The following is a 57671-nucleotide window of genomic DNA, read 5'->3' on the forward strand; positions in this document are numbered from 1 at the left end:
ATAAACCTTTTACTTCTTTAAAGTGCTTATTGAAATTAGAGATGTTGTTATAACCACTTATGTAGCAGGTTTCTGTTACATTGTGGTTACCCTCCATTAGCAACTTAGCCGCATGGCCAACCCTTATTTCTTTTATAAATTCAACTAAAGTCCTGTTGGTTTTTAGTTTAAAGAATCTGCAGAAAGCGGCTGTTGACATCGGAATGATTGAAGCAACATCCTGCAAAGAAATATCTTCTTTGAAATTCTTGAAGATATAATCAAATACACGGTTGATCTTGGCTGCTTCATTCGAATTATCGATGATATTAAATGAAGGGGATGACAGTGTTCTAGCGGAATTGGATTGTGCCAAAACATCTAAAAGCTGGAGCATTAATGCTGCGCGCGACAATCCTGTTTCAAATAACATTTGGTTCAGAATCAATTTTGCTCTTCCAACTGTAGGGCCGGAAAATAAAACACCTTTTGAAGCATTTTCGAAAAGCTGGTTTAGATGAGTTGCTTCTGGTTTAGCTAGTAAATCTTTTCCTAAAAAATCCGGAAAAAAATGCACTACAACCGCATGAGGTTGTACACTTTCATCTAAAGTATTATAATATTGCCAGCAATGTGGTAAATAGCTTCCCAGAAGAACCAGTTCTGTGCCGTTAAAATCTTCGATATGGTCACCAACAAAGCGTTTGCCAAAACAGTTCTCAATTAATGCGATTTCAAAATTAACATGAGACTTTAATGAGGTATACTTTTTTACTTCCAAAATTTCTGATCGCACAGTAAATGATTGGTCATGCGGAAAGGTGAAATTCTCGTAGATGTATTGCATTTTAGTGGTTTATTTGGTTGAATATTTATTACTGACAAAAAAAGTTCATGCTCTAAATATAGTCTATTCTATATCAGAAATAAAGATTTGAAGCAAAAAAAACATTATAAACGATCAAATTAATAGTAGTTGTAGCTAAAGATTGTTCAGAAATTTACTGAAAAACGCAATCGATTGCTTTTTTGGATAATAAATCCATTATAAAAACAAAGATGAGCGCTCCAATCATGGCAGGAATTTATTCAGGCCATGGTTTATTTTTTAAGCGAATAATAAATAAACTTTAATCAAAATAGTAGAATTTTAGATATAAAAACACACAACCGAAATAACCAATCCATTATGAAACTAAATTTCATTAAAATCGTAATTGCCTTTATTGTTACTACAATTCCAATATCGGTTTTTGCACAGTACAATTTTAGTACTGATTATTTTAAAATCCAGGTCAACAATAAAGGTTGGATAACCAGTATGAAAAATATCACGACTAAGCCTAATCGTGAATTTAGCCCTACAGATAAGCCTTCACCGGTGATGAGTTTATACGATAGTAAAAAGAACGTTTACTACCAGCCAACCAGTGCAACCTATGCCAAGGCCAATCAGACAATGGTGCTTAAATATCCTAATGGTTCGGTTGCCAAAATCAGTATCGTACCTAAAAAGAAATATTTTAAACTTACGTTGCAGTCGCTCTCGCCACGTAATGGGATTGATGTGATCCAGTGGGGGAACTACCATACCAATATTACCAATTTAATGGGTGAAATTATTGGCGTTGCCCGCGACACCAGTAAAACGGTTAACTATGCAATTGGTATGCTTGCCTTGAATGACAAGACATTGAGTGGACTAGCTGAAACTGTAGGCGATGCAGCTCCTTTTCAATACATCATACATACACCGGATGCCAAGCGTTTTCCTTTGCCTAAAGAACTTCATGAAGGACAAATTTTTACTCTTGGTGGAGATGGGATCAGTGATGTTGCTTTTTATGCACACAAAGAGCCATGGTATAGGATTATGTATGGTAATGCAGCTTTAGTGGACAAAAAAGGCCAGATATCCATTGCTTATCAATCAAGAGACAGGTCTTTTGAAAGAGAAATCTATTTTTCACTTATGCCACTTATGGAGGCTAATAAACCAAATCACATACAGGTTCAACCGCTGCCTGTAGATTATATAGGGTCATCCGTAGCCTTGTGGGGAAGTCCGGATAGCACAGCTTTACTGGATGTGATTCAAAAAATTGTTTTGGCGGAAAAGCTCCCTCATCCAACCATTAACGGAAAATGGGTAAAAGATCCAGCTGCTTTTGTTCCTGATGCGCTTACTAGTGGTAATTTAAATGACAGCATTATTTCTTATACATCAAGATTGGGTTTTAAAACAATCAGTTTATATGATCAGGGTTTTATAAAAGCTGATCGTGGCAACCATGGTTATATTGATGGAAAGAATTTTGAGAAAAAACCAATAAAATTAACAACAGGAAATGTTTCGCATAAGGAGTTTTCAGAGATGGCAGCTAAACAAGGTATTACCATAGGTAGAACTCCTATTACCAATTCTCTAGCCCCAGGCACTATGGATGCCAGTCCAATGCCAAGCGATAGTTTGTGTTATCAGCAAAAACGTTTGCTGGTAAAAAGTATCAGTGCAACGGACACGATCATTCTTGTTGACGACCCAACACATCTTGATGAGATTGCTAGTTGGGAAGGCCATAGTGCTAATTTAAATTTGATTAAAATTGGTAAGGAACTTATCCATTATATGGGTGTTTCGAAAGACAAACCTTATCGACTTTTAAATGTAAAGCGTGGATATTGGAAGACCACCTCGTCAAATCACGCTAATGGGGATACAATTTATAAACTTCAGGTAACAATTAACTATGGTTATGATGGGCTTATCCCGAATATGCAATTGCAAGACAAAATAGCCGAGCACTATGCTGAGATTTGTAAAATCAATGGCCTTGCTTATTACGATTTCGATGGACAAGAGTTTTTGTTTAATAACGGACACGGCTATTATTCAACCAAACGTTTCTTTGGTAAAATGTTTGAAAAAGCAAAGCAATTAGGTGTCCCATATATCCGTTTTACAGGTGCTACTTTATCTGAAGGGTCATGGCATTATCAAAGTATTTGGAATGTTGGAGGTGGAAAGAATTTGTATGATGCGGAAACCCGTGAATGGGGCAGCACTACCAGTCAGGGGAAAGATCTTCGTGATGTAACTTATGCTAACTATTTCCCTGTGGGTATGGGTGGTAATTTTCCAATTAATGCCAAATCTAAAGTTGAAGAGTATGAGCATATCCAAGCCATTTCAGTAGGGGTTGGTACAACATACAGTTTGAAAATAAATCAAAAAGATGTTGAAAGTTGCCCCCAGAAAGACGCTATATTTAAAGCAATAAGAACATGGGAAGATGCAAGAGCTGCTAATGCATTTCCAAGTTGGGTAAAAGAACAATTGTCAGACCCTACGCAATCATTTCATTTGGAAACTGTTAACGCCAATAATTGGAACTTATACAAGACAAATAGAGACGGTTCGAACAAAAAAATGTTTGTTAAATTAAAAAGAGCTGTTGGGTATTAGTAGCCTTTTGATCTCTTAAATAAAGAATGGTATGCAACCAAATAAAATGACCTTACAGTTTTTTTGCCCAAGATGGGGACAGGAACATGAAACTTATGATGCCTTTTGCCGAAAAGTAAAGGAGGCAGGATACGATGGTATTGAAGCATGGGTTCCTTTTGATGCTGTTGAAAGAGAGGAGCAGGCTAAAGCGCTTGCTAAGTATAATTTACTTTTGATAGGACAGTATTATCAATCTTTTGAGAAAAATTTTGAAGAACATAAGTGCAATTACGAAAAGCAATTGCGTAACCTGCTCGAAGCAAATCCGATAAAAATAGACGCACAAACGGGAAAGGATTATTTCTCGTTTGAAGAGAATAAGGCATTGTTTGATCTGGCGAAGAGTTTATCAACGGAATACAATATTCCGATTGCACACGAAACACACCGCAATAAAGCCTTGTTTTCGGCTCATGGTACTAAGGCTATTTTAGAAAAGATTCCTGATTTGCCTATTACTGCCGATTTTTCGCACTGGTGTAATGTGGCCGAAAGCTTGTTAGCCGATCAGCAGGAAGCCCTTGAATTAGCCTGTACCCATGCAATTCACATTCATGCCAGGGTAGGGTATGAAGAAGGCCCGCAGGTGAATGACCCACGATCGCCTGAATGGGAACAGCAACTAAATGCACACCTGCAGTGGTGGGATGCTATTTTGAAACATCATCAAAAAAATGGCGCAACCAACTTAACCATAACTCCGGAGTTTGGTCCTTTTCCTTATATGCCAACTGTACCTTATACACGTGAACCGCTAAGTAGCCAATGGGACATTAATGTATACATGATGGAATTATTAAGAAAGCGCTATCAATAACCCCGGAAAATAAAGCTAAACACTAAAATGAACTTATTTCTGATTCAAGATTTCAAAAATTTATACAAGCATGTATGTTGCGTATTTGCAGTACTGCTTCTTTTTAACCAAGCTAAAGCTCAACAGACTGTAGTAGCTCATTATAATATGGGTCGGTCAGGTGCAGTTACTTATGCTACTTCTTCCGATGTTTTAATGGATTTGAGTGGCCTTGGTCATGATTTAAAGCGAAATGGCCAACCTGTTTTTTTTGCAGATGCGCCCGCAGATAAAAAATTAAACGGCGAGGGAGCGATTTCATTCAAAGACCGGGGTAGTTATAGTATCGCTGATAATTTTGGTAAAGCAGCTACATCATTCGTGCTGGAAGGCTGGTTTCAGGTAAATAGCCGACAAGGAGCAAATGATAAGGGGAGAAGTATTGGTGTAGCGCTTGCTTATGGCGATGATAAAGAGGGGTACGTTTTATCGCAAAAAGAAGATCAGTGGGTGGTGTTGATAGATGGTAAAGAAAATGCCAAGCCTATTGCAAAGGCAACTCCCGGAGAATGGATTCATATAGCTGTAGTAAATGATGGTAGGGCTGTTTCGGTGCTTGCCAATGGGATAAAAACACTAACAGGTTTACCGGTAGCTAAAACCGTATCTTCTAATTTTTCTATAGGGGCTCTGGGTAAAGGGAATTACTTTAATGGATTAATATATGAAGTAAGGTTTGCTTCTTTAAATAAAACAAAGTTCGATGTAACCAAGCATCTGTTATTTAATGGTAAACAGCTTGCAAAGAAACAAAAACAAGCTACAGATGAGCAGCGTGCATTAATTGCAGCGCTTGAAGCTAATAAATCAATTGTTAAAGTACAATCGTTCCCAGCTGCGGCTGAAAATTCAAAAGACTGGTTAGTTAGTCAGGTTAAAACACCTGTACAACTGTTGTTACAAAAGGATCCAGGTCAAATGTCGGCAAAACTATTACTGACCAATGGTTTGCTTAGTCGCGAGTTTTATGTGGCTGATAATTTAGCCTGTGTAGGGTTTAAAAATGAAAATACAGATGCCCAATATTTGAGGGCTGTAAAGCCGGAAGCGCGCGTAATGATAGATAGCACCTGGTATGATATAGGTGGATTCAGCGGACAGCCGGAAAAGTCGTATTTATTAGAAAGCTGGTATAGCAATTTAATAGCTGAGCCTTCAGCATTCCGTTTTACAGGCATTGAGGTAATGCAACCTACAGCGCGCTATTCTTGGCAGCAAAAATACAATGCTGCACATACGGATTGGCCACCTAAGGGGTTACATGTTTTAATGCATTATAAGGCACCATTGAATAAGAACAACTGGCAAAATACGGTACAGGTTACGGTGCATTATGAACTGTATGAAGGCATGCCTGTTATTGCCAAATGGTTAACTATCGACAATAATACCAATTCATCTTTTGTTGTTCGTGAAACGGAATGCGAAGTTTTGGCGGTAAATCAGGATCAGGTAAAACGTATACATGTTGAAAGCGATTATTCTTTTGCATTGGCCAATGCAGATAAAGAAGGATCAGCATTGATGCACTATAAAGGAACTCCTCCGGCTTACCAAACAGGAGAAAGTACTACTACATGGAGAACCGATAGTGAATACAATACATGGGCATCACACAATCAGGCGGAGGACAAATTTCTTGGTTTTCCACATCATAATTTATTGGTAAGCAGAGTGCCTATGGGCCCTTCTGAAACTGTAAAGTCAAAACAACAGTTTACTTCTTTTACTACCTTCGAGCTATTACATGATAACGACGATAGAGAACGTCAAAGCCTGGCGCATCGTAAATTCTATAGAAAGCTAGCTCCACAGGTAACGGAGTCTTTAATTACCGGCGGTATTACTTCGCATGATAAAACGAAGCTTAAAGGCTTTATAGATCAAATGGGAGAATTGGGATTTGAAAGGTTAGATATTATGGCATGGCCAGGTATTTCTCACGATAACCTGGATACAGGTTATGTTTCTTTATGGAAAGGCATATCATCTTATGCTGCTACTAAAGGAATTGTAATGGGGGGGTATGAATTGCAGGTTGCCTCAAGAGGAAGAGGGGCTGATGTGGATTGTATTGACCCGATTACCAATAAACCGGGTAGTTTATTCGGGCAGAGTGTTTGTATTGCAAGTGATTGGCAAGATAAGTACTACTCGAACATGTGGAAATTCTTCGATAAAACAGGTTTAATGACCTATAATATGGATGGCCCTTATCATGGCGACGTGTGTGCATCAACAACACATCCCCATCATACCAACTTATACGATTCTCAATGGCAACAATGGAAGCAACAGGTACGTGTACTTCACGAACTTCAGCGCCGTAACATGTACGTGCCAATTCCCGACTGGTATTTTCTAAATGGACAATCTGCTACAGGTATGGGCTATCGTGAGGCTAGTGCAAATTTAACACCACAACAACAATTGCTATTAGGTCGTCAGTATATTTATGATGGTACCTGGCACAAGACCCCGACTATGGGCTGGATGACTTTACAACTGGTTGGTTTTTATACCAATGATGCCAGGGTAGGATTAGAGCCATTATCTCAAAATTTGGATAGGTATGAAGTAGGCTTGTTTCAACATTTGGCCAGTGGTTGTCAGTTTACAGTTAGAGGGAACAGACTTTACGATACTCCTGAAACAAAAGCAATGGTATCAAAATGGGTGAATTGGTTTAAAGAACACAGAGCCATTCTTACTTCAGATATTATTCATGTTTCTCGCCCTACAGGTAGAGATTTGGATGCGATGTTACATGCTAACCCAGAACTTGATGAAAAAGGGATGTTAATTGTATTTAATCCTACTGATAAGCCAATTACCAAACAAATGAAAGTGCCTCTTTACTATACCGGCTTAAAAGGAAAGGCTAAATTAACAGACCAAAATGGTAAGGAGAGCAATTTGGAACTAAATGATAAACAGGAAACATTTATTAATGTAACTATACCTGCAGGTGGATTTGGTTGGTTTACAATAAAGGGATAGACATGAAGAATTATTTTATACTACTTTTTTTACTCTTTGTTGGCGCAAGAGGTTACAGTCAGACTGTAATTAAGGCTACTGATTTTGGAGTGAAAAAGAATAGTTTCGAGAATGCCGCAGATGGCATACAGAATGCCGTTAATGCTTGTAAAGGTAAAAAAGGTGCTGTTTTGGAATTACCTGGTGGGCGAATTGATATTTGGCCGGAGGGAAGTGCACGACGTGAATTGTATATTTCCAATTCTACAGAAGATGATACGCTTTCAAAAGTGAAAAATATTGCTTTTCTTTTTGAAGATAATAGTGATGTGACCCTTGAAGGCAACAATACGTTAATTGTTCTTCATGGTAAGATGGTTTCATTTGCAATTTTAAATAGTAAAAATGTAAAGATCCAGAACATTAGATTTGATTATGAAAGGCCAACAATGTCAGAAGTGACAGTAATGTCGGTGTCACCCAATGCTATTGAAACAACCATTCATGCCGATTCTAAATATTCTATTGATAGCGGTCGTATCAGTTTTTATGGTGAGGGGTGGAAAACAAAATCATTTCATACAATACTGTTCAATCCAGTAAAAGAATCTTTGAATTACAGTTCTTTCAGTCCTTTTTTGGAAAGTAAAGCTGTTGAGACAGCTCCCTATAATGTGAGATTTGAAGGCGACTTCAGTAAAAGCTCATTAAAAAAAGGCGATGTACTCACCATCAGAGATCCTTATCGTGATAATTGTGGCGGATTTATTTCTCGGTCTAAAGACATAAAACTTGAAGATGTAAAAATGCATTTTATGCATGGTCTAGGAATTGTATCTCAGTTTTCTGAGAACATTTCTTTATTTAAAGTAATCGTTGCACCAAGAGAAAATAGTGGAAGGATTATTTCCTCATTTGCAGACTGTTTCCACTTTTCCGGTTGCAAGGGGCTTGTTAAAGTAGATAGTTGCTTTACCTCTGGTTCTCATGATGACCCTATGAATGTTCATGGAACACATTTGCAAATAATGACAGCTGATGCAGGCAAAATTAAAGTGCGTTTTATGCACCATCAAACTTATGGATTTAAAGCCTTTTTTGCTGGTGATAGTATTGCATTCGTCAATCCAAAAACACTGATGCCTATAGGAACTGCAAAGTTGAAAACGGCAAAGTTGATAAATAAGCGTGAAATGGAGCTTGAAGTGGAAGGGAGCCTGCCATCATTTGCTCAAGCTGGTTTAGTTATAGAAAATCTTACCTGGACACCGGAAGTAATTGTTAGAAATAGCCGTTTTGAAAGAACCAATACACGTGGTTTACTGCTTACTACACGCCGTAAGGTACTTATTGAAAATAATGTTTTTTATCGGACTGGCATGTATCCAATTCTGATTGCTGATGATGCTTCCAGTTGGTTTGAATCTGGTGCGGTTAGAGATGTGCTTATTCGCAATAATACATTTCAGGAATGTGGTTTTAATTCGGGAAGTGGAGCTATAAATATTGCTCCGGAAAATCATGAATTAAAGGAGGGCGACATGGTTCACCGCAATATTCGTATTATGGGCAATATATTTATATTGCACAATGATGGACTGCTTAATGCCAGAAGTGTGGATGGGCTGGTTTTTACGGGTAATAAAATTACCAGATCAAGTTTATTGCCGACTGGAACTAGTAACCCAAGTATTAATTTGACTGCTTGTAAAAATGTGTTTATTAAAAAGAATAAGTTTGATTCGAATACATTACCGATTGTTAAGGCAAACACAATGGCCAAAAAAGATATCAAAGTTGATTTGAATATTGAAATGAAATAATGATTAATATAAACATATAACAAATGATGCCCTTTACTTTTCCAAAGAAAGTTACTGCAATTTTTGCCTCACTGTTATTCATGGGAATAGTAGTGAATGCACAGGAAGAAAAACTAAATAGTGGTGATTCAACGGCTTTCAAAGCTGTAATTTCAGGTCTTTCTTTTTCAGATAAAATAGAACAAAATACAAGCCAGCTAGTGCTTCCTAAGCCTGGGGCAGGGTATGAGCTTTCTCTATATGGCTCAAGTAGAAAACCTGTTATTGGTTTAGATGGAAAAGTTTATCAGCCATTAATTGATTGTGAGGTTCAATTGGTGTTTAAACTTAAGAATACTCAGAATAACAGATCTTATGAATTTCCACAAGCGATTAAAGTAGCAGGAAAGTTTCGTCCGCAGTCTGGCATAAATAAGCAACCTTTTGTTATCCCATCTTTGCAAGAATGGAATGGAAGAACAGGCAACTTTAAACTGTTGGCAAATAGCAGGATTGTTATAGATTCAGATGCTAAAAAGATTTTAGAACCTGCAGCAAAAATCTTTCTGGAAGACCTTAAAAAATTAACCGGTTATTCTGGTTTAAGTATTACTAAAGGTAAAGCAAGACCAGGAGATATTGTTCTTGGTATAAGTTCTGTACAGAAAAACTTAGGGAATGAAGGCTATGCTATGGATATAGATGAGATCTTGCATATCAGAGCTCCTTATTATAAAGGAGCTTTTTGGGCTACCAGAACCGTTTTGCAATTGTTAGAGCAAGATCCTTCACATAATCAGATTGTTAAAGGAGAGGTGCGTGATTACCCGAAATATGAAGTAAGGGGCCTTGTGCTCGATGTAGCCCGTAAATTTTTTACGCTTGATTTTCTGAAGCATTATGTAAAGATGATGGCTTATTATAAAATGGGCGATTTTCATATTCACTTAAATGACAATGGTTTTAAGCAGTTTTTTGGAGATGATTGGAATAAAACCTATTCTGCATTTAGACTGGAGAGCAGCACATATCCGGAATTGACATCAAAAGATGGTCATTATACAAAGTCGGAATTTAAGGAACTGCAGAAGACAGCACAATTGTACGGTATGCGTATAATACCTGAAATTGATGTGCCTGCCCACTCATTGGCTTTCACCAAAGTCTTTCCTGAGATTGGAAGTAAAGCTTATGGCATGGATCACCTGGATATTAATAACCCAAAAACTTATGAGGTTATAGATAATGTTTTTAAAGAATATATAAGTGGAAAAGATCCGGTTTTTGTAGATCCTGAAGTTCATATTGGTACCGACGAATATGCAAAAAAAGAGGCTGAGAGTTTTAGGGCATTTACGGATCATTACATCCGCTTTGTGCAAAGTTTTGGTAAAAGGGTACGACTGTGGGGTGCATTAACTCATGCTGAAGGGAAAACGCCCGTAAGCGTTAAGGATGTTACTATGAACGCCTGGTACAATGGTTATGCCGATCCCAAGGAAATGCTCCGTCTTGGCTATGATCAGATCAGTACACCAGACGGATGGTTGTATATTGTTCCTGCTGCAGGTTATTATTATGATTTTCTTAATGTTAAGAGTCTCTACAAAAACTGGGAACCTAATCAGATTGGAGACGTAGTTTTTCCGATGGGACATCCTAAAATCAGAGGTGGGATGTTTGCCGTATGGAATGACCATGTTGGAAATGGGATTACTATGAAAGATGTTCATCAAAGGGTTTTTCCGGCGATGCAAGTTCTGGCTGAAAAGATGTGGACAGGAAAAACGGATCAGTCAGTTTGGGATGAGTTTGCAAAAAATAGCGCCAATATTGGTGAAGGACCTGGACTAAATATGAGAGGTCTTGTTCGTTCTACTACATCTGATTCTTTGGTTTTGCAGGACAAGCTAAATGCTAAAGGGGCTAAATCAATTCAATTACCTTTAAAAGAAATCGGTTATCCATATTCTGTTGCCTTTACTTTGCGTCCAACTTCTGCAGGCAATGACAATATTACTCTGTTTAAATCGGAAAATGCCCGTGTGTTCTTGCTTAAGAATGATGGGTTAAGATTAGGTTTTAGCCGAGAGAATTATACAGATCTTTTCGATTTTGTATTTGCACCGGATAAAGCTTATAGAGTTGTCCTCACTGGTGATGAAAAAGGTACCTGGTTATATGTGGATGGAAAGTTGGTGCAAAAAATGGAAGGTAAAAAATTAAGCTTCACAAATACAAAGGATAAAATAAGTCAGATACAAACTCTTGTTTTCCCTTTAAATTATGTTGGAGATGCTAAAAATGGAGTTTACGGACTAGTTTCAGACCTTAAAGTATATAACAGGCGGCTGAATGAAACTTTAATCACTGAGGTAAGCAAGTAATCTAATTATGATGATGAAATCTGGTTTGGTAGGAGTGATTCTGTTGTTTTTGGTAAACAGCGTGAGTCATGCACAACAAGTTACTTTAAAGAACGATTTAATACAGCGGACATTTTCCTATTCAAATGGAACATGGCGGACAATAGCGTTCTCAAATACAGATGGGAGCCGACTTTTAAAGGTAACCAGTGAGGAGTTTCATATCCTGCCATTAAACGGAGATAAAACACTTTCTGTAGCAGATTTTACATCAGTAGTAAAACCAAAATTGTATAAAAGAGGAGATACTTCCTTTTTGGAAATAAGGTATAAACCCAAGCCTGTTGCATTAAAGAATCCGGCTTGTCCAGATGAACTGATTGCCTACCATTTTGTGGTAAAGGGGCAACGATTTATCCGTAAAAACATCAAACTGTTATTTAACAAACAGGCCACAGTTGATCGTTTGGAAGTAGAGCGCTTTGTGTCTAAAGGAGATCAGAGTGGGGGCGGCAGAGGTGAACCGGTTTATGTTGATAATATCTGGTTTTTCGGATTGGAATATCCGGCAGGATATAGTCGTTGTAAGGATGGAAATTTCCCTGCTTCGTATGGTCGATATTATGATAAAGTTGGGAATTATAGTTTTATTGATCTTGAAGGTAGAGATATTGCTTCAGATTGTGTTCCGGGAACAATTAGATTAATGCATTTTCCGGGATATTCGGTTCCTAAACAGAAACAGTTTCAGATTTTAAGTAAAACCAGTGTTGCAGGTTTCTCTTCAAAACACGGAGAAATAAAGCATGACTTTATGCAATACCTTGCTACCCTTTGGAAAGCACCTCGTTCTTTTTTAAACTATAACAATTGGTTTGACCAAAGTGCAAAGAACCTCAAAGGAGAAACTTTTGTGAATGTTTACAAAAGATATAAGGAAATAGTGGAACCTTATGGGGTTAAAATTGATGCGATGGTGCCTGATGATGGCTGGCAGAATAGAACCGGCATTTGGCAACCACTACCTGATTTCTTTCCTAATGGAGATGCTGACCTGGCTTTGTTAAGTAAAAAACTAAAAGATGAAGGTACCGGTTTAGGACTTTGGCTATCATTAAATAGTTATAATAACAATATAGATTGGGGTTTAAAGAATGGATATCGTGAAGCAAAGCGAAATTCTTATTTTAAACAGTACAACAGGTATTATAGTTTATCTGCAACAAAATACAAGGAAGCCATATTAAAAAGAGTACCTGAGCTAGCTAAGCGTGCAGACTTAGTTTATTTTAAGCATGACTTTAATGAGCTATGCGATCTTGATTCGGGTAATAATCACCCCGCAACAGACAGGCACGGCCATGAGGCTAATCTAGACGTTGCCTTAGAAGTATTAACGGCTACGAGAAAAGCAAAACCTGAAATCTTTCAGAACCTTACCAATTGGATTTGGCTTTCGCCATGGTGGTTGCAATACTCAGATTATCTCTGGATGCTGGCAGGTGATGATGGAATTAATGGTAATACTCCAGAGATTTCGACTAAGGCCATGTTTACTACTGATAGGGATACTTATATCTGGCGTTTGTATGGGAATAATCAGGATAGGCCGTTGGTTCCTATTTCCCGTCTGATGACTCATGGGGTTCTTCAAACTTCCCCTGAAGATAAGAATATACCACTACAGGATTGGATGGATTATGTATTGATGCATTATGGGAGAGGTACCTTGCTTAAGGAATGGTATGTTTCGTTGGATGCAATGACAGCTGATCAGTGGAAAACATTATGTAATGTACACAATTGGGCAAAGGAGCATGAAAAAGAATTGAACAACGCCCAGTTTGTAGGAGGTAGACCTGATGAAGGAAACGCGTATGGTTATATTGGATGGGAACATGATAAAGCTGTATTGGTTGCTCGAAATGCAGGACCAAATACTCAAAAACTGATCATACCTTTTAATGATATGGCAGGTTTTTATGGTGCTTCCGGTGAATTGTTTAAAGCAAATGTGGTTTATCCTTACCGTGATAGCTATCCTGCTTCATTTGTTTCTGGTAAGAATATGGAAATTGAAATCCCCGGATATTCGACAATGGCTTTTGTAATTGAAAAGGGAGAGCTTGTAGATGCTAAACCGAAAGACCAATCTGTCTTAAACACTAAATCAACAAAAGAACAGGACGGAAGTGTAAAAACAATACTAACTGTGCCTGCCAATGTTAAAGGACGATGTGATTTATTTTTAATCGGCTATACCAATCTGCCCGAAGTGCTAATCAATGGTGTGCAAGTTAAGGCTAATCGAAATACTAAGGCATTGCTAAATAATTTTGCTAGTTATGCAGTATCAGGTATGCCAAGTACAAAAGCAATAGACTGGAAAATGTGCGCTATAGATTTATTGCCATATGCCGGGAAAGAAATATCCATTACTTATGGAAAAGTCGATAAATTCGAAAGCCACATTTTATACGAGCAAATTGTTGAAACACAACCTCATGTTGAGGCAAAAAATGAATTGTTGCCAATTGCCAATGATACCAGGAGGTATGTGTTTAAATTATATTAGATTACAACATGGTTATTGTTTTGTCTCAGGTTTATCAAGGAAACTTTCAATCATTGGAATCACATAGTCTGCTTCTTTAGAATCAGATTTTAATGTTGTTATTTCTTCAATATACTCACCATGTACCCCAGGGATTATTGCTACTTTCGAGTTAGCTATCAGTTTATGCATTTCGAGTGCATGCTCTGGCGTTACCACATCTTGGTCGCCATTTATAAATAGGGTTGGGACTTTAATAGATTTAATCAGTTCATCTGGTATATCCTTAAAATTAACCATCCTTTTAGCATCTCTATCATGCATTATTTGCAGGCCATTTGAGTCTGGTGTAACTTGTAAATAAGCTTCTTTTAGTTCTTTTGGCATATTAGATAGTTGAGCTTGTTTCATGAAACCCCAAAACTGTGCTGGAACGCCACTGCGTTTTAAAAGTGCAGAACCCAAAATGATCTTATCAACTATTTCGGGATGACGAATGGCGATTTGAACAGTGGTTGTTCCGCCGTTACTGAAACCAAAAAAGTCTGCTTTGTCAATGTTCAGATTTTTTAGAAGTGTAGCAACGTCATCGGCGTCCTGTTCAAAAGATGAATCCTTTCCTCTATCACTGGTTCTTCCATGAGCTTGCAGTTCAACGGCTATAATTTTTCTGTGTTTGGCAAGCATTGGAATAACCCTTCCAAATGTAGTTTGTATAGTAGACCCACCTCCATGAATCAAAACAAGTGGCTTCCCCTGTCCGTAAATTTCATAATACATTTTAATTCCGTTGACTTCAGAATGGCCATTTTTGGAAGTTAAAGTGTCATTTTTGGTCGTTTTCATTTGACTATTGTTGTCTTGTGATTGGTTTGTATTATTGCACGATGATAGTATTAGAAATGCTAATACTGAATATACGATTGTCTTTTTCATTTTATTTTAGATAATTTGATATTCATTAAATGAGTCCAGGTTTTACTATCTGCAAGTTGTTCCCAAACACCAGAAAACACGTTGCTTTTCTCATTAAAGCCACCTTTAAACCTTAAGCTGTCACCATTGAAAGTCCAAAGACCATCATTAACTGTTGCGGTCATAAACCCTGAGTTGCCATTGTTGTTATAATGCTGCATGGTGTAATGACCATTTAAGTCATCATAACCAATAATTTCATGTGTTTTACTGTTGTCGTTACCGATTGTCACATCTGCGGTATGTAGTAAAAAGAAACCATCAACTATCCAGTTGTAATTGTCTGTACCTATTATTTTTATTTCAGGGCGACCATTTGAAGAGGGTATAAGCCCTTCTGTATTCCAACTTCCAATGAAATTATTCAATTGGTGGTAGGCCAGCTCATTTTTTTTATGCATCATATTTAATTTACACCAAGTTACCACAATCAGTTTTATTTTATACTGGGCAGTACTGACAAATTGAAGGGGGTATTACGACATTTCCTCTATAAACATTGTCTTTCATATTGGATGCGATTATAAATCGCCATTTTTATGTAAGTTTAAATTACCAAATATTTATAAACAGAATATGAAAACAACGCTCTTCATTATTAAAAAACAAGCGATTATTCTATTTTTATGCACGCTGATACCGACCGCAAAGGTATGGGCACAAGCGTTGCCAGACTCCATTACAAAGAAAGTTGACGGCTTATTCGCGAAATGGAATACCCTTAGCAGCCCCGGTTGTGTCATAGGCATTGTGCGCAATGATTCGTTGATTTATGCTAAAGGATATGGCCTGGCTAATATTGAATACGGCGTGTCCAATACACCGGAAACTATCTATCATATGGCATCAGTTTCTAAGCAATTTACGGCTTATGCTATTGTTTTGCTTGCCAAACAAGGGAAGCTTAAACTAGATGATGACATTCATAAATATCTTCCATGGTTTCCTGATCTTAAAGAAAAAATTACCATTAGGCAGTTGCTTAACCATACTAGTGGGATTAGAGATCAATGGCAACTATTAGCTATATCGGGCACAAGGCTTGATGATGTAATTAAGCAGGAACAAATTGTTAAAGTGCTGAGCAAGCAACAGGCTCTAAATTTTAAACCGGGAGAAAAATATAGTTATTCTAACAGTGGGTTTACGATGCTCGCTGAGATTGTAAAATCTGTTACAGGGAAAACGCTTAGACAATTTACAGATTCTGTCATTTTTAAACCTTTAGGTATGATTGATACACACTTTCACGACGATTATACTGAAGTTGTAAAAAATCGTTCCTATTCCTATTACCCCAAAGATAGAGGTGGCTTTAGCAATAGTATTTTGTCGTATTCTAATGTGGGAGCAACCAGTCTCTTTACCAATGTGAATGATATGGCTAAATGGGTTATGAACTTTTACAATCATAAGGTAGGAACTCAGGAAGACATAGAAACGCTAACGCAAAAGGGGAAGTTTAACAACGGCAAAGAATCTGATTATGCATTAGGAATTGCTAATAATACCTACAGAGGGTGGAAACAGTATTCGCATAACGGAGCCGATGCTGGTTACAGGACATCGGTTATTGCTTTTCCAGATTTAAAAATGGGTTTTATCGTTTTTAGTAATGTTGGCGATTTTAACATGGGTAAGATGTACGAAATGGCTAACTTATTTATTAAAGATACTTCCAAAAAAGCAATTGATCCTGTTGTTTCGGCTATTGATAGCAGTAAAGCCATTTTAAAAGACCTTACCAATGCAAAGAAGTTCTCTGGTGATTATATTTCTGATGACGGAACACAGTTTACTTTTAAATTATTCAATGAAAAATTGTATTGGGAAAGGTATGGCCGCTCAGACCTCTTATTAAAAGACGAAAAGGGGACTTTCATGCAAGCTTCCTCACCTGATGTTAAATTTCTGTTCAGCACAACAAACAAGGGCGATGTCCTTGTTAAACAATGGTGGTCGGATGGGGAACGTTCTTTGTTTAAATACGTAGCAGTCAGTAATCAAACAGATAAGGGATTGAAGGGGTATACAGGTACATATTATTGCCCGGAATTGGATTGTAAGTATGGGATAGTTTTAAAAGGTAAAGACTTAATATTAACCAATAACAAATACGAGGATACCAAGTTAAAGCTTACTGGAAAGGATCACATCAATACCGATTATTGGTGGATGGGACACCTGAAGATATTACGCGGTAATAAAAATCAAATCATAGGTTTTGAAGTTAATGACGGAAGGGTTATGCATTTGAGGTTCAATAAAATTCAGTAATTTAAGGTGAGTGTATGAAAGGTTTATCTATTATAAAAACGAGTTTATTAATCACCTGTTTGGTGTTTTTTTACACAACCAATAAGGCAAGCGTAGGGAAGCCTGACAATAAAGTTTTTTGTTTCTACTATAATTGGTATGGGAATGAAAAATTGGATGGTAAAGAGGTGCATTGGGCTCATCCTGTTATGAAACAATCTGCTAATGATAAGGACCTGGGGAGTATTCCGGGAAAGAACAATTTGGCGAGTAACTTTTTCCCTCAATTAAAAAACTACAGTAGTAACGACCCTCAGGTTGTAGCAAAGCACATGAAAATGATGGCAGATGCCCGCATTGGAGTGGTTGTACTTACTTGGTGGAGGAATATGGATTTGGGTTTAAAGTCGATTCCATTAATCCTGGATGAAGCCAATAAGAAAGGCCTTAAAGTGAGCTTTCATTTAGAACCTTATGGAGGTAGAAGTGCAAAATCTGTTCGGGATGACATTCAAGAAATCTTAAAACTTTATGGCAAGCATCCGGCTTTTTATAGAAATAACGGTAAACCATGGTTTTTTATTTATGATTCCTATTTAACCGGTTTTGAGGAGTGGACCTCTTTATTAAAGCCAGATGGGAAGATATCAATAAGAAATACGCCATTGGATGTAGTTATGATTGGTTTATGGGTTAAGAAAGGAGAAGAAGAGTTTTTTGAAAAATCAGGCTTCGATGGTTTTTATACTTATTTCGGTGCTACAAATTTTACTTATGGTTCATCTCCTGGCAATTGGAGTTATATGCAGAATTGGGCAACAAAACACGACAAGATATTTATCCCTTGTGTGGGGCCTGGTTATATTGATACCCGAGTTCGCCCATGGAATGCAGTAACAATTCGTGACCGAGATAATGGTAAGTATTATGATAATATGTTTGGGGATGCTATACGCAGCAAGGCGAGTTATGTAGGCATTACATCTTTTAATGAATGGCATGAGGGCACTCAGATTGAACCTGCAATACCTTTTAAGGATCCCGGATTTAATTATTTAGATTATTCTCCTCTGGCTCCTGATTATTATTTGAAACGTACGGCTTATTGGATTGAGCAATTAGCTAAATCCAGAAAAGCTAAGTAGTAGAGATAGGAGTACTATTTATGGGAGATAAAAGAGGTGTTCAAAAGGGATCCGATCGTCATGCTGAGAGCCTAGCATTGGAAAGAATACAAAAAAGTGGTAATGACAATTGTTTAAGCGATAGTCATGCTGAATTTATTTCAGCATCTCTCAAGAGAAAGAAAACCTTACTAGTGTGAGATGCTGAAATAAATTCAGCATGACGAATGTTCTATGTCATTCGGGAATAAATTCAGCATGACGATCGGATCCCTTTTGGATACCCTGTTTACTTAACTATTAATTCCGCTCCGGTTAAGCAGTAGAAAAGATTCTGCAATTGATGAACATACTCTAACTTGTAATCTAGCATTGCTATTTCACCATCCATAGGTTGCAGATCATCATTTAATACAAATTGGTGTCCATTTTTCTTTTCCAGAACATAAGTGGTTTCAAAACCTTCTTCATATTCAAACTCAAATTTCTCAAAGCCAAATTTTACCAACCATTCTTCCGATAAACGTATTGGCTCCATTAAACCTGCCGAATCAATATCCGATCCATAAGGTATTTGCTCCGGATGCCCGTGGTCTAATGTATAATTGCCTATTCGTAATTCGCTTGAGTCCATAATAAATTCTTAAAGCGCAAAAATAGGATAATATCTTATTTAATAACTATTGTCGATCCTTCTGTTAATTCTTCGCTGGCTATTTTTACAATCTGATCTTCCGGTTCTAACTCTCCAAAAACTTCCTGAACTTCACCTTTTCTGATACCAACCGACACAGGTATTCTTGAAACAACATTGTTTACTACCTTAATAACAAAAGTTCCTGATTGTGCAGTTGCGATGCTGCTAACCGGCAACCAGATGGTAGGGGCAGACCTGCGCATATTTAGTTTTACCTGTGCATACTCGCCACCGCCAAGTTCCCCGGAACTGTTGTTAACGTCAAACTCTGCTGTTATTGATCTAGATTGTTGGTCTAATACTCCACTTTTCCGAGATAACTTTGATTGAAATACCTTGCCAGGATGATTTGCAACCGTAAAAGAAACCTTTGTTTCTTTACCTATCGAGTGTCCGTGTTTCTCAGGAATGGCAACAGTTAACCTTAAATTTTTGGTTTGCGCTATAGAGAACAGAGCCGTTTGTGAGCCTTCGCCTACTAAAGCTCCAACTGAAACCTTTTTGTCTGTAATAACGCCATCAAAGGGGGCAGTAATTCTTAAATATTGTTGTAATTGAGCAGAAACACCTGTTTTTGCTTTTACAGAAGCATACGCAGCACTATCGCTGCGGAACTTGCTTCTTGCCCTATCTAATTCAATTTCGGCTACCGCACCAGATTTAGCAGATGCTTTTTTAAGTCTATCATAGGATTGGCGACTATACAAATAATCTTCATAGAATTTGTTCTCATCCGATTTTGCCGCAAGGTATTGCTGAGTGATTTCCGGCGCTTCCAGTATTGCCAGCAATTGGCCCTTACTAACCTTGTTTCCTCTATCAACCATAATGCTTTTAACAAAACCCTTTACTTTTGGATATAAAACAACTTCCTCAAAAGCTTTAAGTTCTCCCGGGAGCTCCAATGAGTATTCCGGTTGATCTAAAACCGGATTAATTACCTCTACAGACACCGTTTTCTTAGGTTTTGGTTGGTCTGTTTTAGGTTTTTCACCTCCACATGCAGCTATTAATAATAAAATGGGAAGTAGGTAAGAGAGTTTAGTGTATTGTTTATTAATGATTTGTTTCATGATTCAATTATTGAGCAGTAGTTGGGATTAAGATATTTTTTAGATTAGCATTTTCAGGATCATCCGGATCTAGTGAGAGACTATTCCTGCTTTTGTTTTTCATAACCAGGGTATACAGATGTGGCAATACCAATAGCGCAGTTAAAGTTGATAATATTAGCCCGCCAATTACCGCCTGACCAAGTGGAGCAACCTGCTCACCACCTTCGCCCATGCCTAACGACATTGGGATCATTCCGGCAATCATGGCAAGCGTAGTCATGATGATTGGCCTAAGTCTGGATGATGCCGCAAGGAATGCTGCCTGTTTGGAGGCAAGACCATGCTTTAAACGATTTACTTCAGCCTGGTTAATCATCAGTACAGCGTTTGAAACCGAAACACCAACCGACATGATAATCCCCATGTATGACTGTAAGTTTAGCGTGCTCCCACAAATAATGAGCATAATTAAACTGCCGCCTATTACGGCCGGAACTACTGATAAGATCAACCCTGATACCGCGAAGGATTGGTAATAAGCAGTCAACATTAAAAATATAACCACTATAGCTACCAATAACCCTGTCTGAAGTCCGGAAAGCGTATCATCAAGCAATTGCATTAAGCCTTCGCTAGAAACAATAATACCTCTTGGAGGCTCGCCAACGGCTTTAATGGCCTCTTTTACAGCTTTTGATGCCGTGCCAAGGTCAGACTGATGAGTGTTTGCAAGCACACTTACGTACCTGTTTGGCCCCTGCCTGTTAACCTGGGCAGGAAGTTTAACCATCGATAAGGTTGCTACATCTTCCAGAACCGGCCCCGAGGAACCAGATTTTAGTGGTAATGATCTCAATTTATCTAGCGATTGCATATCAGCTTCAGGTATTTGAACCTGTACCTGAAACACCAATCCCGATTTCGGATCTACCCATAAATTTTTATTGGTAAAGCGTGTAGAGGAAGTTGCAATAGTAAGCGTGCGGGCAACATCTTCCATTGTTAAACCAAACTGAGCTGCAAGTTCACGGTTTACATTGATCTGAACACTTGGTGAATTAACAGGCTCCGCTATCCTGATATCTCTTAATGAAGGTATTTTTAACAGCTCAGCCTCAATTTTTTTAGCAAACTTTTCTGCGCCTTTCAACTGCGGTGCAGCTACCTTAATTTGAATGGGTGTCATAGCTCCCTGACTCATGATCTTTTCTACCAATTCTATGGGTTCAAAGCTGATCTTAAGTTCAGGCATGTTCAATTGTATTTCCTTACGGATAGATTCCTTTAACGATGCAATTGATCCGGTAAAAACATGCTGATCTATAGAAACCTGCAATACAGATTCGTGCGAGCCACTGGTAAACAAAAAGATAGGATTAATGGCTGATGAAGACGGTTGTAATCCGACAAAAGCAGAGCTGATCTTTATGGCGTTTTCCGGCAATTGTTCCTGAATGATACTGGTAACTTTTTTCAGGTAGGCTTCTGATTTTTCTAAGCGACTACCTTCGGGTGCCATAATCCTTAATTGGATATCGCCACTATTACTTGCCGGAAGTATATCCGCTCCAATAATTAGTGATCCTGTTGTGATCAGCACTAAAACTATCAGCGTATAGATTCCCAATACACCTGCAATTCTGTTTTGTCCATATTTGGTAATGGAAAGGTAGCGCTGTTTAAACTTCTCAAATCTGGTCAGTTTTTTTACTTCATTATTAGGCTTATGATGAACCAGTAGTTCAGGTTTCATCAACCAGTTGGCCAAAATAGGTACAAAGGTTTGTGAAGCTATAAAAGAAGCAATCATGGCAAAAGCAACCGCCATAGATAGTGGCATAAACATATCCTTAGGTATGCCAGTCATCATAAATGAAGGTATTAGCACCGCCAGGATACAAAACAGGATCAATATTTTAGGGATAGAGATTTCCAATAGTGCATCCAGAATTGCCCGTTGCTTGGGCTTTTCCATTTCAAAATGCTGGTGAATGTTTTCTATAGTTACCGTGGCTTCGTCTACGAGTATACCTATGGCCAGTGCCAGGCCGCTTAGCGTCATCACATTAATGGTTTGGCCAAACATATACAGCATAATTACCGCCGAAAGAATGGCAATAGGTATAGTTAGTACAACAATTAGCGCGCCTCGTGAATCACCTAGAAACAGGAAAACCATAATCCCGGTAAGCACTGCACCAAGTACACCTTCGTGGATCAGATTTTCCAATGAGCGCTCTATATATGCTGACTGATCAAATACATATTTGAGGTCCACATCTTCGGGCATAGCAGCTTTTAACTTGGGAATAGCGGCCTTTAGGTTTTCTACAACTTTTAAAGTAGAGGCATCTGCTTTTTTGATAACAGGCAGATAAACCGATCTTTTTCCGTTAATGATGGCATAGCCGGCAGTTACATCAGCAGCGTCTTCTACCGAGGCTATGTCCTTTACAAAAATGGTGTTGCCTGCTGTAAGCTTTATCGGAATATTCAGAAATTCCTCAGGATCTTTAGCAATTGAGTTTAAAGGGCTCATCAGGTTTTGATCTCCAATTCGGATATTTCCGGCAGGAGAAGGGAAGTTGTTTTTAGCAATTGCCATGGTTACTTCCTGGGCCGACAATCCATAAGATTGCATCAATTCTGGGTTTACTTTTACTACCATGGTACGTGCATTCCCGCCAAATGGGGCAGGCGCTGTTACTCCGGGGATGGTCACAAACATAGGCCTGATCTTAGTCAGTGCGAGTGTTTGAAGCTCAGTAATCGAACGTTTTGAACTTTCAAATACCAACTGACCAATGGGCATTGAGCTGCCATCAAACCTTACTACCTGAGGCGGAACTGCCCCCGGAGGTAGAAAACCCATCGCTCTGGAAACCTGTGCAGAGAGCTCTCCTGAGGCTTGAGCCATATCAGTTCCCGGATAAAAAGTGAGCTTCATTAGGGTGAAACCTTGGACACTTTTAAAGTCAATGTCTTTTACTCCGCTAACAAAAATCAATACTTTTTGGAATTCATTGGCCATAAAACCATCCATGTAAGCAGGGGTAAGTCCACCATAGGGCATGGCTATATAAATTACCGGAAGTTCAACCTTAGGGAAAATATCTACATTGATATTTCGTATAGCTGTGAAAGAGAAATAGGCGATAGCAATTATAGCTACCATTATTGTGAGTGGTTTTTTTAGGGCAAACCTTATCATGTTCATAGTGCTTAATTAAAGTGGTTGAGTAAATAAGAAAAGTCGCCCGAAATTTCAGCCTGAGCGGTAATCAGGTTCCAGTAATTCTGACCAGCCTGAATGTTTTCACGTTCTGCATTCTGTAGTAATGACTGGATTTGAAGCAGTTCTATAAGATTGATCAATCCGCCCTCATAACGGGATAAATAAAGCTCATAAGCATCAGAGGCCTTTTTAAATGCCTTACCACTTTCTTTCAGTAATAGCTCCTGCTGATTAATCCTTGATGATAAAGCCTGCAAAGAAGTATTCATTTGTAACTTCTGAAGGTTGTACTTTGCCTGAACTCCCTCAATCGTTTTCTGCGATCGTTTCTTTTCGAGGGAACTGGTATAAGCTCCGCTGATGTTCCAGCTCAACCCGATTCCCATCAGGTAGTTGTTGGCAAAATTCTGGTATCCCGAACCCAACCTATTCTCTGTAATTCCGTTTTTTCCAATGCCGCTACCTCTGGTCGAAACTCCTCCCAGAACGGATAACGATGGAAATATTTTACGGGAGGCTACCTGCTCCATGGCTTTTTCATAGCGCAATTGCTTATCGATAACCTGGAGGTAAGGATGGTCTTTTTTTACGCTATCAATAGCTGTATTTTCGTGCTTATCTGACACTTGCTCTTGCAAAGACCAATCCTGTAACGGAACAACCTCATAAAAACTGGCTTTACTTGCTTCATATTTGCCAAGCCATTCGTGCCTTACCGCTAAAGCTTGCGAATAAGCCGAAGATGCAAGTGCGGTATCAGCTCCGGGCTTTAGTCCTGCTACTGATAAGCTAACCGATAAATCGAGGATTTGATTAACTCGTTTTACGTTTTTTTCGGCCCATTTCAAATTGGCATTGCTGTAATAAATATCAAGATACAGTCGGCTAACTTTAGCATGTAAGGCCAATTGCGCGGCATCGTAACTACTTTGAGCACCCTGAGCCTGGTATTCGGCTGCATCAATTGCTTTACGCTGTTTACCAAATTCAAAAACCTTCCAGTCTACAACTGCCGATCCAAAAGTGTTCCCCGTTGTCCGAACTTCACTACCTAAAGGCGAATTGTTACCTGTAACATTAAAAACCCCGGGAACCGGGAAAAAAGCTCCGCTACTTCCCTGGAAAGTTCCATACGAGTTTTGTGCCTGTAGCTGTACCTGAGGGATGGATTTGCTTTGAACTTCCTTTTTACGAATTTGATATTCACCAACAGCAGCAACGCGCTCGGCCAAACCCGGATAAGTTCTGTCAGCTTCTGCAAAAGCCTCTTTAAGTGTTAATGCATTTTTCTGCTGGGCTTTTACTTGCGTGGCAAATGCCATTAGCACCAAACAGGATAATTGAAGAGTGTACTTCATTCTCTTTAAAAATTAAATTATAGAATTGGGCAATAGTAAACCGGTACCGGAATTTAATCCAGTACTAAATGGGCGGTAAGAAACCGCAATTCGATAATTCTATATTAAGAGAAGTCTGTTCTGCAGGAACAGGGGAAGTTGAGACCAATGCAGTAGCGAATACGGAACCGGTAATCGTAAATTATCTTTAAAGACAGTGAACAGCGAAATAAGGAAAGCAGGTAACAGGCAATAAAGCGCCATAAACAATGCATTTCCAGAATTGTGCTGACTGGCAAATGATAGTAGATCGTTTTTGGTATCAGAGAGTTTTTGACAAGCGATTTTAGTCATTTTTCCACTTTGCATGGTTGACACAGTGTCGCTCGAAAGGAAATATTGGATACCTTTTCTAACTACACATGACGAAAGCACCACAAGCATAATCAACAGGCAAGCACTCAAAAGCCTGTAGCCTTTAAGGTTTATTCTGTTTAATCTATACTCAATTGGATTCATCATTGGGGCAAAAGTAGTGTTTTTAAATTAAACGAGTTTAAACGAGTGTTTTTTTAGAGAGCCTCAATACAAGAGCGTGTACAAAAAGACTTAATTATCTAATAATTCAGAGCTAAAAATTTATCATCATTATGCTCATTTAGGCGCTCAACCAAATAGGTGATTTTTCCTTTTACTGCCTGCTGTTTTGGGCTGGTTCCGGCTCGGTTCCGGCTGTATACCGGCTCGGGAATAATCAGGCTTTTCTGAGGGGTTTCTCAGGCTCTTCTCAGGCCAACGTGGGGTAAATCGCCTGAGTTGAGCCTGCTCAAAACCTGCTCAATGCCTGAGTGATTTACTCTGGGATCCAAGCGGATGCTGGCTCGTTCAAAATGATAAATTCTGGTGGGTTGTGGCTTGGTCCAGATAGGTAATTAAGCAATGGTCCGTTTTTTAGAAAAATCCGAAACATTATGAGGGGTGAAATGGTTATATAAGTGCAAGAGCTTCATTGTACTAACCAGATTTTCATAATACTAACGCGCTTATGAAGAAAACAATTACTAATGCATATAACCTACTTGGTCTGCTGTTTATTGGTTGTTTTCTCTTTGTTAGTGAAACACAAGCACAATTGATTAAATACGAGAGTAAAGACTCTCTAAATGGAAAGCCTAAAATCAGTTCTTTTCTGATTGGCCGTTTAAAATTGAACGGTATTTATGACATTAGCGGAAATCTACACGGAAACAGTTCCTTTCTGATTCATGAAAATGATGTATACGGCAGAAATAAACCTGCCTTTTGGGTAGACATGAGGCAAAGTCAGCTTCGTTTTTCATCAACCACACAACTTCGTAATGGTAAAGAGATAAAGTCTATGCTCGAAGGTGATTTTGAAGGAGGCCCCAATCGTACTTCCTTGTTCAGACTTCGCCATGCGTGGATTAAATATGCCACTTTACATTGGGGCAAAACTGGTCTACTTTTGGTGATCCTGATTTGTGGCCTGCTAGTTTGTTAGATTGGGATGGACCCACCGGAATGGTGTTGAGCAGAAGAATTCAACTTAATTATAGAAATAAATTTAGCAAAAAAAGTAGGGTTGGTTATGAACTTGCTATAGAGCAAATGGAACCCAGAAGGCTATTTGATTATACTACAAACGTAGATTTTGGTGTCGATTATGCACCCAGGAGGATTCCTGACGTGATAGGTGCTTTAAGATATGATTACGATAATGGGGGCTTTTTAAAAGTTGCCGGGATATACCGAAATATTGGTTACGATTCTAAAAACATACAGACAACTAACACTGATTTTAAGTATAAAACTGCAAATGGTTGGGGCATAACAGGTATGGCCAGCATATTTTTTAATAAAAAATCTGGCCTCGTAAACAACCTACAGGCACAATGGAACATTGGAAAAGGCATTTCAGATTATTTTTTAGCTGTTGGTGGATCCGGTCTGGATGGCTTTGCGAATGAAAATGGACAGGGTATATTAAATCTGTTAGATGTCCATTCCGGTTTTGTTTCTTATCAGCGGTTTTGGACGGCCAAGTTCCATACCATGGTAATTGCTTCTTACAACCACTTTTCGGGCGGGGAGGGAACTGTTGACACTTGGAACGAAATGACCAATTACCACTTCACTTTAAATCTTTCTTATAATTTATTGGATAACCTGATGATCGGTTTTGAACCCCAAATAGGTTATAAAGAACTTAAAATCGATCAAAACACCACCAAAGGGAAAGATGCTGTACGTATAAACTTCGGAATGTTGTATAATTTTTAAACGCTTAAAAATAAACGATGATGAAAAGAATACTGATGTTTTTAATGATGGTGCTGTTGCTACAGGTAGCTTACGGCCAGAAACCAAGAATAATAATTCTTGCCACAGGCGGAACTATTGCAGGTCAGGGGGCTTCGGCAGATCGTGCCGGTTATACAGCAGGTAAAATTCCGGTAGCCGATTTAATAGGTACCATACCATCCATAAAAAATGTTGCAGACGTAAGCGGCGAACAAATTTCGGCTGTAGGTAGTCAGGATATGAGTTTGGAAATCTGGAAAAAACTCGCAATAAGAATCAATGAGATCTTTAGCAAAAAAGAAGCTGATGGAATTGTGATTACCCATGGTACAGATACACAAGAAGAAACTGCCTATTTTCTGGATTTGGTAGTGGCATACGATAACCCGGTGGTATTAACGGGCGCTATGCGGGCATCAACAGCGATTAGTGCCGATGGGCCTAAAAATCTATTTGATGCAATTACGCTTGCTGCAGATTCTAAAAGTAAGGGGCGTGGAGTTTTGGTTTCCTTTAATGAATCCATCTTTAATTCAAGAGATGTTACTAAACTAAGTACCACTAAAGTAAATGCGTTTGGCGCACCTAATAGCGGAGCTATTGGGCAGGTATTTGATGGAAAGGTTGAGTTTTATAAAAGTTCAGATCGCCAGGTTTCTCCCTTGCCTCAGTTCAAGGTAGATGACAATACTGTTTTTCCAAAAGTAGAAATCGTTTATACTTATGCCGATGCTTCTCCGGCATATCTCGATCTTCTAGTTAAAGAAAAGGCTGCAGGTATTGTCATTGCCGGAGTGGGTAACGGGAATTTTTCAAAAGCATTTACCAGCTCAGTTAAAAAAGCGGTGGCTGCAGGAATTGTAGTTTGCAGGGCAAGCAGGTGCGTATCCGGAAGAGTTGTAGAGGATGGTGAGGTTGATGATAAAGAATTAGGAACGATTGTATCTGATGACTTAAACCCACAAAAAGCCCGAATACTGATCATGCTGGGCTTGTTGAAAACGCACAATACCGCTGAACTTCAGCAATATTTTTTACGCTATTAAAAGATTTTAAACTAACACCATTTATACTATCTAAACCAAATTATTATGGCATCTTTTCGAATTGAGCATGATTTCTTAGGTGAAAAAGAAATTAGCAATGACTGTTACTATGGCGTTCAAACCATGCGCGCTAAAGAAAATTTCGATATTACCGGTATCCCAATTGGTAGTGAACCTCTTTTTATAAAGGCCTTTGGTCATGTTAAAAAGGCTGCTGCATTAGCCAACAGAGATTTGGGTATTTTAGATCCTAAAAAGGCTGAAGCCATTGCTTATGCTTGTGATAGATTGATAGATGGTGAGTTTACAGATCAGTTTGTGAGTGATTTAATACAAGGTGGTGCAGGAACTTCGACCAATATGAATGCAAATGAGGTTATTGCCAATTTAGGACTCGAATATTTGGGTCATAAAAAAGGGGAGTACATTCATTTACACCCAAATAATGATGTAAACCTTTCGCAAAGTACAAACGATGCATACCCTACAGCATTTAGAATTGCAGTTTACCTTAAAATAGCAGCGTTTTCTATGGCACTCGAGAAATTGCAAAAGGCCTTTTATGATAAAGGAAAAGAGTTTGAGGATGTTTTAAAAATGGGAAGGACTCAACTTCAGGATGCAGTACCTATGACCTTAGGGCAGGAGTTTAATGCTTTTGCAACCACTTTGGGCGAAGATGTAATGCGCATCAGAGAAGCCTCTCTGCTCATCACAGAAGTAAATATGGGAGCAACAGCCATTGGCACAGGTGTAAATGCCCCAGAGGGATATTCTGCGCTGTGTGTAAAATATCTGGCAGATATCAGCAAGGTTCCTGTAGTACTTTCGGCCGATCTGATTGAAGCAACTTATGATACAGGGGCTTTGGTGCAATTGAGCGGTACGTTAAAACGTAATGCAATAAAATTAAGCAAGATATGTAATGATTTAAGGCTATTAAGTAGTGGCCCTCGTTGCGGTTTGAATGAAATTAACCTTCCGGCCATGCAACCGGGGTCATCTATTATGCCTGGGAAAGTAAATCCGGTAATACCTGAATTGATGAATCAGACCTGCTTTTACGTGATTGGTGCAGACCTAACAGTGACCATGGCAGCCGAAGCCGGACAGTTACAGCTTAATGTAATGGAGCCGGTAATTGGTATGGCATTGTTTACTTCATTACAATATTTAACTAAAGCCTGCAACACACTTAGGAAGAAATGTGTTGTCGGTATTACTGCCAATGTGGAGCACAGCAAAAATCTGGTAATGCAAAGCATAGGAATAGTAACGCAGTTGAATCCAATTTTGGGTTATGAGGAATGCGCATCTATAGCCAAAGAGGCCCTTAAAACAGGTAAGTCGGTTTACGAGATTGTAGTGACAGAAAGAAAATTGATTACCCAAGCCAAATGGGATGAGGTTTATTCCATCGAGAATTTAATCCACCCTAAATTCATTGCACAATGATATTCGTGCAATTAGGCATTTTGCTGGCCATGATCCTTATTGGATCCAGAATGAAAGGCATTGGTCTGGGAGTAATGGGAATGGTAGGTTTACTGATTTTTGTGCTGGTGTTTAAAATGACACCTGCAGAACCACCTATACCCGTACTACTAATTATTCTGGCTATCGTAACCACCGCTGCTACTTTACAGGCAGCAGGTGGTTTAGATTATCTGGTTAGCATTGCCGAACGTATCATTAGAAAAAATCCAAGCCACATTACTTTTATAGCACCTTTTACAACTTACTTTTTGTGTTTATTTGCCGGGACTGCACATATTGTGTATTCCCTTTTGCCGATTATAGCGGAGGTTTCTGCTAAGCAGCGTATACGTCCGGAAAGGCCACTGTCTGTTTCCGTTATTGCGTCCCATTTAGCCATTACTGGAAGTCCAATGAGTGCGGCGACTGCTTCACTGGTAACTATTCTTGCTTATTCTTCTGCTTCAATAGACATCATGAAGATTTGTATCCCGGCTGCTATTTGTGGAATATTTGCAAGTATTTTGGCAGTTCGTAAAAAGGGACTGGAGCTGGATCAGGATCCGATTTTTATAGAGAAAATGAAAGACCCTGAGTTTGCACGTTCAATGAGCACAGGTACTGTAGAGAATGGTGTATCAAGCTATACACCTGCGCCGGGGGCTAAAACTGCTGTAGCAATATTTGGTGTTGCAATCTTACTTATCATCTTTTTTGGCGCATTTCCGAACTATGTTCCATACGTTGGGGGCGGAAAGAGTTTTAGCGTAAATGCTGATGGAACCATTAATCTGACTACTTTGATTATTATGGTTACGCTTTCTGCTTCGGCATGTATTATGCTTATTACTAAAACCTCAGCCGCAAAAGTAGCTAAGATGAGTTTGTTTACTTCAATGGCTACTGCTGTGGTTTCTGTGCTTGGTGTGGTGTGGATGAGTGCTACTTTTATGTTAGCCAACGAAACTGTAATTGAGAATACTTTTAGGGATATCGTTACAAATCAGCCGTGGACTTTTGCAATTGCTTTATTCCTGATGGGAGCTTTAACTTTTAGTCAGGCTGCAACAACCAGAACGCTTATGCCAATGGGAGTTATGCTTGGAATCACCAATCCTCATTTGTTGGCCATGTTTCCGGCTGTAAATGGCGATTTCTTGTTGCCGGGCTACCCAACTCTTGTTGCTGCAATAGATTTTGACCGAACGGGAAGTACAAAAATTGGGAAGTTTGTAGTGAACCATAGTTTTATGCTACCGGGTATGGTTGCAATAACGGTAACGATTATTGTAGGGTTTATTTTAAGCGGAGTGCTGTTGTAAGCTTCTCCACCTCCCCGTCATCCTGAATTTATTTCAGGACCTCGCACTAGCAAGGTTTTCTTTCTCTTGAGAGGTCCTGAAATAAATTCAGGATGACGATGGTTAATAACAACGGTGCCTAACAACAACGAGTATTAATAACAACGGTGTCTAATAACAACGATAACTCTAATCCAATTACCCTATTAAAACCCCAAAGTTCTCAAACACTACAGACAAATCTTCAAAGACAATCAAGAGAGATAGCTTAAATGATTTGATCTTATTAGGCAAATAACCAAAATACTTTTTAAAGGCACTAGTGAAATGCGTGGCGTGTTTGTATCCCATTTTTAAAGAAAGCTCTGCAATAGTAATATCCTTCTCAATAAGCATAGTCTTAGCCTGTTCCATTTTATACTGGTTCAGGTATCCGAATACCGTTTCTCCGAACGCAATTTTAAAATTGCGTTTAAGGTTAAACTCGTTAGTACCCACCATATGAGCCAGTGTGCGTAGGGAAAGCTTTTCTCCGGTATGATTGAGCAAAATTTCTCTTGCCTCATTCATTCTTTCCAATTCTTCTTCTTTTAATTGTAATGGCTGCACCGCTGTTTGAGGCTGTTCAAACTGAGCGATTTGTAATGCCAACAATTCAATTACTTTCGACTCCAACAAGAGTTGATCGCAGAACCCCTTAAATGGTGAGTTTTCAAGGCGTTGTAATATTGCACTAATCTCCGGGGTGATGTACATGTTTAACAGAGATAATCTAGAAATCTCTTCGGTGATCAGCCCACTGGTTAATTTTTGATAAGCAGGGTGATTATTCGGTAAATATCTGTCTAGAAAAGAAGTGCTGAAGTTAATGCAAATGACTTCGTCATTCGCATCTGCAAGTATTCTACTAACTTTAGGAGGAATGCAGAATAGGTTATGTTGCTGACTTTCAATCTGTCCATAGGTTGTAAACTCGTCTATATTTGAAAATACTAACTTTCCCCTGAGCACAAAAATCATTTGGAATGTTGGCAAAAATTCATTTCTGGTGTTCTGTCCAAATTCTCCCTTTAGCGTTAATTCTACTCCCGTTTGCGTCATATACAGCGTCTATCTTTGCGGCGAAGTTATTGTTATTAAGACTGCTTCTAAAGAAAACATTAAAAAAGTTACACACACCATGAGACATTGTCTATTAATTGTTCTTCTATCGTTCTTTACAACAATAGCATTGGCACAAACCGGAAACATATCAGGTATTGTAACTGATCATCACGGAAAACCAGTTGCCGGTGCTGCAATTACACTAAAAGAGCTTAAGAGAACAGCTGCAACAGATGATCAAGGGAGGTATGAAATAACATCGGTTACTTATGGTAAGTATACTTTGATGATCAGCTCTGTTATTACGGAACTTAAAAGCATAGTAATCAAGGTTGATGAGGAAACAACTGTAGTGAATGTTCATGTGAAAGGGATAGCAGATAGAGAACTAAAGCAAGTAATGGTAGAGGGAAAGTCGAAGAAAAGAGAGATTGAAACTTCGGGCTTTGCGGTGAATGTGGTTGATACTAAGGCAGCATCATTAAGAAATTTACAAACCAACGAGTTGTTGAATAGGACCGTGGGGGTTAGGGTACGACAAACAGGTGGTTTTGGCTCTAATTCTGATTATAACCTAAATGGCATGTCGGGCAGAGCTATCGGAATCTTTATTGATGGTATCGAGATTTCCACTTATGGTTCCTCTTTTAACCTTAATAATATCCCGCCATCTATGATTGAAAGGATAGAAGTATATAAAGGAGTTTTGCCGGCACACTTGTCTGGCGATTACCTGGGAGGAGGCATTAATGTAGTATTGAAAAAGGGAGCGCAACGCAATAACCTCACTGCATCGGCCTCATATGGTTCGTTTAATACCCAGCAGACGGATTTGAGTGGGATGTATCGCGATACTAAAACCGGTCTTACCTTAAGGGGATCAGGGTTTTATGGTTATTCAGATAATGATTATGAGGTATGGGGGAAATGGGTTAAAAATCAAAATGCAAACGGAGTAGAGTCGCAAACCAGAGGCAAACGCTTCAACGATGGTTTTAAAACTTACGGTGGACGCTTAGAAGCTGGTTTTACCGATGTAAAATGGGCTGATAACTTCATGCTGAACTACAATGGTTCCTATACTTACAAAGAAATACAGCACGGTCAATACATGTCGGTGCCATATATGGGTAGGTTTTCAGAATCTAAAGCCCATATTATTGGCTTAGATTATGTTAAAAAAGACTTTTTGCTAAAGGGATTGAAACTGACCTTTAATGGTGTGTATAGCGACAGGAAGGAATATCTTCAGGATACGGTGAGCTATAGGTACAACTGGGATGGTAAGCCAATTATTGATATCCATGGTAAGCCATTCAAATCCAGAGAAGGAGCCCAGCAGGGGCCTGCTAGTATGGCCGATATTAATCGCCAAATTGGATCATTGAGGGCTGGTTTGAGCTATAATATTGCGGATGGCCACAAGTTGGTATTTAATCATGGATTCTATACGGTAGACAGGCAAGATGCGGATCAGCTTAAAACAATCCTGGAGCAGATGTATGACATCACCAGTGATTTAACAACCAATGTAAGCACATTTACTTATGAAATGGATGCGCTGGACAATCGGTTAAAAACTAATGTGTTTGTTAAATATTACCAGCAGAACATAGAGAGAGTAGAGCCTCGGGCACAAACTGTAAACGGACAAACTACCCGGATAGAAAAGATCACTAAAAGTAATAGGAATTCTACAGGTTATGGATTTGCGGGCTCTTATGCGATAAAACCTAACCTGGTCTTGATCACATCGGCCGAAAGAGCGTTAAGAATGCCAGGAGAAGGTGAAGTATTTGGCAATCAAAGTTCAAATTTATTGCCTAATCCTAATATCAAACCAGAAACCAGTAACAACTTTAATTTAGGGTTTAGAGCTGGATCATATGGTCTTGGAGAGCATAAAGTTTCGTTGTCTGTATCAGGGTTTCTTAGGAATACACAGGATAAAATTGTGATCAGGTCTAACGACAGGCCGGTAACTGTGATGCCTACTTCAGAAAGTGTCAATCTTCCGGGAACGAGGTCTATAGGTTTTGAAGCTGAGCTTAACTATGTATACCGCAATCTGAATGTAATGTTGAATACGTCAAAATTCAACACCCTTATTAAAGATGAAGTTTCTCCATATCACAATAAGCAAATTCCTAACGAACCTTTTTTTACCGTAAACGGGAACGCTCAATATAGAATGGACAATGTACTACAGAAAAAATCTACACTGAATCTGTACTACAATTTTGGCTTTGTAAATCCATTTGAAACCACCTGGATGCCAACACGTGATAATTATTACCGCACACCTACCCAATTTATTCAGGATGTAGGAGCCAGCTATCTGTTCCCGAGCAAAAAGGTGGTTGTCAGCTTTGATGCAAAGAACATATTCAACAAAGAAGCTTACGACAATTTTGCCTCTCAAAGACCGGGAAGAGCTTTTTACTTAAAATTAAACTATACCATTAATAACTTTTAAAATCAATTTATAATCAAGATGAAAAGACAATTTTTAAAACTCCTGATGTTTGGAGCTGTCGCAACAGCGATGACTATAACAAGTTGTTCAAAAGATAAAGAAAACCCTGCACCGGAAGAAAATCTGGGCGACGCTGATCGTTGGGTTACAGTTTCTGGTGCTTTAATGGGAACAACTGCAGGTGATGGCAACGGTGGTACCATGGTGTATTCTGTAAGTGTAAATGATGCAAAGAATCCTGATAAATCTATCGATGTTTATACGAATGGTTTTCCTGTAAGATCGCAACGTACTGCTCGTTTACAGTCATCTATTGATGGGAGTGTACTTTTCAATATTGCCTACACAGGTCCAAATGGAGGTGAGTTTTCAAAATATAAGGTAAATGGTGGTAGCAGCTATACTGAATTGAGTGATAAGGTAAATATCGCAAATTATGCAACTGCCTCTCCAAGATGGGTTAAGCTTTTTGATAATGATCAAACAGGTGTTGCGGTTAATGTTTCCGGTGTAAAAATTACTACTGAAGCAGATGGCAAAACTTATAAATATGCTAGAGGAACATCGACTGTATTGTCTTTAAATTTACAGGCTGCAGGTATTAAAACCTATGAGCAATATGAAATTCCACTTTCAGCTGAAGAAGAGGCTAAAGGATTTTACATTGGTCGTTTAGATGGGCCGGTGTTAAACAAGGCCGGAGATAAACTGATCATCGGTGCTTCAAGAAGTAAATACGATCCTGCAACAGGACAATCTGACAACACTGGTAAAGTTAAGATATCTTCGAAATCTTTAGTAGTTGATTATCCTTCTTTGAAAAACCCTAAATTGATATCTTCTACTGTTAGTCAAGGTAACACCAATGGGTACCGTAGTTTCAACGCTTTCTTAAGTGAAGATGGGAACATCTATCAAGCCACTCAAAATGGGCTTAATGGTTCGCATATTCTAAAGATCAACCAAAGCAATGAATACGACAACTCTTATGTGTTTAGCCTGGATGCTGCATTGGGTGTAACTGGAACTTATGTAGATGCCTGGAGATATGCAGGAAAAGGAATTGGCTACGTAGTTTACAGTGTAGCAGACAAAGGTGGGTACATTGCTCGTATAGATTTGAATGCAAAAACAGCAACAAAAGTTGCTATTCCTGATGATGTAGATTTAAGTTTTGGTCAATATCAAGGATTTGTAGTGAATGGAGATGAGGTTTTTGTAGCAGTTACTCCAGTTGGTAAAGATGGTAACATCTATATTATGAACAGCAGAACAGGTGCCTTAACTAAAGGAGCCAAATTAATTAACAAAACAGGAAATCATTATATAGGTATATTCTAGTATAATAATTAAAGTTTCGACTGATTTATAAAAACGGGTGTCCAAAAGGGAAGATCGTCATTCTGAATTTATTTCAGAATCTCACAATTGCTACACAAAACCTGCTTAAACGAGATTCTGAAATAAATTTAGAATGACAATGAGCATATTCGAATAGTAATTAAACCTTTTTGGACACCCTCTTTTTTGTAGAATAGCCTGAGTAATTAAGTGCTTTATTGTTGAGGTAAAGTACTTTTTATGCTGTACTAGTGAAAATGTTTGCGATTCAATAGGCTATTATTTAGATTTGCATAACTGGTTATGTAATTGATTATGTATGAAATTATTTGAAAGAACAGGTAAGATGGCTTTGGGTAGTCGTTTACGATTGATGACTGCAAAATTAACAGATGATGCGGCAAAGATATATGAGCTATATGAAGTAGAATTTTCGCCAAAGTGGTTTCCTGTATTTTTTGTCCTTTCCGAAGATGGTGAAAAGACAATTACCGAAATTGCCAATGAAATTGGACATTCACAGCCATCAGTTAGTAAGATTATACAGGAAATGACGGCTGCGGGATTGGTTCAGGAAAACAGGGAATCGACTGATAAACGACGAAATGTAGCAGCATTAACCAACAAGGGTATAGATATTTCACAAAAGATTAAGGTGCAATGCGGAGATGTGGATGCAGCGGTTGAAAGCATTATTTCGGAAGCCAGACATAATCTTTGGGAAGCAATAGAAGAATGGGAGTTTTTGTTGGAACAAAAGTCATTACTCCGAAGAGTACAGGAACAAAAGAAACTGCGAGAAAGTAAAGATGTACAAATTGTGCCATATGAGGAACAGTATCAAACGGCTTTCAGATCGCTCAATGAGGAATGGATTTCCACTTATTTCCAAATGGAAGAGGCTGACTACAAGGCTTTGGATAATCCTAATGAATATATTCTGGAAAAGGGAGGGAAGATATTTGTAGCCTTATATAACAACGAGCCCGTTGGTGTTTGTGCTCTGATCAAAATGAACGACCCTGATTACGACTTTGAACTGGCAAAAATGGCTGTTTCACCTAAAATACAAGGTAAAAATATAGGCTGGCTACTTGGTCAGGCAGTAGTTAATGCTGCAAAGGACTTGGGCGCAACCAAAATTTACCTGGAAAGCAATACTGCCTTAAAGCCGGCAATTAACTTGTATCAAAAGTTAGGCTTTATCAAGGTGGTTGGCAGATCAACACCCTATGAACGCTGTAATATCCAGATGGAGCTAAATCTTAGCAATCAATCAAAATCACAATTCATAAAATAACTTATGTCTCAACATAAAGAAGTAAAACGGATAACAACAAATACCCTTCAAAAAATGAAAGCAAGAGGCGAAAAGATCGCCGTGTTAACTGCTTACGATTACTCCATGGCAACTGTTTTGGATGATGCCGGATTGGATGTTTTATTGGTAGGTGATTCTGCTTCCAATGTTATGGCGGGTCATGAAACTACACTGCCGATCACATTAGATCAAATGATATATCATGCGCAAAGTGTAGTAAGAGCTGCTAAAAGTGCATTGGTTTTGGTGGATTTGCCTTTCGGTAGTTATCAAGGCAATTCTAAGGAAGCTTTAAATTCCGCCATTCGTGTGATGAAAGAATCAGGTGCCCACGGACTGAAGCTTGAAGGAGGTGCCGAAATTTTGGAATCAGTGCACAGAATAATTGCTGCGGGAATTCCTGTAATGGGCCACTTGGGTCTAACCCCGCAATCCATTTATAAATTCGGTACTTACACTGTAAGAGCTAAAGACGACGCTGAAGCTGAAAAACTAAAGAGCGATGCTATGGTACTACAAGAGGCTGGATGTTTTGCATTATTGCTAGAGAAAATACCTGCAAAATTGGCTAAGGAGGTTTCCGAAAGTTTGCACATCCCAACAATTGGTATCGGCGCCGGAATGCATTGTGATGGACAGGTCCTCGTAGTGAATGACATGATTGGCCTTACAAAAGGATTCAGACCACGTTTTCTTCGCCAGTACTTAGATTTGTATGATGGTATACTAGATGTGGCACAGCTATATATTAAAGATGTTAAAACTGGTAATTTTCCTGACGAAAAAGAACAGTATTAGTTAATTTATTCTATAATTCTCATAAATTAGCACACCAATAAAACATTAATGATTGCAAAAAGAATGGAGGGGGTTAGTGAATACTACTTCTCCCAAAAACTGAGGGAAATAGAAACTCTTAATAAAGAAGGTAAAAACATCATTAACTTAGGTATCGGTAGCCCCGATCTTCCGCCTCATCCAGATGTGATTAAAACATTACAGGAAGAGGCTGCTAAGCCAGGAGTACACGGTTATCAAGGATATAAAGGCATCCCTGCATTGCGACAAGCTTTTGCAGATTGGTACCAGCAATGGTATCAGGTAACTATTAACCCTGATACCGAAGTATTGCCGCTATTGGGTTCAAAAGAAGGTATCATGCACATCTGTATGACCTATTTGAATGAGGGCGACGAAGCATTAATACCTAACCCGGGATATCCTACCTATGGTAGTGCCGTTAAACTGGCTGGTGGTAAATCTGTAAGTTATCTGTTAACAGAAGAAAATAACTGGTATCCCGACCTTGAAGCATTGGCGGCAACGGATCTAAGTAAAGTCAAACTAATGTTTGTAAACTACCCGCATATGCCTACAGGTCAGCAGGTGGATGTTAAATTGTTCGAAAACTTGGTTCGTTTTGCAAAGGAAAATAGTATCCTGCTAGTAAACGATAATCCTTATAGTTTCATCCTAAACGACAATCCTACAAGTCTTTTGTCGATACCGGGAGCTAAGGAAGTAGCACTAGAGTTAAACTCTTTAAGCAAATCACACAATATGGCTGGTTGGCGTATTGGTATGCTTTGTGGGGCTAAGGAGCGAATTGAAGAGGTGTTGAGGTTTAAGAGTAATATGGATAGCGGTATGTTTATGCCATTGCAATTGGCTGCTGCTAAAGCGTTAAGTTTAGGTCAAGATTGGTATAGTCATATCAATAGCATATATTCGGAAAGAAGGGGTAAAGTATATGAGATACTTGATATTTTAGGTTGCAGTTATGAGCTTACTCAAGTAGGTTTATTTGTATGGGCAAAAATCCCGGATCATTATGCGGATGCTTACGCACTTAGCGATGAAATCCTTTATGGAGCAAACGTTTTTCTTACTCCGGGAGGCATATTTGGTGATCAAGGTAATCGATATATCAGAATCAGTCTTTGTGGCGATCTTTCCAGATTTGAAGAGGCTATAGCCCGCATTAGTAAATAATATAATTGAAGATACATTATAATCGAATTTAGATAATGAAAATAGCAGTAGTGGGCCTTGGACTTATTGGTGGTTCTATGGCTTTGGTGTTAAAGCAAAAGGGCTTTGCCTCAAAAGTACTGGGAGTAGATAACCAGGAGGCGCATACACAGAAGGCACTGGAACTAGGCATTGTAGATGAAATTACCGACCTGAATGGCGCTATAGCTAACAGTGACTTGATTATTCTAAGTGCTCCGGTAAGTGTTTGCACTACATTATTACCACAGGTACTGGATCAGATAACGCATCAAATAGTACTGGATACGGGATCTACTAAAATGTCGCTGCTTGATGCCGCTAAAGGACATCCCAATAGGGGAAGATATATTGCTACTCACCCAATGTGGGGTACAGAATTCAGTGGTCCGGAAGCAGCAACATTAGATGCTTTTGAAGGCCGTGCAAACGTAATCTGTAACGCAACAGATAGTGATAAAGATGCACTTGAAACAGTAGAAAAGTTATACACTTTGCTTGGTATGTATAATGTGTATATGAATGGAAAGGATCATGATGTGCACGTGGCCTATGTCAGTCATATTTCTCATATCACCTCTTTTGCTTTAGCCAACACGGTTCTTGAAAAGGAGAGGGAAGAAAATGCGATATTCGAATTGGCCAGTGCCGGTTTCGAAAGTACGGTAAGGCTAGCTAAAAGTAGTCCAGCTATGTGGATGCCGATCTTTAAGCAAAACAAGGAAAATGTGCTCGATGTATTAAACGAGCATATCACTCAGCTTAGGAAATTCAAGTCCTGCATTGAAAAAGAGAACTGGGCTTATCTTACCGAGTTAATGGAAAATGCAAACAAAATCAAAGACGTATTAGATAGAAAGCAATAACACTATTGTACCCTTCTTCATTGTTATTGCTTTATAGGACCAATATACTTTTTTGCAAGAACAAGATTTGCAAACTTGATGTGGTGTGATTGTCCTACAGGGCTTGTATCGTCATAAAATTCAATCCAGAGGTAGTTCAACTTTAAATTAGGCTCAGTTCTCCATCTAAAGCCTTGAAACGGAGGTTTTTCTTGGTCATTTATCCAGGAATCTGCATTCCAATATCCATTAGGGAAACCGGGTCCCCAATGGCCTACCTCTATACCATCTTGCCAAACTTTAAGTTCTCCGTTGTATGCTGATGCAGGATTGTTTAGTTTAATCATCAATTCAACACACATCCATTTGTCCCATTCAAGCTTTCTGGCTGTTGGGCTACCATTTATCATGTCATTTCCATAGCACTTGTTACCTGCACCAGGTTTCATATCACCCCAGTATAAGTAGGTATCCATAGCAGGGGCATTTACAGGTTCATATGCTATTGAAATTCGCTGATCGCCCAGTCCGCAAATGCTGGCACGCGGATTTGGATAGGACGTTGATGGATTGTAGCCACCTATCCAGACCGACTCATGGTGTATATATCCTTTGGACGACAATGGATATTTTACGTAATAACGAAGATAGATTGTGCTGTCAAATCCTGATTTAAACTGCTTGTACAAATGACCACCATCATTTAAGGAGCCATCATTTGTCATCTTAATAGCCGGAGATAAACTACCCTTAGGTACATCCTGATTATCCAACGACATACCCTTTGGGTTTTTAACGTCCGAATATCGACTAATAATATTACCGATTCCATCGTTAAAGTTTTCGGCGAACAATACATCAGGATCTTGCGCTATACCAATATCATTTAAGTATTTATCAGAAATGGCGACAGTCTTTGCATAGGGCAACGGTTTAAAACTCGTTGTCAGGATTATTAGGGGAATAAAGAGTAGGTGCCTGAGATTCATCTGTTTAAATATATCTAGAATTATTTATTAAGTTTGTTATAACCGAAATAAAAAGCGAATCCTATGGAGCATAAAGTAATATCCATCAGACCATTTATTGGAGCCAAAGATTTTGAACTTTCTAGGAGTTTCTACAGAGATCTTGGGTTTCAGGAAAATGTAATTACACCTGATATGTCTGTTTTTACAACTGAAGGTATGGCATTTTACCTACAGGATGCTTATGTGAAGGATTGGATAGACAACACAATGATCTTTTTAGAGGTAGATGATGTAGATAGATATTGGCAAGAGCTTTTAGCCTTGAACCTAACAGCTAAATATAAAGAGGTAAAGCTTACACCTATTCGCACAGATTATTGGGGTAAGGAGTGCTTTTTACATGATCCTTCCGGAATCCTTTGGCACTTTGGCGAATTCTTTAAAAGCTAATAATTACATAGAAAGCAGTACCGCTACGTAATGGCAAATGGCCGCTGCCAATACCATAGCATGCCAGATTGCATGAGTATAGGATCGTTTTCCAAATAAATAGAAAGCAGTTCCAGATGAATACAGTCCAGCGCCAATAAACAGCATGATGATTACCGATTCAGGAAGCACAGCAAAGAACTTATTCCCTCCAATTAACATCATCCAGCCCATTAGCAAGTAAATGATTGTGGACACTATATTATATTTACCTGTAAACCATATTTTAAAGAGAATACCTAAAAGTGTTAAGCTCCATAACACTGAAAGTAGTGTAATCCCAAAGCTATTGTTCATATAAACCAATAAGAATGGGGTATAGGTTCCGGCAATCAGGAAGTAAATGCTTATATGATCAAAGATTTCGAATAGCCTTTTTACTGCCGGTTCTACTGCCAGATGATATATCGTAGAGCAAGTAAATAGTAACATGAAACAAAAACCATATATCCCGGCGCCTACAATTGCAGGTACATTATTGTGAGCTGTAGCAATTCCTATTAGTACGGGCAAACCGCTAACTCCGAATATAACCCCAATACCATGAATCAACCCATGGATGAGTTCTTGCTTTCTTGTGTACTTAATTTTAATTGCCTCCATTAATTTAATTGTCCCTTAATAGGTTAACAATTGATGGAGGTAAAAGTTGCAATAACTACAAAGAGGGTGTCCAAAAAGGGAAGATCGTCATTCTGAATTTATTTCAGAATCTCACAATTGCTACACAAGACCTGCTTAAACGAGATTCTGAAATAAATTCAGAATGACGATGAGCATATTCGAATAGTAATTAAACCCTTTTGGACACCCTATTTTGTATAAGTTAGTTTTAATAACCTGTATTAAAAACTAACAGTATTTAGGTTCTTATCAACCAAAACTCCATCAAGAGCTTTAAGATCGAATTTAACCTTGCGTTTTACTTTCAGTTTCAATACAAACAGATCCGAATTACCTGATAAAGCTTCTTTGTTACCTAAGTTCACAAAGGTTGCATACAGGGCTTTAGTTCCATTTGAGTGTAGCCTGTCATAAGTCAGGTTCTCCATTTGCTTTGTATTCAATGTTTGTACACCTACAAATTCATAATCCTGAGCATTGTAAGGCAATGCAAAACTTAATGCATTTACAGATTTAAGGTTTATACCTTTCACTTTAACTTCAATGATTTCATCCTTGTTATAGTTCTGTTTTGCTGTGCTTATCTCAAGCTTACCGGTTACTTTATCAATTTTAGTATCATTTACTCCACCATCAAGCTGGGTAGCAACAAGTGAAATATCATATGCATCAATCAAGTTGTTTTTGTTGATATCACCATTGCTGATGTAACCTTCAAAATCAGCATCGCCTTTTCTCAATCCGGTATAGTTAGTATAAGACGTTAAATCGTTCATATCAATCAAACGGTCATTGTTGATGTCACCAGGAAGATAGCTTTCAGTTCCGGGAACTTTGAAAACATACAATTCTCTACCGGAACCAAAATTACCAACACCTTCAGTAACTGAGATTTTGATGTAACGGGCCGATGGATGATTAGAGAAATTAAATACTTTAACCTGATCATTGTTTGCCCATTCAAAAGTACCGGCCTGTGTCCAGTTTTCTTTGTTGTTGCTATAGAAAACTTTACCTTTTAATAATATTCCATTTCCTCTTCCTGTGCGTGGTAGATATTGGAATTTATCTAACTGATTCACTGTTTTTAGGTTCATAATCATATCAAAAGGAACAGCTTTTGCGCTCCATTTCGTATGCCACATGTTACCTTCATCATAATCAAACAACTTATCTATTTCCGATCCTTCTTCATTTGCACAAGTTGTTTCAGCAACAATTCCCGGAATCGCAAACTCTAACGGGTTAGATTTAGTAGTTGCCTTTAACTCTGTCCAGTCAGAATAACCGTCTTTATTTACCGCACGCAGTTTAAACGAATATGGTGTTTCTGCTGTTAATCCATCAAACAACAAAGTAGTGTCTTTGATTGTGGTGTAATGCATGCCATTGAAATCTATTTCATAGAAATCTGCATGGTCTACCTTTGTCCATGTTGGTTTCAATGTATAAGCCTCAATGTTTTTATCTGAAACACCTGCATTAAGTGGGGCAGTTAATTTTCCTGACGAAATACGTTGTGTATTAGCAGGCTCAAATTTGAAACCTTCAATAGTAGCAATTACAGTGTTAGCTGTAATGTCAGTAGCATTTACTTTTATCAGAAGCTGAGGGTTTTTAGCAATCACAACTTTTTCAAATTCACTTCCTTTGGTAGAAAACCTATTTAAGTTCGGAGTTGCATCATAGAAAAATACATTCTCTTTACTCTGGAAGTCATTCATCGAACTTACTTCGGTCAATTTAACCTTATCTTTCCCTATTTTAACGGATAGCTTCTTAGGCTTTTCAGTTACATTTATTACAAACTGAGTTGCCTTATCCTTTACAAAACCATTAAAATCACCTGTTGCAGGGTGGATGGTTACAATTGCACGGTTCTTTTTATCTACTTCAGATTCAATTAAGTTAGAAACACCTTTACCTAATTTGTACTGTTCAGTAGTTCCATCATCATCATACTCCGTAAACGAGCTTTTACCTGATGGATAAACTTCATAGATGCGGATTCCTTTGTTAATCCCCATTACATTATTATTCGGATTTGTTAACGGAATAATTGCTCCGTTTTTAACAAATAAAGGAAGCTTCCATATTGGTGCATCAAAATTGTTCAGGATACTATTTCCAGCATATTTTTCGCCTGTGAAATAGTCAATCCAAATTCCTTCCGGTAAGTAAATGCCGTTGCGGATATCATTGCCTTTATCATCAGATTTTGTTGCCTGATAAATTGGGGCCACTAAGAAATTAGGTCCATACAAGAATTGATATTGTGTTGCAATCCCCTGCGTATATGCATTTGGATATTCCAGGAACATAGCTCTGATCATTGGTAATCCTGTTACCGCTTCTCTGGCGATGCTATAAGTGTAAGGCGTTAGTTCCGATTTAAGCTTTAAATAATTACGGTTGATAGATGTGGTTGGTTCACCAAGTGCCTGCGGATACTTTTCGTTAGAACCCCATCCATCCATATTCAATTGCATCGGTGTAAAGGTTTTCCATTGGAAATCTCTAGTATTGATTGCAGTATTTTTACCGCCAAAAATACCGTCCATATCAGAAGTAATATTAGGCTGACCCGATAAACCTGACCCTAAATAAGTAGGGATATGAAAACGAATATATTCCCAAACACCACCGGTTTGGTCGCCCGACCAGATACCAGCATAACGTTGTGTACCAGCCCAACCATCTAATGATATAATGAAAGGTCTGCTGTTGTTGCCATATTTAGATTGGATTTGAGCTACATCACTAACGCCATTAAGCCCAAATGAATATCCTTCACCAACCCATGCCACGTCAGTTTTTAATACGCGCACACCTGCGTCTTTTACCTCTTTAATAATATCTCTTTGTAATAAAGCACTAACTTCAGGTTTAGGATGAAGATCCGACTGAGTCCACAATCCAATTTCAACCCCGTTTTTATGTGCGTAATCACCTAAGCTTTTTAGGTTTTGAACATTCCCATCTAAAGATTCTGTTTGTCCGTATCCGGCACCATATCCATCATTAGGTAGAATCCAGCCAAATGGCATATCGTTCTTTTTGTATCTGTCGATAACCGCGCGAGCCGAAAACTGATAATTGTTTTTCTCACCATTAAGAGATTCTTTTATCCCACCATTATCTTTCTGACTTTCTTGATAGCGTTTGCCATCTTCAAACAAAATCCCTTTTTCATCTTCCTTCCAGAAATCTCTGTTATAAGCATTTAAATGTCCCTGGTAAAAACCAAATTTCGGTAACAGTATAGGGTTTCCTGTCAACTGATAAAAGTTGTTTAAAAGTGCAGCAGCACCATCTCCAGCCATAAAAAAGACATCAAGATAGTCTGTTTCATGCGATAGTTTAACCAACCCTTTTTCTTTAGCTCCAAAATCATATTTACCTTTTTTGAAGGTATACCACATGAAACCATAACCATTAGACGACCAGTAATAAGGGGTAGGAGATGCAACGCCACCATCTGTCCAGCTATTCTGATTTTCGATAGATATCGCTCTTCCCTTGTGCGAGAAACGTCCATTCTGTACACCGCCACCATAGAAATACTCCTGAGGATTTTCTTTTAAGGATAGTGTTACTTCTCCTTTTTCAAAGCGGGGAGGTGCTGTTTCTTCTAAAATGACTGCCTTGGTAGCCAGATTAGTAATCTTTAATAATGTGGTATTCTTGTCAATTTGAACAGCAATCTTATCCGTTGATATCGTGATTTGATTATTCTCATCAGTCAGATTTAGTTTAGCAACTGATTTGCGAGGGTTATCAACCAAAATCTTAGCTTCTGGCTTAGCTTGTGGATCTCTGATAGCTCCACCAGAATTGTCCTGAAAAAGCCTGAAAATGTTGTCACCATAAAAGTCTAACGTCAGTTTTTGATTGTTGGAGAGCAGCACCTCAATTACAGTTGGGCTAATCTTTTTTGCACTAATAACTTTCTGGTTCTGTTGTACTACCTGTTGAAAGGTGGTTGTTTTTTGTACTGCTCCGGCAGGTAATTGGGAGATCAGTAATGGAAAAGCTAAGGCAAGCAAAGCTGTGTTTTGAGGTTTAGAACTCCAAAATGTTTTCATCATAATTTATTTAATAAATTTTCTCTGACATCTTCTATGGAGAGGCATCAATTTATTTAGGTATTAGTTGTTCCAGAAGGTTTCTTTGAAGCCGCCAATATATAAATTTAATTTGTGCAGAATAGTATTATTTTACACAAATTAAAGGAGGTATTACTTTAAAAAAGTTGGCTTGTTGAATGAGTTTTTTGAATAATCCTTATTTACCTTAATGATTTCATATCCGCTAATGTCTTTGCCAATAGAACGGACATACTCATTGAAATATTGAATATAAGAAAGTGGATTCTGCTTGTAATCTATCAGTACTCCTTTTTCAAAACTCATAATCAATTCATTCTCGTGTTTAATTCCAGTATGAATGAAATGAGCATTATTAAAGTAATAGTAGCAATTGGCGAGGTTCTTAAAATTAAGATCAAAGTTTAGTTTAACTTCTTCTTTAGTTATATTCAAACCATTTTCTTCAATTCTTCTTAAACCAACTCTTTCTAAAGAGGCAGAAGGTGATTCGATAAACAGTTGAAATAATGTGAGATTGTAGCCTTTTTGAATTGCTAAGTCAATTAATGGGAAAATATTTGTGTCACTTAATATATTTTCAAGAATAATATGTTTTGCTGCTAAAATGCTCTGTCTGAGAATAGGGTACGTATTTTCTCTGAAAGCATCAGGCATGATGATTTGATAATCCTCAAGTTGGTTAATCCTTGATCTTATGAAAGTAGATTTGCCTGCAGCATTGCAACCCGAAACGATAATTAACTCAGGTTTCATATCACTTTGTAGAGAGTACTGTATCCTTTACTTCAATAGGATAACCTTTTGCATCATAGATGATCTCTATATCTACCAGATAACGTTCACCCGTAGGGAGTTCTTTAGTGTAGTGAGTATCATCTCCAGCTTCTTTACAATAGTAGGGATTACCAAGTTCAAAAGCACGCTGGCGTCCAAGTTCATGCATGTTTTTGATACCTTTTAACAGTTGTTTATGAAAGCTTGCTTTCTCCATTTGAGGATTGAATGTGTTTTTTTATTAGCATAAAAGTACCCTTTAAGAGTTAATAAAGCAAATATTACCTACTATCTAAACTCCTGATAAAATCGATCAATTCAGTTTTCTCTTTTTTGTTTAGGTTTAGCGGTTCTGCATCTAGGGTTTGGTTTTCAATTTTAATGCCCGTACCCATACCGCCGCCTTTATTATAGAAATCAATAACTTCTTCAAGTGTTTGGAATACACCATTGTGCATATATGGCGCAGTGCGGGCAGCGTTGCGAACGGTAGTAGTTTTAAACGCATGTCGATTAAAATCACCAGATTGGATGCTGTAAAGGCCCAGATCTGGATCGATGTGTTTGCCGTTCTTTTTTTGCGGTACTCCAATCACTTCGGCTTCCATTTGCATATAGCGTGGCGGCAGTGCGCCATTGAACAAAGGCAAATAATGGCAGGTACCACAACGTGCCTTACCCATAAACAGATTAAACCCTGCCAACTCAGTCTTTTTCATTGCGCTTTTATCACCTTGCATATAAGAGTCAAAACGACTGTTCAGTGCCGTCAAGCTACGCACATAACTTGCCAGCGCATTTGCTACTTCAAAGGTATCAATTACAGCGCGCCCTTGTTTAGGGTAGGCAATATTGAACAGTTTGCGGTAGTTCGTGTCGGGCCAGAGCTTACCAATTGCAATTTGCAGGTCGCCATGCATTTCATCACGGTTCCGTACCACATCGCTGGCCTGCTCTTCTAGTGAAGGCACCCGTAGGTCGTAAAATTGGGCAGGCTGTAAAGCCGCATTAATTAATGTCGGCGTATTACGCGAGATCATCTTTTTGCCTGTAACATCCTTGTTCTTAATCAGACCATCGGTAAAGGCCAGATTAGGCTGATGGCAGGAAGCACAACTGCGTTTGCCATTGCCGGAAAGTACTGGGTCGAAGAACAGTTTCTTTCCTAACACGATCTTTTCGGTAGTTGCTGAATCCCCAGGTTCGGCGGTATAGGCATTGCGGTTAAAAGCATTTGCATCAAACAGCGTTGTGGCGTCCTGATTGAGCAAACGGTTATAGCGAATGTCCGGCAATTTTAATTGGGTTTTTAGTGCCTGTAAAGACTTAGTTAGTGGGTTGGCATAACGGATAATAAAGGCGGTGCGGTCAAAGCGATCAAAACTTGTCGGGGTCTGCAGATAGATGATGGCCGGATCAAATTCGGGCACAGTACCGTAATAACCAGCGACCTCCCGTAAGCTTTGCAGCGCTGCGGCTGACTCGGTAAAACACCTTTTAGATAGTGGATTATCAGAATCATTGAGCCCAAGTATCTCTATGCGAAAGACCTCTAATTTTATCGCATCTAGAATCTGCCAGTCCTGCAAGTCTGCTCGTCGAAAGTATTCTCCAAATTCTGCTGCATTAACCGCTAACTGATCCAGAAATCCCTTCAGTTCATGCTTTTTTTTCCAGTCTAAATTCGGAAAAAGATACCCTTCTATGACTTGTAATCCATTCGGTTGGATTACAAGTCCGCTAAATTCAGTTTCCGGTACCGGTGGCCCATTCACTTGTCTGGCTGTGAGTGGATCAAAGTATTCTGTAGCCCACTCAAGTCGTTTATAGGCAAGCCGCACCTCGCGAAAACGCTGTTGCAATAATTGACTTTGAGCAATATCCGTCTTTGTCGCCTGCAGCAGTTGAACAGCATTTAACAATTCATCAGCCCGACGAATTAATTGCTGCTTAACCAGACTTGCAGGCGTTTCCGACTGCCGCAGGGAGAGAAGGGTAGCGGCCACCATTAATGAAAAAGCAAGGGCAATTACCTTAAAACTCAAATGCATGGCTTAACGGGTCTGCATTTTTATCACGGTCATTGAGTGGTTTCAGTCCCCATCTTTTTTCAATAAAAGCTAGGATACTTACTGTTTCATAAATCGTATGATCCACATAACCTTTCTTTGCAAAAGGAGAGAAAATCAAAGCCGGTATACGTGTGCCAGGTCCCCATTTGTCGATTACAGGTGGAGCAATATGATCCCAGAAACCGCCATTTTCATCATAAGTCAGAATAACAACAGCGTCTTTACCGTTAGGCCCGTTCAGCACCGCCTCAATTAGCTTTACCGCATGGCTTTCACCGCCAGTAATGGTCGATTCACCCGGATGCTCATTTTCTAACCCGATAGGCTTAACAAAAGAAACCGCAGGCAGAGTACCTTTATTCGCAGCTTCTAAAAACTCAGTCTCATCCTTCAGGTGTTCTTTTCTACCCTTTGTTCCTTCAGCATAACGGCTGAAATAGGCAAAAGGCTGATGATGGTAAGTAAAGGAAGGAGCAGGTTTCCCTTCTATAATATTGTTCCAGCCACCTGAGTACCAAGCCCAGGAAATACCCTTGTCCGACAGCCGGTCACCAATATTTGGACCTGTCTGGTTTGGCAGTACAAAATCTGGATTCCCATTTTTTGGATACAGATTAATTGAATTAATGGTGTTCACTGCATAGCCATCTGGCGTTACCGTTCCGTCTTTGATCAGCTTACCGTTGGCATCCACTTGCGCTACGATACTAGCAGGTGCATTAGGGAACATTGGCGAGGCGGCGGCGATTAGCCATTGGTGATTGAGGAATGAACCGCCGAAAACGCTATGAAAGAAATGATCACACAGGGTATATTTTCTGGCAAGATCATAAAGAGGTAGATCTTTGGTGCGATAATAACCCATCGCTAAGCCTTTGGTAAAGTTATAATGCGCATACCTGTTCATTTTACCTCCATTGATCTGCAATTGCTCCTGATAAAAACGGTGTGTCACATCAGGAGTAACCTGGTCAGCGGCTACATATTGGTCGATATTGAAATAAGAATTGGGTAGGTTCGTTGGAAAAGCACTGCTATGTGGAATCGGCGGTAGTGTGTTATAAGGCTGTCCTTCGTCATTTACCTGTGTGATGTTTTCTAATTTGGCCTGTTCCAAGCCATCTGCACCGGGAAACTGCCCGTACAAATTATCAAAACTGTGGTTTTCCATATAGATCACCACAACGTGCTTCACTTTATTTATTTGCGCAAATGCAGGCGCAGTAATTAGGCCGAGAGCGGCTAATAAAAGAAATGGTTTTTTGAGAATTGTTCTCATAAAATATCAATAAGTTTAATTCATGATTTATCTGATTCAGAGGAGTACCTAGCAAAAGGTACAACGCAGATTGTCTTCCGATGCCGAGGAGGCAACGGAGCATGTTATGGTGCCCCTGGCTGAAAACAATGATATAATCCCCACTTATACCATGTAATATGGTTAGAGGTCAGAATCTGGGAGATGGAATTCAATAGGTAACGGACAGAACAAATTGCAGTCTTTTGAGCAAGCACCTTGATTGCAACTACCTCTGCTTGCTGTTCATGATGATCATCTTTTTTCTTGAACTGTCGCTGCAATAAACTCGAAATAGATGTCGGATTCGTTTTGTACTTGTCAGCTGTGGTTAACTGGTACACCAGATAGGGGCGTAGCAGGAACATAAGCACTCCAAAGGAGAGAATAAGAATACCGATTCTGTTTTTGCAATTCATTATTGATAGGCTTAAAATTACAATTTATTTCACATAAACTTTCCAATTTTAGCCTTTTGAAACAATATCTTTTTACCGCCCTTACTAATTGTAAGCATGGCAGACGCGCCTCCCGGCCCTGGATCAGCTAAGATCGCACAATCGTAAGTAAACTCACCATTTTTGAACTCAAAACGATAACTACCACCACTACCATCAGGTATCTTTGTACCTTTTTCTATAGCTAAGGCAGGCTTATCGCTCATTTTGCTTTTAAGTGGCCATGAGGTATAGCGATAGTTGTACTCACCCATATCATCAATTCTGATCCTGTATTGAGGCGTTTCTATTATCTGTACAGGTTCCTTAAATGTTCTGATGGAAGAATGAAGACTATTCCTTTCTACTTTGATTAATTGTAACCTCCGTTTCTCCTCCACTTTTGATATATAGTTTACTCCCAATAGGCGGCCATTGTAGTACAGCCATAAATCGCCGCTATGAAGCATAATACCACGCCATCCAGCTGCTGACCAATCGACACTTGGTTTAGAATTTACTATTAGTTTAACCAATTGCTCATCAAAAACTTCGTTGTATCGCTTTAAAAACTCTTGCTTATTCTTTATTTCAGGTAATGGATATTTGCGCGTTAGCGGAAAGTGAACTTTATCAGCCAGCTTTTCCTTCTTTTGATTTTTAATACAATCAATAAAATCTAAAACCACTTGGTGATATTTAACTTCCAAACTTTGTCCAAAAACAACGGAGAAACTCAATAACAGTAGTAACGTAATTGCTAGTCTTTTCATGAAAAGAGGGATTATTTTGATTTGAGTTTTTGAATATCTAAATCGTTTGCCTGTAAACTAAATCTAGCGTAAATAATCTATATTAGTTTTTTTTACCAGATATAAATATGAAGGCTAACCTAATGCTCTTTTTCATCAGTCTTGTTCTTTTATCTTGTGCTCAAAAAACCGCTTACAATCTCGATGCTGAGAAACTTGATTCAACTGGTAGAATTCCAGAAGGCTGGGATTTTTCATTTGAAGATCAGGGAAATCTAGGTTACTCTGTGCAATTAGATACAGTTGTTAAACAATCAGGTAAGCATTCAATCTCCATTCAAAAGTTAAGTAACCAATCTACATATCGTGCAATTGATTATGTGATTTCAAAAATGTTCACAGGTAAAAGCATCCAACTAAAGGGTTATATTAAAACAGAAATAGTGGATTCTGGTCACGCAAGTTTGTGGATACGTATAGATGATAAAGATGGAGGTGTGGCCTTTAAAAGTATGGGAAAGGAAAGCCTTAGCGGTACTAAAGGTTGGAAAGAGTACTCTATAACTTTACCTTACGATAGTGAAGTGGCTAGGAAAATTCATATTGGCGGTTTGCTAGTGGGTAAGGGAAAGGCATGGTTTGATAGTTTTCAACTCTTTATTGATGGAAAAGCGATCAGTGAGGTACCTATAAAACAAGTTGTATTGGCAAAAGGTGAGCTTGACACTGCCTTTAGCAAGTCATCAGGGATTACAGCCTTTAAAACTAACCCTCAAATTATCAATAATTTGATGCTAGCAGGTCAATTTTGGGGGTTTCTCAAGTATTATCACCCATCAATTGCTAAAGGTGATTACAATTGGGATGCAGAACTGTTTCGTTTTTTACCTCAAGTCATTAAAGCGCCAAATAATGTAGAACTTAGTAATGTATTAGAAAGTCATTTTGATAAACTAGCTAAACCTACATTAAAAGAGAATAAACAAGAGATTGACACTAAGACTGTTGCAATAAAACCTGATTATGGTCAACTATTTAATGGTTCTGTTTTATCTAAATCATTAACTGATAAATTACTTTCTGTAAAAAATAACGGAAATATATCAACTCATTATTACATATCCTTTATGCCGGGCATCGGGAACCCAAAATTCCAAAATGAGAAATCATACAGAAATATGGTTTATCCCGATGCTGGATACCGAATACTTAGTTTGTATCGTTATTGGGCTATGATCAATTATTTCTTTCCTTATAAAGATGTAATTGGAACAAATTGGAATAAAGTACTAAGTACCTCAATTCCGGATTTTGTCGATGCCAAAGATAAGTATGCTTATGTTTTAGCTACACTTAAAGTAATCGCAAAGATTAATGATACTCATGCTAATATTTGGAATAATAACCAAGGCTTAAATATATTTAAAGGACAATACAAACTTCCATTTAAAGCAGAATTTATTGAAAATAAATTGATTGTAACTGGGTATTATGCAGATACCCTAGGTGTAAAACAAAAATTTTTAATTGGTGATGTAATTTCGAGTATTAATGGCAAACCTTTAGAGCAGATGATAAAGGAATTTCTACCGTATACTCCAGCCTCTAATTATGATACCCAGTTGCGAGATTTGCCCTGGGGGTTTTTACTTCGTGGAAATATGGAGCTCTTTACAATTGGACTAAACCGGGCTGGGAAAAAAATAACTGAGACTTCTAAAGGTATTGATGCCTTCTATAATACCAAACCTGATCCTTCGATAGAAGAACCTGGATTTAAACTATTGAATAATGACCTCGGTTATTTATTCCCAGGTAAATTCAAGATCAGTGATCTGCCAGCGATAAAGAAGCTTTTCGAGAACACTAAGGGTATAATAGTCGACATGCGTTGTTATCCCTCAGAGTTTATGGTATATCCTCTCAGTAATTACATTAAACCATTTTCAACACCTTTTGTTAAATTCACAAAGGGGGTACTGTCGCAACCAGGATTATTTATTTATGGCACACCAATAGAAAGTGGATCCAGAACAACTTATGATGCCTACACTGGTAAAGTGGTAGTAATCGTAAATTCGACTTCGCAGAGCCAAGCGGAATTTACAACAATGGCTCTTCAAAGTTCACCGAATGTAAAAGTAATAGGGAGTACAACTGCAGGTGCAGATGGAGATGTGTCTACAATTGTTCTGCCCGGAGGTATTTCTACGTGGATTTCAGGAATTGGCGTATTCTATCCTGATGGGACCCCAACACAAAGGGTAGGTGTGAAAATTGATCATTTTTTAAAACCAACAATAAAAGGTACTATTGAGGGCAGAGATGAACTGCTCGAAAAAGCAAAAGAAATACTTAAAAATTCAACCAAATAATCAAAAACCTAATTAAATAAAACCACCAACACATGAATTTTACCCCCTTCAGAATAGCTGCACTAACCCTCTGCTTACTATTCTCCCAAAAAATGTTTGCTGTAGAAACTATTCCGGCGCTTATACCCGAACCGGTAAAGCTCGAAAAGCTTGCTGGTAGCTTCAAATTAAACAAAACTACCAAGCTTATTGCGGCCCCTGCAAATAAAGAAATTGCCGAATTGTTTGCCGATATGATTAAAGCACCAACAGGTTTTACTTTAGGTAATACAGCTGGTGGAACTTCTACTATCCAATTGGCTATCAACAAAGCCTACAATAAGCAGATAGGAGATGAGGGATATACCCTAGATGTTAAGCCAACCAAAATTACGGTTATGGCAAACAAGCCTGCCGGCCTTTTTTATGGCATGCAAACTGTAATGCAGCTACTGCCAAAAGAAATAGAAAGTGCAGAAATCATTAAAAACAAAGTATGGTCTATACCCTGCGTTAAAATAACAGACTATCCAAGATTTGGCTGGAGAGGTTTAATGTTAGATGTAAGCAGACACTATTTCCCAAAGGAAGTGGTTAAGAAATACATCAACCAACTTGCCAAGTACAAAATGAACGTATTTCACTGGCACCTAACCGACGATCAGGGTTGGAGGATAGAAATCAAAAGCCTACCAAAACTAACGGAAGTAGGAGCCTGGCGTGCATCAAGAATGGGCTTATGGTGGAAACGCGATCCACAAGGAGCAAATGAAGCAGCCGATTATGGAGGCTATTATACTCAAAATGATATCAAGGAAGTTGTTAAATATGCCCAGGAGCGTTTTGTAACCGTTCTACCGGAAATAGATGTTCCCGGCCATAGTCTTGCCGCGCTTGCCGCATATCCAGATCTATCTTGTACTGGTGGACCATTCAAAGTAAACGTAGGTAATACCTTTTACGGGGTAGATGACAACGCTTTATGCCCAGGCAATGAGCAAAGTTTCGTATTTATGGAAAAAGTACTAGGCGAAGTAGCCGCACTTTTCCCTGGTCAATATATCCACATTGGTGGAGATGAGTGTTTCAAAGGCTTCTGGAAAACATGCAAAAAATGCCAGAAAAGAATGACAGATGAAAACCTGAAAACTCCAGAGGAACTGCAAAGTTATTTCATCAAACGCATGGAAACCATTGTTAAGTCTAAAGGCAAAAAAATGATGGGGTGGGATGAGATTCTGGAAGGTGGATTGGCACCAGAAGCTACTGTAATGAGCTGGAGAGGAATGAAAGGCGGTATAGAAGCTGCAAAAATGAATCACCACGTAATTATGACCCCTGCCGACAATTGCTACCTTGATCTTTATCAAGGTGATCCTGCCGGCGAACCACCGACTTATTCGATGCTTACCCTGTCTAGCTGTTACAACTTTGATCCAATTCCAGCAGAAATACCTGATCCATCTTTTGTTTTGGGAGGCCAGGGGAACTTATGGGCTGAATCTGTACCAAGCTATAGACACGCAGAATACATGACCTGGCCTCGTGCGTTTGCTTTATCAGAAGTATTTTGGTCGCCAAAAGAATCTAAAAACTGGAACAACTTTATTTCAAGAATGGAAAGTCACCTTCAAAGGTACGATGTGGCAAATATCAACTATGCAAGAAGCGTATACGATGCCGCAATTACCCCTTTAAAAGACTCCGTTAACAAAACGTTTCGTATAGCATTAAGCACCGAGATTAAAAAACTAGACATCTATTATACCTTTGATAACACTTTTCCTGATAATTTCTCTCCAAAGTATACCGACACACTTTCTATACCTAAAGGAGCAGATCATATTCGGGTGTTAACTTACCTCAACAACAAGCCAATAGGTAAAATGATTACAGTAAGTATTAAAGATCTGGAAAAGCGTACCGAAGACTAAGTAAATCTTTGCTAATTTTGGCCCAAAGAAGATATTTACCATGCTTGGATTAAAATTATTGACAGACCCGCGTTGGGCAAACATTGCTGAATCAAATTTAGAGGAGATTTTAACCGATCATGCCTGGTGCGAACAAAAAGCAGCAACGAATGCCATTACGCTAATTGCAAATAATTCCGAGCACATGGACTTGGTGCAAGAGCTAACAGCTATTGCTATCGAAGAAATGCAGCATTTTCAAATGGTAGTTGATATAATTGAGAAGCGCGGTTACACCCTTGGTCGTGAACGTAAAGATGATTATGTGGGCCGGTTAGTTAAGTTTAGTCGTAGAGATGGCAGCAGGAACTCTGCCTTTATCGATCGTCTTTTATTTGCGGCAATGATTGAGGCTCGCAGTTGTGAGCGCTTCAGGGTATTGTCGCAAAATATAAAAGATCAGGAACTTGCAAAATTCTATCATGAGCTGATGGTATCTGAAGCGGGACATTACACTGTTTTCCTGAACTTTGCCCGTAAATATACCATCGATATTGATGTAGATAAACGCTGGAAAGAATGGCTTGAATTTGAAGGTGAACTCATCCAAAGTTTCGGTAATAAAGAAGCCATTCACGGCTAATGATCTAAGGCATCTTTTCAAATACAAACTTTACATTTTGATAATTAATTGGCTTGTTCTTTTTGAAATAGTGGATGTTCATGTAAACTTCCATTGAGCCCTCACCCATAATAAGCTTGCCATCCTTTTTTAACAAAGCTATTGGGGTTTTGTGCCATGCCTCAACTCCATAATGCTGAAAGCGATAAGTCCCCTTTAGTTCGTCTCCTTTTACAATTCCGGTTACATCGCCGGAATCTTTATAGAGGCCATGGTAGTTTATTTCAAGTTGCCCAAAAAACTCCTTGTCTGTAAGGTTTATTCTAAAAGTAGCAGTATCATCTTTACTTATAGCGCGATATACTGTTTTGGTATAATTCTGATCTACGCTTTCGCTTGAACAGCCATACATCGCAAAAACGATAATTAAGCATATAATTTCTAAAAGTCTCTTCATACTAATGGGTGCTTTCAAATATATACTAATTTTTATCTCCATATGAATTGATGGAGTTTTTTCTGATTAATAGTTTATTAAGTAAAAATTAACCAGATTTATTTTATTTGCTTACCAAACCATAATCAAATAAAACTACAGATGCGAAAAATTACTGCACTTATTGCTGTATTGCTAATCACTACATCAATTTTTAATACGGTATATGCTCAATCGACTACAGCGAGCTTTTCAGGCGATAAAACTACATGGAGAGGATTTGATCGCTATGATTTCCTAATGGATACCCTTAGTCTGGAAATAACACCATTTAAGGCTGTTGAAAGTGAGGGTTTCGGTATCAATGCAGAAGTAAAAGGAAAGGTACGATGTCTAGTTGTTGTGCCAAAAACTGCAGCGGTAGGAAATCCATGGTCATGGAGAGGGTTTTATTGGGATCACGAACCTCAGTCTGAAGTTGAGTTGCTTAAAAAAGGATTTTTTATTGGATACATCAATTGCGATGCCGGAAGACAGTGGGATGCATGGTATGCTTTTTTAACCAAGGAACACGGATTCTCAAAAAAGCCTGCCTTTGGAGGAATGAGCAGGGGGGCTATAAATGCCTATGCATGGTCTGTAAATCACCCTGATCAAGTATCATGCATTTATGCAGATAACGCCGCAATCATGCCTGAAAGCCTGGCGAAAATAGCAGAACTTGCCAAACATGATGTTCCATTATTAAGTATCTGTGGTTCCGAAGATTTTCTGTATGAAAAAAACACACTGCCAATTGAAAATATTTATTTACAAATGGGTGGCAGAATGACTATTCTGGTCAAAGAGGGTACAG

General features: G+C 38.7%; 43 protein-coding genes (2 of these 43 cut by a window edge). 24 read left to right on the plus strand and 19 right to left on the minus strand.

The window, feature by feature from the left end; translation table 11 throughout:
- Positions 1-826, minus strand: partial view of an AraC family transcriptional regulator gene (locus HQN83_RS13060; RefSeq protein WP_173090789.1) — the 5' portion only. The gene continues 41 nt to the left of window position 1, outside the view; 826 of the gene's 867 nt are visible here — the first part of the coding sequence; the start codon lies at positions 824-826; its stop codon lies off the left edge, out of view.
- A 342-nt stretch (positions 827-1168) separates the two neighbouring features.
- Here HQN83_RS13060 and HQN83_RS13065 point away from each other — a divergent pair, with 342 nt between their 5' ends.
- From HQN83_RS13065 to HQN83_RS13090, 6 genes are read left to right on the plus strand one after another with little or no spacing between them, the layout of a single operon-like run.
- Positions 1169-3445 (plus strand): hypothetical protein, encoded by a 2277-nt coding sequence (locus HQN83_RS13065; protein WP_173090790.1) that lies wholly within the window; start codon positions 1169-1171, stop codon positions 3443-3445.
- A gap of 31 nt (positions 3446-3476) precedes the next feature.
- Complete coding sequence (locus HQN83_RS13070; RefSeq protein ID WP_217277387.1) at positions 3477-4304, plus strand: sugar phosphate isomerase/epimerase family protein; 828 nt, start codon at positions 3477-3479, stop codon at positions 4302-4304.
- Between the two features lie 27 nt (positions 4305-4331).
- Positions 4332-7343, plus strand: coding sequence for a LamG-like jellyroll fold domain-containing protein (locus HQN83_RS13075; RefSeq protein WP_173090791.1), 3012 nt, complete (start codon positions 4332-4334; stop codon positions 7341-7343).
- Between the two features lie 2 nt (positions 7344-7345).
- On the plus strand, positions 7346-9145 hold the full coding sequence (locus HQN83_RS13080; RefSeq protein WP_173090792.1) for a right-handed parallel beta-helix repeat-containing protein: 1800 nt from the start codon (positions 7346-7348) through the stop codon (positions 9143-9145).
- A gap of 23 nt (positions 9146-9168) precedes the next feature.
- Positions 9169-11511, plus strand: coding sequence for a family 20 glycosylhydrolase (locus HQN83_RS13085; RefSeq protein ID WP_217277388.1), 2343 nt, complete (start codon positions 9169-9171; stop codon positions 11509-11511).
- A gap of 7 nt (positions 11512-11518) precedes the next feature.
- A complete protein-coding gene (locus tag HQN83_RS13090; protein WP_173090793.1) occupies positions 11519-14065 on the plus strand; it encodes an alpha-amylase family protein in 2547 nt (848 codons plus the stop codon).
- Between the two features lie 12 nt (positions 14066-14077).
- On the opposite strand, the gene HQN83_RS13095 is transcribed toward HQN83_RS13090, so the two are convergent.
- A complete protein-coding gene (locus HQN83_RS13095) occupies positions 14078-14890 on the minus strand; it encodes an alpha/beta fold hydrolase (RefSeq protein WP_246254493.1) in 813 nt (270 codons plus the stop codon).
- 86 nt (positions 14891-14976) lie between these two features.
- Positions 14977-15423, minus strand: coding sequence for a DUF1579 family protein (locus HQN83_RS13100; protein WP_173090795.1), 447 nt, complete (start codon positions 15421-15423; stop codon positions 14977-14979).
- Positions 15424-15595: 172 nt separating this feature from the next.
- Here HQN83_RS13100 and HQN83_RS13105 point away from each other — a divergent pair, with 172 nt between their 5' ends.
- Both HQN83_RS13105 and HQN83_RS13110 read left to right on the plus strand, forming a co-directional pair.
- Positions 15596-17296, plus strand: coding sequence for a serine hydrolase domain-containing protein (locus HQN83_RS13105; RefSeq protein ID WP_173090796.1), 1701 nt, complete (start codon positions 15596-15598; stop codon positions 17294-17296).
- Positions 17297-17310: 14 nt separating this feature from the next.
- Positions 17311-18420 carry a glycoside hydrolase family 99 protein gene (locus HQN83_RS13110; RefSeq protein WP_173090797.1) on the plus strand — a complete coding sequence of 370 codons (1110 nt, stop codon included), beginning with the start codon at positions 17311-17313 and terminating at the stop codon, positions 18418-18420.
- Positions 18421-18688: 268 nt separating this feature from the next.
- On the opposite strand, the gene HQN83_RS13115 is transcribed toward HQN83_RS13110, so the two are convergent.
- From HQN83_RS13115 to HQN83_RS13135, 5 genes are all read right to left on the minus strand, one after another.
- On the minus strand, positions 18689-19033 hold the full coding sequence (locus tag HQN83_RS13115; RefSeq protein ID WP_173090798.1) for a hypothetical protein: 345 nt from the start codon (positions 19031-19033) through the stop codon (positions 18689-18691).
- A gap of 35 nt (positions 19034-19068) precedes the next feature.
- On the minus strand, positions 19069-20169 hold the full coding sequence (locus HQN83_RS13120) for an efflux RND transporter periplasmic adaptor subunit (RefSeq protein ID WP_173090799.1): 1101 nt from the start codon (positions 20167-20169) through the stop codon (positions 19069-19071).
- 7 nt (positions 20170-20176) lie between these two features.
- Positions 20177-23368: an efflux RND transporter permease subunit gene (locus HQN83_RS13125; RefSeq protein ID WP_173090800.1), complete on the minus strand. Its 3192-nt coding sequence runs from the start codon at positions 23366-23368 to the stop codon at positions 20177-20179.
- Between the two features lie 5 nt (positions 23369-23373).
- Positions 23374-24744, minus strand: a complete 1371-nt coding sequence (locus HQN83_RS13130; protein WP_173090801.1) for a TolC family protein — start codon at positions 24742-24744, stop codon at positions 23374-23376.
- 99 nt (positions 24745-24843) lie between these two features.
- A complete protein-coding gene (locus HQN83_RS13135) occupies positions 24844-25245 on the minus strand; it encodes a hypothetical protein (RefSeq protein WP_173090802.1) in 402 nt (133 codons plus the stop codon).
- Between the two features lie 523 nt (positions 25246-25768).
- Here HQN83_RS13135 and HQN83_RS13140 point away from each other — a divergent pair.
- The 5 genes from HQN83_RS13140 to HQN83_RS13160 are packed head-to-tail and all read left to right on the plus strand — an operon-like array spanning position 25769 to position 30889.
- On the plus strand, positions 25769-26245 hold the full coding sequence (locus tag HQN83_RS13140; RefSeq protein ID WP_173090803.1) for a hypothetical protein: 477 nt from the start codon (positions 25769-25771) through the stop codon (positions 26243-26245).
- Positions 26188-27024, plus strand: a complete 837-nt coding sequence (locus HQN83_RS13145) for a hypothetical protein (RefSeq protein ID WP_173090804.1) — start codon at positions 26188-26190, stop codon at positions 27022-27024. Before HQN83_RS13140 ends, HQN83_RS13145 begins: the two co-directional genes overlap by 58 nt.
- 17 nt (positions 27025-27041) lie before the next feature.
- Positions 27042-28091 carry a type II asparaginase gene (locus HQN83_RS13150; protein ID WP_246254497.1) on the plus strand — a complete coding sequence of 350 codons (1050 nt, stop codon included), beginning with the start codon at positions 27042-27044 and terminating at the stop codon, positions 28089-28091.
- A 45-nt stretch (positions 28092-28136) separates the two neighbouring features.
- Positions 28137-29546 carry an aspartate ammonia-lyase gene (gene aspA, locus HQN83_RS13155; protein ID WP_173090805.1) on the plus strand — a complete coding sequence of 470 codons (1410 nt, stop codon included), beginning with the start codon at positions 28137-28139 and terminating at the stop codon, positions 29544-29546.
- Positions 29543-30889, plus strand: a complete 1347-nt coding sequence (locus HQN83_RS13160; protein ID WP_173090806.1) for an anaerobic C4-dicarboxylate transporter family protein — start codon at positions 29543-29545, stop codon at positions 30887-30889. Before aspA ends, HQN83_RS13160 begins: the two co-directional genes overlap by 4 nt.
- 177 nt (positions 30890-31066) lie before the next feature.
- Here HQN83_RS13160 and HQN83_RS13165 read toward each other — a convergent pair whose 3' ends face one another.
- On the minus strand, positions 31067-31969 hold the full coding sequence (locus HQN83_RS13165; RefSeq protein WP_173090807.1) for a helix-turn-helix domain-containing protein: 903 nt from the start codon (positions 31967-31969) through the stop codon (positions 31067-31069).
- Between the two features lie 79 nt (positions 31970-32048).
- Between HQN83_RS13165 and HQN83_RS13170 the strand changes: the two genes are divergently transcribed.
- The 6 genes from HQN83_RS13170 to HQN83_RS13195 all read left to right on the plus strand — a co-directional run bounded on the left by HQN83_RS13170 (position 32049) and on the right by HQN83_RS13195 (position 39986).
- The gene (locus HQN83_RS13170; RefSeq protein ID WP_173090808.1) at positions 32049-34448 is read left to right on the plus strand and encodes a TonB-dependent receptor; all 2400 of its coding nucleotides are present in this window, start codon (positions 32049-32051) and stop codon (positions 34446-34448) included.
- 18 nt (positions 34449-34466) lie between these two features.
- Positions 34467-35789, plus strand: a complete 1323-nt coding sequence (locus HQN83_RS13175; RefSeq protein WP_173090809.1) for a hypothetical protein — start codon at positions 34467-34469, stop codon at positions 35787-35789.
- 319 nt (positions 35790-36108) lie between these two features.
- A complete protein-coding gene (locus HQN83_RS13180) occupies positions 36109-37089 on the plus strand; it encodes a bifunctional helix-turn-helix transcriptional regulator/GNAT family N-acetyltransferase (RefSeq protein WP_173090810.1) in 981 nt (326 codons plus the stop codon).
- A gap of 3 nt (positions 37090-37092) precedes the next feature.
- The gene (gene panB / locus HQN83_RS13185; protein ID WP_173090811.1) at positions 37093-37908 is read left to right on the plus strand and encodes a 3-methyl-2-oxobutanoate hydroxymethyltransferase; all 816 of its coding nucleotides are present in this window, start codon (positions 37093-37095) and stop codon (positions 37906-37908) included.
- Positions 37909-37956: 48 nt separating this feature from the next.
- Positions 37957-39102, plus strand: coding sequence for a pyridoxal phosphate-dependent aminotransferase (locus HQN83_RS13190; RefSeq protein ID WP_173090812.1), 1146 nt, complete (start codon positions 37957-37959; stop codon positions 39100-39102).
- A 35-nt stretch (positions 39103-39137) separates the two neighbouring features.
- Positions 39138-39986: a prephenate dehydrogenase gene (locus HQN83_RS13195; RefSeq protein ID WP_173090813.1), complete on the plus strand. Its 849-nt coding sequence runs from the start codon at positions 39138-39140 to the stop codon at positions 39984-39986.
- 23 nt (positions 39987-40009) lie between these two features.
- Here HQN83_RS13195 and HQN83_RS13200 read toward each other — a convergent pair whose 3' ends face one another.
- Positions 40010-40954, minus strand: coding sequence for a phospholipase D-like domain-containing protein (locus HQN83_RS13200; RefSeq protein WP_173090814.1), 945 nt, complete (start codon positions 40952-40954; stop codon positions 40010-40012).
- A 63-nt stretch (positions 40955-41017) separates the two neighbouring features.
- On the opposite strand from HQN83_RS13200, the gene HQN83_RS13205 reads away from it, so the two are divergent.
- Positions 41018-41386 (plus strand): VOC family protein, encoded by a 369-nt coding sequence (locus HQN83_RS13205; protein WP_173090815.1) that lies wholly within the window; start codon positions 41018-41020, stop codon positions 41384-41386.
- A 3-nt stretch (positions 41387-41389) separates the two neighbouring features.
- Here the strand turns inward: HQN83_RS13205 and trhA are convergent, their stop codons facing one another.
- The 8 genes from trhA to HQN83_RS13245 all read right to left on the minus strand — a co-directional run bounded on the left by trhA (position 41390) and on the right by HQN83_RS13245 (position 51511).
- A complete protein-coding gene (gene trhA / locus HQN83_RS13210; protein WP_173090816.1) occupies positions 41390-42028 on the minus strand; it encodes a PAQR family membrane homeostasis protein TrhA in 639 nt (212 codons plus the stop codon).
- Between the two features lie 242 nt (positions 42029-42270).
- Positions 42271-46137 (minus strand): TIM-barrel domain-containing protein, encoded by a 3867-nt coding sequence (locus tag HQN83_RS13215; RefSeq protein WP_173090817.1) that lies wholly within the window; start codon positions 46135-46137, stop codon positions 42271-42273.
- 150 nt (positions 46138-46287) lie between these two features.
- A complete protein-coding gene (locus HQN83_RS13220) occupies positions 46288-46911 on the minus strand; it encodes a hypothetical protein (protein ID WP_173090818.1) in 624 nt (207 codons plus the stop codon).
- Between the two features lies 1 nt (position 46912).
- Positions 46913-47149, minus strand: coding sequence for a hypothetical protein (locus HQN83_RS13225; RefSeq protein ID WP_173090819.1), 237 nt, complete (start codon positions 47147-47149; stop codon positions 46913-46915).
- 64 nt (positions 47150-47213) lie between these two features.
- Complete coding sequence (locus HQN83_RS13230; protein WP_173090820.1) at positions 47214-48977, minus strand: cytochrome c peroxidase; 1764 nt, start codon at positions 48975-48977, stop codon at positions 47214-47216.
- A complete protein-coding gene (locus tag HQN83_RS13235) occupies positions 48967-50283 on the minus strand; it encodes an alkaline phosphatase family protein (protein WP_173090821.1) in 1317 nt (438 codons plus the stop codon). Before HQN83_RS13235 ends, HQN83_RS13230 begins: the two co-directional genes overlap by 11 nt.
- A gap of 104 nt (positions 50284-50387) precedes the next feature.
- Complete coding sequence (locus HQN83_RS13240; protein ID WP_173090822.1) at positions 50388-50669, minus strand: hypothetical protein; 282 nt, start codon at positions 50667-50669, stop codon at positions 50388-50390.
- Positions 50670-50749: 80 nt separating this feature from the next.
- A complete protein-coding gene (locus tag HQN83_RS13245) occupies positions 50750-51511 on the minus strand; it encodes a hypothetical protein (protein WP_173090823.1) in 762 nt (253 codons plus the stop codon).
- Between the two features lie 107 nt (positions 51512-51618).
- Here HQN83_RS13245 and HQN83_RS13250 point away from each other — a divergent pair, with 107 nt between their 5' ends.
- Genes HQN83_RS13250 through miaE form a run of 3 tightly spaced genes read left to right on the plus strand, consistent with a single transcriptional unit; the run spans position 51619 to position 56400 of the window.
- Positions 51619-53865 (plus strand): S41 family peptidase, encoded by a 2247-nt coding sequence (locus HQN83_RS13250; protein ID WP_173090824.1) that lies wholly within the window; start codon positions 51619-51621, stop codon positions 53863-53865.
- A gap of 32 nt (positions 53866-53897) precedes the next feature.
- The gene (locus tag HQN83_RS13255; RefSeq protein WP_173090825.1) at positions 53898-55778 is read left to right on the plus strand and encodes a beta-N-acetylhexosaminidase; all 1881 of its coding nucleotides are present in this window, start codon (positions 53898-53900) and stop codon (positions 55776-55778) included.
- Between the two features lie 40 nt (positions 55779-55818).
- The gene (gene miaE, locus HQN83_RS13260) at positions 55819-56400 is read left to right on the plus strand and encodes a tRNA-(ms[2]io[6]A)-hydroxylase (RefSeq protein WP_173090826.1); all 582 of its coding nucleotides are present in this window, start codon (positions 55819-55821) and stop codon (positions 56398-56400) included.
- A gap of 4 nt (positions 56401-56404) precedes the next feature.
- On the opposite strand, the gene HQN83_RS13265 is transcribed toward miaE, so the two are convergent.
- Positions 56405-56836 carry a hypothetical protein gene (locus tag HQN83_RS13265; RefSeq protein WP_173090827.1) on the minus strand — a complete coding sequence of 144 codons (432 nt, stop codon included), beginning with the start codon at positions 56834-56836 and terminating at the stop codon, positions 56405-56407.
- Between the two features lie 141 nt (positions 56837-56977).
- Here HQN83_RS13265 and HQN83_RS13270 point away from each other — a divergent pair, with 141 nt between their 5' ends.
- Positions 56978-57671, plus strand: partial view of an alpha/beta hydrolase gene (locus tag HQN83_RS13270; RefSeq protein WP_173090828.1) — the 5' end (the start) only. 806 nt of this gene lie beyond the right edge of the window; only the first 694 of its 1500 coding nucleotides appear in the window; the start codon lies at positions 56978-56980; the stop codon falls past the right edge of the window.

Origin of the sequence: Pedobacter foliorum, assembly GCF_013266735.1 — a bacterium.
GTDB classification, from domain to species: Bacteria; Bacteroidota; Bacteroidia; order Sphingobacteriales; family Sphingobacteriaceae; genus Pedobacter; species Pedobacter foliorum.

Excerpts from the sequence above, each read along its gene's own strand:
- HQN83_RS13110 (WP_173090797.1), top strand. The coding sequence starts at position 17,311 with ATGAAAGGTTTATCTATTATAAAAACGAGTTTATTAATCACCTGTTTG.
- HQN83_RS13085 (WP_217277388.1), top strand. The coding sequence starts at position 9,169 with ATGATGCCCTTTACTTTTCCAAAGAAAGTTACTGCAATTTTTGCCTCA.
- panB (WP_173090811.1), top strand. The coding sequence starts at position 37,093 with ATGTCTCAACATAAAGAAGTAAAACGGATAACAACAAATACCCTTCAA.
- HQN83_RS13070 (WP_217277387.1), top strand. The coding sequence starts at position 3,477 with ATGCAACCAAATAAAATGACCTTACAGTTTTTTTGCCCAAGATGGGGA.
- HQN83_RS13115 (WP_173090798.1), bottom strand. The coding sequence starts at position 19,033 with ATGGACTCAAGCGAATTACGAATAGGCAATTATACATTAGACCACGGG.
- HQN83_RS13075 (WP_173090791.1), top strand. The coding sequence starts at position 4,332 with ATGAACTTATTTCTGATTCAAGATTTCAAAAATTTATACAAGCATGTA.
- HQN83_RS13065 (WP_173090790.1), top strand. The coding sequence starts at position 1,169 with ATGAAACTAAATTTCATTAAAATCGTAATTGCCTTTATTGTTACTACA.
- HQN83_RS13205 (WP_173090815.1), top strand. The coding sequence starts at position 41,018 with ATGGAGCATAAAGTAATATCCATCAGACCATTTATTGGAGCCAAAGAT.
- HQN83_RS13235 (WP_173090821.1), bottom strand. The coding sequence starts at position 50,283 with ATGAGAACAATTCTCAAAAAACCATTTCTTTTATTAGCCGCTCTCGGC.
- HQN83_RS13095 (WP_246254493.1), bottom strand. The coding sequence starts at position 14,890 with ATGAAAACGACCAAAAATGACACTTTAACTTCCAAAAATGGCCATTCT.
- HQN83_RS13180 (WP_173090810.1), top strand. The coding sequence starts at position 36,109 with ATGAAATTATTTGAAAGAACAGGTAAGATGGCTTTGGGTAGTCGTTTA.
- HQN83_RS13130 (WP_173090801.1), bottom strand. The coding sequence starts at position 24,744 with ATGAAGTACACTCTTCAATTATCCTGTTTGGTGCTAATGGCATTTGCC.
- HQN83_RS13200 (WP_173090814.1), bottom strand. The coding sequence starts at position 40,954 with ATGAATCTCAGGCACCTACTCTTTATTCCCCTAATAATCCTGACAACG.
- HQN83_RS13120 (WP_173090799.1), bottom strand. The coding sequence starts at position 20,169 with ATGAAACAAATCATTAATAAACAATACACTAAACTCTCTTACCTACTT.
- HQN83_RS13170 (WP_173090808.1), top strand. The coding sequence starts at position 32,049 with ATGAGACATTGTCTATTAATTGTTCTTCTATCGTTCTTTACAACAATA.
- HQN83_RS13225 (WP_173090819.1), bottom strand. The coding sequence starts at position 47,149 with ATGGAGAAAGCAAGCTTTCATAAACAACTGTTAAAAGGTATCAAAAAC.
- HQN83_RS13140 (WP_173090803.1), top strand. The coding sequence starts at position 25,769 with ATGAAGAAAACAATTACTAATGCATATAACCTACTTGGTCTGCTGTTT.
- HQN83_RS13080 (WP_173090792.1), top strand. The coding sequence starts at position 7,346 with ATGAAGAATTATTTTATACTACTTTTTTTACTCTTTGTTGGCGCAAGA.
- HQN83_RS13190 (WP_173090812.1), top strand. The coding sequence starts at position 37,957 with ATGATTGCAAAAAGAATGGAGGGGGTTAGTGAATACTACTTCTCCCAA.
- trhA (WP_173090816.1), bottom strand. The coding sequence starts at position 42,028 with ATGGAGGCAATTAAAATTAAGTACACAAGAAAGCAAGAACTCATCCAT.
- HQN83_RS13255 (WP_173090825.1), top strand. The coding sequence starts at position 53,898 with ATGAATTTTACCCCCTTCAGAATAGCTGCACTAACCCTCTGCTTACTA.
- HQN83_RS13165 (WP_173090807.1), bottom strand. The coding sequence starts at position 31,969 with ATGACGCAAACGGGAGTAGAATTAACGCTAAAGGGAGAATTTGGACAG.
- HQN83_RS13250 (WP_173090824.1), top strand. The coding sequence starts at position 51,619 with ATGAAGGCTAACCTAATGCTCTTTTTCATCAGTCTTGTTCTTTTATCT.
- miaE (WP_173090826.1), top strand. The coding sequence starts at position 55,819 with ATGCTTGGATTAAAATTATTGACAGACCCGCGTTGGGCAAACATTGCT.
- HQN83_RS13195 (WP_173090813.1), top strand. The coding sequence starts at position 39,138 with ATGAAAATAGCAGTAGTGGGCCTTGGACTTATTGGTGGTTCTATGGCT.
- HQN83_RS13105 (WP_173090796.1), top strand. The coding sequence starts at position 15,596 with ATGAAAACAACGCTCTTCATTATTAAAAAACAAGCGATTATTCTATTT.
- HQN83_RS13215 (WP_173090817.1), bottom strand. The coding sequence starts at position 46,137 with ATGATGAAAACATTTTGGAGTTCTAAACCTCAAAACACAGCTTTGCTT.
- HQN83_RS13135 (WP_173090802.1), bottom strand. The coding sequence starts at position 25,245 with ATGATGAATCCAATTGAGTATAGATTAAACAGAATAAACCTTAAAGGC.
- HQN83_RS13175 (WP_173090809.1), top strand. The coding sequence starts at position 34,467 with ATGAAAAGACAATTTTTAAAACTCCTGATGTTTGGAGCTGTCGCAACA.
- HQN83_RS13100 (WP_173090795.1), bottom strand. The coding sequence starts at position 15,423 with ATGATGCATAAAAAAAATGAGCTGGCCTACCACCAATTGAATAATTTC.
- aspA (WP_173090805.1), top strand. The coding sequence starts at position 28,137 with ATGGCATCTTTTCGAATTGAGCATGATTTCTTAGGTGAAAAAGAAATT.
- HQN83_RS13265 (WP_173090827.1), bottom strand. The coding sequence starts at position 56,836 with ATGAAGAGACTTTTAGAAATTATATGCTTAATTATCGTTTTTGCGATG.
- HQN83_RS13090 (WP_173090793.1), top strand. The coding sequence starts at position 11,519 with ATGATGATGAAATCTGGTTTGGTAGGAGTGATTCTGTTGTTTTTGGTA.
- HQN83_RS13240 (WP_173090822.1), bottom strand. The coding sequence starts at position 50,669 with ATGTTCCTGCTACGCCCCTATCTGGTGTACCAGTTAACCACAGCTGAC.
- HQN83_RS13125 (WP_173090800.1), bottom strand. The coding sequence starts at position 23,368 with ATGAACATGATAAGGTTTGCCCTAAAAAAACCACTCACAATAATGGTA.
- HQN83_RS13150 (WP_246254497.1), top strand. The coding sequence starts at position 27,042 with ATGATGAAAAGAATACTGATGTTTTTAATGATGGTGCTGTTGCTACAG.
- HQN83_RS13220 (WP_173090818.1), bottom strand. The coding sequence starts at position 46,911 with ATGAAACCTGAGTTAATTATCGTTTCGGGTTGCAATGCTGCAGGCAAA.
- HQN83_RS13245 (WP_173090823.1), bottom strand. The coding sequence starts at position 51,511 with ATGAAAAGACTAGCAATTACGTTACTACTGTTATTGAGTTTCTCCGTT.
- HQN83_RS13160 (WP_173090806.1), top strand. The coding sequence starts at position 29,543 with ATGATATTCGTGCAATTAGGCATTTTGCTGGCCATGATCCTTATTGGA.